The sequence below is a fragment of the Streptomyces sp. NPDC001502 genome, assembly GCF_042894785.1.
Classification (GTDB): domain Bacteria; phylum Actinomycetota; class Actinomycetes; order Streptomycetales; family Streptomycetaceae; genus Streptomyces; species Streptomyces kutzneri.
Genome location: NZ_JBIAVW010000009.1, coordinates 267,729 through 323,792 on the forward strand (window position 1 = coordinate 267,729; position 56,064 = coordinate 323,792).

General features: G+C 71.6%; 52 protein-coding genes (2 of these 52 running past the window's edge). 29 read left to right on the forward strand and 23 right to left on the reverse strand.

All coding sequences use genetic code 11. The features are described 5' to 3' along the window. On the reverse strand, positions 1 to 738 hold the 5' portion of the coding sequence (locus ACFY0D_RS18465; protein WP_390799252.1) for a hypothetical protein. 369 nt of this gene lie to the left of the window's left edge; the window shows 738 of its 1,107 coding nt (coding positions 1–738); its start codon is at positions 736 to 738; its stop codon lies beyond the left edge, outside the window. Positions 739 to 812: 74 nt separating this feature from the next. On the opposite strand from ACFY0D_RS18465, the gene ACFY0D_RS18470 reads away from it, so the two are divergent. Next, on the forward strand, positions 813 to 1,970 hold the full coding sequence (locus ACFY0D_RS18470) for a cystathionine gamma-synthase (protein WP_390799253.1): 1,158 nt from the start codon (positions 813 to 815) through the stop codon (positions 1,968 to 1,970). A gap of 313 nt (positions 1,971 to 2,283) precedes the next feature. Here the strand turns inward: ACFY0D_RS18470 and ACFY0D_RS18475 are convergent, their stop codons facing one another. From ACFY0D_RS18475 to ACFY0D_RS18485, 3 genes are all read right to left on the reverse strand, one after another. Further along, complete coding sequence (locus ACFY0D_RS18475; protein WP_382542494.1) at positions 2,284 to 2,538, reverse strand: hypothetical protein; 255 nt, start codon at positions 2,536 to 2,538, stop codon at positions 2,284 to 2,286. Continuing rightward, complete coding sequence (locus ACFY0D_RS18480; RefSeq protein WP_390799254.1) at positions 2,535 to 2,951, reverse strand: sigma factor-like helix-turn-helix DNA-binding protein; 417 nt, start codon at positions 2,949 to 2,951, stop codon at positions 2,535 to 2,537. The genes ACFY0D_RS18475 and ACFY0D_RS18480 overlap by 4 nt, the downstream gene beginning before the upstream one ends. A gap of 63 nt (positions 2,952 to 3,014) precedes the next feature. Continuing rightward, positions 3,015 to 3,536 carry a MarR family winged helix-turn-helix transcriptional regulator gene (locus ACFY0D_RS18485; protein WP_030009956.1) on the reverse strand — a complete coding sequence of 174 codons (522 nt, stop codon included), beginning with the start codon at positions 3,534 to 3,536 and terminating at the stop codon, positions 3,015 to 3,017. 229 nt (positions 3,537 to 3,765) lie between these two features. Here ACFY0D_RS18485 and ilvA point away from each other — a divergent pair, with 229 nt between their 5' ends. The 3 genes from ilvA to ACFY0D_RS18500 all read left to right on the forward strand — a co-directional run bounded on the left by ilvA (position 3,766) and on the right by ACFY0D_RS18500 (position 7,012). Further along, complete coding sequence (ilvA, locus tag ACFY0D_RS18490; RefSeq protein WP_390799255.1) at positions 3,766 to 4,998, forward strand: threonine ammonia-lyase; 1,233 nt, start codon at positions 3,766 to 3,768, stop codon at positions 4,996 to 4,998. A 119-nt stretch (positions 4,999 to 5,117) separates the two neighbouring features. Continuing rightward, the gene (locus ACFY0D_RS18495; protein WP_390799256.1) at positions 5,118 to 6,146 is read left to right on the forward strand and encodes an ATP-binding cassette domain-containing protein; all 1,029 of its coding nucleotides are present in this window, start codon (positions 5,118 to 5,120) and stop codon (positions 6,144 to 6,146) included. Next, the gene (locus ACFY0D_RS18500; protein WP_390799257.1) at positions 6,143 to 7,012 is read left to right on the forward strand and encodes an ABC transporter permease; all 870 of its coding nucleotides are present in this window, start codon (positions 6,143 to 6,145) and stop codon (positions 7,010 to 7,012) included. Before ACFY0D_RS18495 ends, ACFY0D_RS18500 begins: the two co-directional genes overlap by 4 nt. 123 nt (positions 7,013 to 7,135) lie before the next feature. Here the strand turns inward: ACFY0D_RS18500 and greA are convergent, their stop codons facing one another. Next, on the reverse strand, positions 7,136 to 7,633 hold the full coding sequence (greA, locus tag ACFY0D_RS18505; protein WP_030009952.1) for a transcription elongation factor GreA: 498 nt from the start codon (positions 7,631 to 7,633) through the stop codon (positions 7,136 to 7,138). A 138-nt stretch (positions 7,634 to 7,771) separates the two neighbouring features. Continuing rightward, complete coding sequence (locus tag ACFY0D_RS18510; protein WP_390799258.1) at positions 7,772 to 8,185, reverse strand: DUF4307 domain-containing protein; 414 nt, start codon at positions 8,183 to 8,185, stop codon at positions 7,772 to 7,774. A 107-nt stretch (positions 8,186 to 8,292) separates the two neighbouring features. On the opposite strand from ACFY0D_RS18510, the gene mca reads away from it, so the two are divergent. Further along, complete coding sequence (gene mca / locus ACFY0D_RS18515) at positions 8,293 to 9,174, forward strand: mycothiol conjugate amidase Mca (RefSeq protein WP_390799259.1); 882 nt, start codon at positions 8,293 to 8,295, stop codon at positions 9,172 to 9,174. Positions 9,175 to 9,176: 2 nt separating this feature from the next. Further along, on the forward strand, positions 9,177 to 9,401 hold the full coding sequence (locus tag ACFY0D_RS18520) for a hypothetical protein (RefSeq protein ID WP_301366995.1): 225 nt from the start codon (positions 9,177 to 9,179) through the stop codon (positions 9,399 to 9,401). Positions 9,402 to 9,788: 387 nt separating this feature from the next. On the opposite strand, the gene ACFY0D_RS18525 is transcribed toward ACFY0D_RS18520, so the two are convergent. Then, on the reverse strand, positions 9,789 to 13,085 hold the full coding sequence (locus ACFY0D_RS18525) for a tetratricopeptide repeat protein (protein WP_390799260.1): 3,297 nt from the start codon (positions 13,083 to 13,085) through the stop codon (positions 9,789 to 9,791). Between the two features lie 152 nt (positions 13,086 to 13,237). Between ACFY0D_RS18525 and ACFY0D_RS18530 the strand changes: the two genes are divergently transcribed. The 8 genes from ACFY0D_RS18530 (at position 13,238) to ACFY0D_RS18565 (ending at position 25,660) form a co-directional block, all read left to right on the forward strand. Then, entirely contained in the window at positions 13,238 to 14,002 is a 765-nt protein-coding gene (locus tag ACFY0D_RS18530) for a DUF4344 domain-containing metallopeptidase (RefSeq protein ID WP_390799261.1), read from the forward strand. 130 nt (positions 14,003 to 14,132) lie between these two features. Beyond that, positions 14,133 to 15,791 carry a recombinase family protein gene (locus tag ACFY0D_RS18535; protein ID WP_390799262.1) on the forward strand — a complete coding sequence of 553 codons (1,659 nt, stop codon included), beginning with the start codon at positions 14,133 to 14,135 and terminating at the stop codon, positions 15,789 to 15,791. Between the two features lie 133 nt (positions 15,792 to 15,924). Further along, entirely contained in the window at positions 15,925 to 17,991 is a 2,067-nt protein-coding gene (locus ACFY0D_RS18540; protein WP_390799263.1) for a thioredoxin domain-containing protein, read from the forward strand. Between the two features lie 241 nt (positions 17,992 to 18,232). Then, on the forward strand, positions 18,233 to 19,621 hold the full coding sequence (locus ACFY0D_RS18545) for a glycosyltransferase (RefSeq protein ID WP_390799264.1): 1,389 nt from the start codon (positions 18,233 to 18,235) through the stop codon (positions 19,619 to 19,621). Then, entirely contained in the window at positions 19,618 to 21,339 is a 1,722-nt protein-coding gene (locus ACFY0D_RS18550) for an ArnT family glycosyltransferase (RefSeq protein ID WP_390799265.1), read from the forward strand. The genes ACFY0D_RS18545 and ACFY0D_RS18550 overlap by 4 nt, the downstream gene beginning before the upstream one ends. Before the next feature lie 6 nt (positions 21,340 to 21,345). Then, entirely contained in the window at positions 21,346 to 22,509 is a 1,164-nt protein-coding gene (locus ACFY0D_RS18555) for a glycosyltransferase (RefSeq protein ID WP_390799266.1), read from the forward strand. A gap of 23 nt (positions 22,510 to 22,532) precedes the next feature. Beyond that, entirely contained in the window at positions 22,533 to 24,974 is a 2,442-nt protein-coding gene (locus ACFY0D_RS18560; RefSeq protein WP_390799267.1) for a galactose oxidase-like domain-containing protein, read from the forward strand. A 134-nt stretch (positions 24,975 to 25,108) separates the two neighbouring features. Continuing rightward, a complete protein-coding gene (locus ACFY0D_RS18565; RefSeq protein WP_390799268.1) occupies positions 25,109 to 25,660 on the forward strand; it encodes a hypothetical protein in 552 nt (183 codons plus the stop codon). A gap of 37 nt (positions 25,661 to 25,697) precedes the next feature. On the opposite strand, the gene ACFY0D_RS18570 is transcribed toward ACFY0D_RS18565, so the two are convergent. Then, positions 25,698 to 26,411: a hemolysin III family protein gene (locus ACFY0D_RS18570; RefSeq protein WP_030765123.1), complete on the reverse strand. Its 714-nt coding sequence runs from the start codon at positions 26,409 to 26,411 to the stop codon at positions 25,698 to 25,700. 220 nt (positions 26,412 to 26,631) lie between these two features. Between ACFY0D_RS18570 and ACFY0D_RS18575 the strand changes: the two genes are divergently transcribed. Beyond that, positions 26,632 to 28,458 (forward strand): phosphoenolpyruvate carboxykinase (GTP), encoded by a 1,827-nt coding sequence (locus ACFY0D_RS18575; protein ID WP_390799269.1) that lies wholly within the window; start codon positions 26,632 to 26,634, stop codon positions 28,456 to 28,458. A 116-nt stretch (positions 28,459 to 28,574) separates the two neighbouring features. Here the strand turns inward: ACFY0D_RS18575 and ACFY0D_RS18580 are convergent, their stop codons facing one another. The 4 genes from ACFY0D_RS18580 to ACFY0D_RS18595 form a co-directional block, all read right to left on the reverse strand. Further along, a complete protein-coding gene (locus ACFY0D_RS18580) occupies positions 28,575 to 29,186 on the reverse strand; it encodes a hypothetical protein (protein ID WP_390799270.1) in 612 nt (203 codons plus the stop codon). Continuing rightward, a complete protein-coding gene (locus tag ACFY0D_RS18585; protein WP_390799351.1) occupies positions 29,173 to 30,801 on the reverse strand; it encodes an extracellular solute-binding protein in 1,629 nt (542 codons plus the stop codon). Before ACFY0D_RS18585 ends, ACFY0D_RS18580 begins: the two co-directional genes overlap by 14 nt. Positions 30,802 to 30,866: 65 nt before the next feature. Continuing rightward, the gene (locus ACFY0D_RS18590) at positions 30,867 to 32,054 is read right to left on the reverse strand and encodes a toxic anion resistance protein (RefSeq protein ID WP_390799271.1); all 1,188 of its coding nucleotides are present in this window, start codon (positions 32,052 to 32,054) and stop codon (positions 30,867 to 30,869) included. Continuing rightward, positions 32,051 to 33,145 (reverse strand): hypothetical protein, encoded by a 1,095-nt coding sequence (locus ACFY0D_RS18595; RefSeq protein ID WP_390799272.1) that lies wholly within the window; start codon positions 33,143 to 33,145, stop codon positions 32,051 to 32,053. The genes ACFY0D_RS18590 and ACFY0D_RS18595 overlap by 4 nt, the downstream gene beginning before the upstream one ends. Before the next feature lie 143 nt (positions 33,146 to 33,288). Between ACFY0D_RS18595 and ACFY0D_RS18600 the strand changes: the two genes are divergently transcribed. Continuing rightward, positions 33,289 to 33,711: a hypothetical protein gene (locus ACFY0D_RS18600; protein WP_390799273.1), complete on the forward strand. Its 423-nt coding sequence runs from the start codon at positions 33,289 to 33,291 to the stop codon at positions 33,709 to 33,711. 58 nt (positions 33,712 to 33,769) lie between these two features. On the opposite strand, the gene ACFY0D_RS18605 is transcribed toward ACFY0D_RS18600, so the two are convergent. The 3 genes from ACFY0D_RS18605 to ACFY0D_RS18615 form a co-directional block, all read right to left on the reverse strand. Beyond that, positions 33,770 to 34,423, reverse strand: a complete 654-nt coding sequence (locus ACFY0D_RS18605; RefSeq protein ID WP_390799274.1) for an RDD family protein — start codon at positions 34,421 to 34,423, stop codon at positions 33,770 to 33,772. A 209-nt stretch (positions 34,424 to 34,632) separates the two neighbouring features. Further along, entirely contained in the window at positions 34,633 to 35,025 is a 393-nt protein-coding gene (locus ACFY0D_RS18610) for a hypothetical protein (protein ID WP_390799275.1), read from the reverse strand. Between the two features lie 123 nt (positions 35,026 to 35,148). Beyond that, complete coding sequence (locus ACFY0D_RS18615) at positions 35,149 to 36,360, reverse strand: pyridoxal phosphate-dependent aminotransferase (protein ID WP_351162591.1); 1,212 nt, start codon at positions 36,358 to 36,360, stop codon at positions 35,149 to 35,151. A 301-nt stretch (positions 36,361 to 36,661) separates the two neighbouring features. Between ACFY0D_RS18615 and ACFY0D_RS18620 the strand changes: the two genes are divergently transcribed. The 3 genes from ACFY0D_RS18620 (at position 36,662) to ACFY0D_RS18630 (ending at position 38,841) form a co-directional block, all read left to right on the forward strand. Then, the gene (locus tag ACFY0D_RS18620) at positions 36,662 to 36,811 is read left to right on the forward strand and encodes a hypothetical protein (RefSeq protein ID WP_390799276.1); all 150 of its coding nucleotides are present in this window, start codon (positions 36,662 to 36,664) and stop codon (positions 36,809 to 36,811) included. Between the two features lie 13 nt (positions 36,812 to 36,824). Then, positions 36,825 to 37,058 (forward strand): hypothetical protein, encoded by a 234-nt coding sequence (locus tag ACFY0D_RS18625; RefSeq protein ID WP_266353139.1) that lies wholly within the window; start codon positions 36,825 to 36,827, stop codon positions 37,056 to 37,058. A gap of 1,306 nt (positions 37,059 to 38,364) precedes the next feature. After that, the gene (locus ACFY0D_RS18630; protein WP_390799277.1) at positions 38,365 to 38,841 is read left to right on the forward strand and encodes a macro domain-containing protein; all 477 of its coding nucleotides are present in this window, start codon (positions 38,365 to 38,367) and stop codon (positions 38,839 to 38,841) included. 11 nt (positions 38,842 to 38,852) lie between these two features. Here the strand turns inward: ACFY0D_RS18630 and ACFY0D_RS18635 are convergent, their stop codons facing one another. Continuing rightward, positions 38,853 to 39,212, reverse strand: coding sequence for a hypothetical protein (locus tag ACFY0D_RS18635; RefSeq protein ID WP_390799278.1), 360 nt, complete (start codon positions 39,210 to 39,212; stop codon positions 38,853 to 38,855). Positions 39,213 to 39,400: 188 nt separating this feature from the next. On the opposite strand from ACFY0D_RS18635, the gene ACFY0D_RS18640 reads away from it, so the two are divergent. Next, positions 39,401 to 39,952: a GNAT family N-acetyltransferase gene (locus ACFY0D_RS18640; protein WP_390799279.1), complete on the forward strand. Its 552-nt coding sequence runs from the start codon at positions 39,401 to 39,403 to the stop codon at positions 39,950 to 39,952. An 18-nt stretch (positions 39,953 to 39,970) separates the two neighbouring features. Here the strand turns inward: ACFY0D_RS18640 and ACFY0D_RS18645 are convergent, their stop codons facing one another. After that, entirely contained in the window at positions 39,971 to 40,423 is a 453-nt protein-coding gene (locus ACFY0D_RS18645; protein WP_390799280.1) for a nitroreductase/quinone reductase family protein, read from the reverse strand. Positions 40,424 to 40,529: 106 nt separating this feature from the next. Between ACFY0D_RS18645 and ACFY0D_RS18650 the strand changes: the two genes are divergently transcribed. After that, positions 40,530 to 41,495, forward strand: a complete 966-nt coding sequence (locus ACFY0D_RS18650; protein ID WP_390799281.1) for a LysR substrate-binding domain-containing protein — start codon at positions 40,530 to 40,532, stop codon at positions 41,493 to 41,495. Positions 41,496 to 41,832: 337 nt separating this feature from the next. Here ACFY0D_RS18650 and ACFY0D_RS18655 read toward each other — a convergent pair whose 3' ends face one another. Beyond that, positions 41,833 to 42,018 carry a hypothetical protein gene (locus ACFY0D_RS18655; protein ID WP_030013293.1) on the reverse strand — a complete coding sequence of 62 codons (186 nt, stop codon included), beginning with the start codon at positions 42,016 to 42,018 and terminating at the stop codon, positions 41,833 to 41,835. Positions 42,019 to 42,208: 190 nt separating this feature from the next. On the opposite strand from ACFY0D_RS18655, the gene ACFY0D_RS18660 reads away from it, so the two are divergent. After that, entirely contained in the window at positions 42,209 to 43,558 is a 1,350-nt protein-coding gene (locus tag ACFY0D_RS18660; RefSeq protein WP_390799282.1) for a carbohydrate-binding protein, read from the forward strand. Between the two features lie 76 nt (positions 43,559 to 43,634). On the opposite strand, the gene ACFY0D_RS18665 is transcribed toward ACFY0D_RS18660, so the two are convergent. From ACFY0D_RS18665 to ACFY0D_RS18675, 3 genes are read right to left on the reverse strand one after another with little or no spacing between them, the layout of a single operon-like run. Next, positions 43,635 to 44,651, reverse strand: a complete 1,017-nt coding sequence (locus tag ACFY0D_RS18665) for a YdcF family protein (protein WP_390799283.1) — start codon at positions 44,649 to 44,651, stop codon at positions 43,635 to 43,637. A 23-nt stretch (positions 44,652 to 44,674) separates the two neighbouring features. Continuing rightward, the gene (locus ACFY0D_RS18670) at positions 44,675 to 46,273 is read right to left on the reverse strand and encodes an amidohydrolase family protein (RefSeq protein WP_390799284.1); all 1,599 of its coding nucleotides are present in this window, start codon (positions 46,271 to 46,273) and stop codon (positions 44,675 to 44,677) included. A 10-nt stretch (positions 46,274 to 46,283) separates the two neighbouring features. Further along, positions 46,284 to 47,570: an amino acid deaminase gene (locus tag ACFY0D_RS18675; protein ID WP_390799285.1), complete on the reverse strand. Its 1,287-nt coding sequence runs from the start codon at positions 47,568 to 47,570 to the stop codon at positions 46,284 to 46,286. Positions 47,571 to 47,856: 286 nt separating this feature from the next. Between ACFY0D_RS18675 and ACFY0D_RS18680 the strand changes: the two genes are divergently transcribed. Beyond that, positions 47,857 to 48,609 (forward strand): IclR family transcriptional regulator, encoded by a 753-nt coding sequence (locus ACFY0D_RS18680; protein ID WP_390799286.1) that lies wholly within the window; start codon positions 47,857 to 47,859, stop codon positions 48,607 to 48,609. A gap of 56 nt (positions 48,610 to 48,665) precedes the next feature. Continuing rightward, a complete protein-coding gene (locus ACFY0D_RS18685) occupies positions 48,666 to 49,076 on the forward strand; it encodes a RidA family protein (protein ID WP_390799352.1) in 411 nt (136 codons plus the stop codon). Between the two features lie 70 nt (positions 49,077 to 49,146). Here the strand turns inward: ACFY0D_RS18685 and ACFY0D_RS18690 are convergent, their stop codons facing one another. Both ACFY0D_RS18690 and ACFY0D_RS18695 read right to left on the reverse strand, forming a co-directional pair. Next, positions 49,147 to 50,484, reverse strand: coding sequence for a M14 family metallopeptidase (locus ACFY0D_RS18690; RefSeq protein ID WP_390799287.1), 1,338 nt, complete (start codon positions 50,482 to 50,484; stop codon positions 49,147 to 49,149). A 125-nt stretch (positions 50,485 to 50,609) separates the two neighbouring features. Beyond that, positions 50,610 to 52,313, reverse strand: a complete 1,704-nt coding sequence (locus ACFY0D_RS18695) for a chitinase (protein ID WP_390799288.1) — start codon at positions 52,311 to 52,313, stop codon at positions 50,610 to 50,612. Between the two features lie 434 nt (positions 52,314 to 52,747). Between ACFY0D_RS18695 and ACFY0D_RS18700 the strand changes: the two genes are divergently transcribed. The 5 genes in view from ACFY0D_RS18700 to ACFY0D_RS18720 are tightly spaced (at most 48 nt apart) and all read left to right on the forward strand, a layout consistent with a single transcriptional unit that may run on beyond the window. After that, positions 52,748 to 53,653 carry a hypothetical protein gene (locus tag ACFY0D_RS18700; protein ID WP_382547759.1) on the forward strand — a complete coding sequence of 302 codons (906 nt, stop codon included), beginning with the start codon at positions 52,748 to 52,750 and terminating at the stop codon, positions 53,651 to 53,653. A 48-nt stretch (positions 53,654 to 53,701) separates the two neighbouring features. Next, a complete protein-coding gene (gene cpaB, locus ACFY0D_RS18705) occupies positions 53,702 to 54,403 on the forward strand; it encodes a Flp pilus assembly protein CpaB (protein ID WP_329099344.1) in 702 nt (233 codons plus the stop codon). 7 nt (positions 54,404 to 54,410) lie between these two features. Next, a complete protein-coding gene (locus tag ACFY0D_RS18710; protein WP_390799289.1) occupies positions 54,411 to 55,685 on the forward strand; it encodes a CpaE family protein in 1,275 nt (424 codons plus the stop codon). Between the two features lie 3 nt (positions 55,686 to 55,688). Further along, positions 55,689 to 56,060: a TadE/TadG family type IV pilus assembly protein gene (locus ACFY0D_RS18715; RefSeq protein ID WP_390799290.1), complete on the forward strand. Its 372-nt coding sequence runs from the start codon at positions 55,689 to 55,691 to the stop codon at positions 56,058 to 56,060. 1 nt (position 56,061) lies between these two features. Next, positions 56,062 to 56,064: the beginning of a TadE/TadG family type IV pilus assembly protein gene (locus tag ACFY0D_RS18720; RefSeq protein ID WP_390799291.1), read on the forward strand. Its footprint extends 372 nt past the window's final position; only the first 3 of its 375 coding nucleotides appear in the window; the start codon lies at positions 56,062 to 56,064; its stop codon lies beyond the right edge, outside the window.

The window sequence follows — 56,064 nt, forward strand, 5'->3', positions numbered from 1 at the left end:
CGGCGCGCGCGCCGCGGCCGCGTGCGCGAACGTGTCGGCCTTCTCCCGCGAGCCGTGCCACGTCGCGCCCCAGTAGTGCAGCGCGGCGAGATGGGCGCCCATGTGCTCCGGGGCCCGGTCGAGGACCTTCGCCCACAGCTCGTCGAACTCCGCCTCCGGGTACGCCAGTCCCCGCGCGATCGCCAGCTCCGTGATGTACGGGACCGGGTCCCCCGGGGCCAGCAGCGCGGCCTTGCGGCACGCGTCCCGGGCCTCCTCCAGGATGATCCGGTGGTCCTCGGAACCGACCCCGCCCGAGCGCCGCCACGCCTGCTGCACCAGCAGCTCCGCGTGCACCTGCGCGCCGCCCGGGTCCTTCTCCGCCTCCTGCCGCCACGCCCGCAGCCACTGCGCGCCCGTCCCGGGCTGCGCCATCAGCTCCAGGGCCGCGGCCCCGCCGAAGGCCTGCACGCGCTGCCAGCGCCGCTCGCCCTCCCGCGGGGTCCCGGCGAGCAGCTGTGAGGCCGCCTGCCACCGGCCGGTGAGCCGTACGTTGTCGAGGGCGTCCATCAGGTCCTTGTCGGGCCCGGGAATGCGGATCTCGAGCTCTTCCTGCCGGTCGAATCCGTAGTTCGCCGGGTTGGCGGCGTCGGGGCTGCCCGGCGCGACCAGGCGGATACCACCGCGCCGCCGCCGTATGTACGGACCGAGAATGAACACGATCATGAGCATCGCGAACACCAACCACAGAATCTCCATGCCTCCAGCGAACCAGACGGAGGGGGGAGCAGGCCAATAGGGGGGCGGGCGCCGGGCGGGCATAGCATCGGACCATGAGCGACGACAGCCACGAGCACCAGAGCTTCGAGACCCGCGCGATCCACGCGGGCAACACGGCGGACCCGCTGACCGGCGCGGTCGTGCCCCCGATCTATCAGGTTTCCACCTACAAGCAGGACGGTGTCGGAGGGCTCCGCGGCGGCTACGAGTACAGCCGCAGCGCCAACCCGACCCGGACCGCGCTGGAGGAGAACCTCGCGGCCCTGGAGGGCGGCCGTCGCGGTCTCGCCTTCGCGTCCGGACTCGCCGCCGAGGACTGCCTGCTGCGTACGCTGCTCGCCCCGGGCGACCACGTGGTCATCCCGAACGACGCGTACGGCGGCACCTTCCGCCTCTTCGCGAAGGTCGTCTCCCGCTGGGGCGTGGAGTGGTCGGTGGCCGACACCTCCGACCCCGAGTCGGTACGGGCGGCCCTCACCCCGAAGACGAAGGTCATCTGGGTCGAGACCCCCTCCAACCCGCTGCTCGGCATCACCGACATCGCCGTGGTCGCCGGCATCGCGCGCTCGGCCGGCGCCAAGCTGGTCGTGGACAACACCTTCGCCTCGCCCTACCTGCAGCAGCCCCTGGCGCTGGGCGCGGACGTGGTCGTGCACTCGCTGACCAAGTACATGGGCGGGCACTCCGACGTGGTCGGCGGCGCGCTGGTCACCGCGGACGCGGCACTGGGCGAGGAGCTGGCCTACCACCAGAACGCGATGGGTGCGGTGGCCGGTCCCTTCGACTCCTGGGTCGTGCTGCGGGGCATCAAGACCCTGGCCGTGCGCATGGACCGGCACGCGGAGAACGCGGGCAAGATCGTGGAGCTGCTCAAGCGCCACCCGAAGGTCACCAACGTCCTCTACCCGGGCCTGCCCGAGCACCCGGGTCACGAGGTCGCGGCCAAGCAGATGCGCAACTTCGGCGGCATGATCTCCTTCCAGGTCGCCGGTGGCGAGGAAGAGGCCGTCGCGGTCTGCGGCCGCACCAAGATCTTCACCCTGGCCGAGTCCCTGGGCGGCGTCGAGTCCCTGATCGAGCACCCGGGCCGCATGACGCACGCGTCGGTGGCCGGTTCGGCGCTGGAGGTCCCGGCGGACCTGATCCGCCTGTCGGTCGGCATCGAGAACGCCGACGACCTCGTGGCGGACCTGACCCAGGCCCTGGGCTGACCCGCCCCCGCCGGGCCCGCCCGGGCCCGGCGGCCCCCAACCCACCGGCTCCGCCCGGGCCCGGCGGCCCCCAACCCACCGGCTCCGCCCGGGCCCGGCGGCCCCCAACCCACCGGCTCCGCCGGGCAACTCCCGTCTCGCCGAGCCATTCCAGCCTCGCCGGCGTTTGAGGCGCGGGGTCTGGGGGCGGAGCCCCAGGAGACCCGGCTCCGCCGGGCACCGGGCTCCGCCCGGAACCGCGCCTCAAACGACGGCGAGGCCAGGTTTGGCTCGGCGAAGCCGTAAGGGGCTCGGCGGAGCCGGAGTTGAGGGGTTACCAGCCCTGTAGGGGTGGGGAGATGCCGCTCGGGGGGGTGGTCCAGGGGTGGGTCAGGGAGGCCCACACCACGAAGGCCACCGCCGCGGCGAAGAGCACGGCCCAGCCGAACCTGCGCAGGGCCCGCCGCCGCCGCAGGAGGCGGTCGCCCCGGGCCGCGGCGCCCGCCGCGAGCCCCGTCGGCACCGGCGGGTACGGGCCCTCCAGGAGTCGTCTGACCTGCGCTTCCTTCCGGTCGGGGAGCCCGCTCACGCCGCCTCCCGGTTCCGCAGCGCCTCCACGGCCCGGTTGCACAGCACCCGTACCCGCTCCACCGGCATCCCGAGCTGCGCCGCCGTGACCTCCTCCGCGACCCCTTCGTAGAGCCGCAGGACCAGTACGAGCCGCTCCGGCGGGCTCAGCCGCGCCAGTACACCGGCGCCGCCGTGATGGCGCCAGCCGGTCCGGGCGAAGGCCGCGCACAGCTCCTGGCGGGTGAAGTCGTACGGATCGTCCCCGCGCAGGCGCCGCCAGTTCGCGTACGTACGGGCCAGCGCGCCCGCCAGCAGCCGCCGGGCCGGCTCCGGTTCACCGGTCAGCAGGAGCGCGACATGCAGGAGACGCCCGGCCGCGCCCGCGACGAAGGCTTCGAACTCCGCGTAGGAGCCGCCCTGTTGATCAACCACCCGCATAGTCCACATAGTGCGGGCAGCGGGGCCGCCCGGGTCAAGAGGACGGACGGACTCCGCTCAGGAGGCGGGACCGGCTTCGGCCACGGCCGCCATGAGCTCCGACAGCGACAGGTTGAAGCGCGTGAGCAGACCGGTGAAGGATTCCCGCTCGCCCTCGCTCCAGCCCTCCGTCACCCGGGCCATCAGCTCGCGCCGCGAGGAGCGGACCTCCTCCAGCCGGGCCAGCCCCCGCGGGGACAGCGCGAGCACCACGGCCCGCCCGTCCTCGGGGTGCGAGGTCCGCTTGACCAGACCGCTGTCGACCAGCGGCGCGACCTGCCGGGTCACCGTGGAGGAGTCGATCCCCATGCCGCCGGCGAGCGCCTTCACGCCCATCGGGCCTTCCAGGTCGAGCCGGTTCAGCAGCAGGTAGGCGGCGCGGTCCATCGAGTTGCGGGCCTGGCCCACACCGCCCAGACGGGTCTGCTCGGCACGGCGGGCGAAGACCGCCACCTGGTGCTGGAGCGCGTCGAGGAGACCGGCTCCGGCGGGCGCGTCGGGCGCCGCGGGCAGATCGGAATTGGCCGGGGTGGAAGGCATGGCCGTGGGCTCTCTTCGCGTGGGTCCGACAAGGATGGGGGACAGAGTACGCGGCCGTGCGGCGGCTCGTACGCCTCGTACGAGAACTGATACGGCCGGTTGGAGCCCCTGCCCCGCACGTGTCCCGGATGGCGAGATATCGCCCCTCGTCCGGGCGCTCCCGCGGGCGCCCCCGCGGCCCCTCCCGCGGCCCGGAGCCGGCTCCCGCCCGGGCTGCGAGACTGGCGGCATGAGCTACCGCGTGCCCCAGCCCGTCCCCCAGGTCATCCTCGACGACGTCCGGGGGGCCCAGAAGATGCTGTCCGGCGTCTCGCGGGTCACCGCCATGGAGGGCAGCCGGCACCTCTCCGCACTCACCGGTTCCCCGGTCCACCTCAAATGCGAGAACCTCCAGCGCACCGGCTCCTTCAAGCTCCGCGGCGCCTACGTACGCATCGCCGGCCTGCGCCCCGAGCAGCGGGCCGCCGGCGTCGTCGCCGCGAGCGCGGGCAACCACGCGCAGGGCGTGGCGCTGGCCTCCTCCCTCCTCGGGGTCCGGTCGACCGTGTTCATGCCGGTCGGGGCGCCGCTGCCCAAGGTGGCCGCGACCCAGGAGTACGGCGCCGACGTGCGGCTGCACGGGCAGGTCGTCGACGAGACCTTCCTGGCCGCCCAGGAGTACGCGGACCGCACCGGCGCGGTGTTCATCCACCCCTTCGACCACCGCGACATCATCGCGGGCCAGGGCACGGTCGGCCTGGAGATCCTGGAGCAGTGCCCGGAGGTGCGGACCATCCTCGTCGGGATCGGCGGCGGCGGTCTCGCGGCCGGTGTCGCGGTCGCCGTGAAGGCGCTGCGGCCGGACGTGCGGGTCATCGGGGTGCAGGCGGCGGGCGCGGCCGCGTACCCGCCCTCGCTCAAGGCCGGACATCCGGTCTCGATCGACGAACCGATCACGATGGCCGACGGGATCAAGGTCGGCCGCCCGGGAGACGTCCCCTTCAAAATCATCGGCGAGCTCGTCGACGACGTGCGTACGGTCTCCGAGGACGCCCTCTCCAGCGCCCTGCTGCTCTGCCTGGAGCGGGCCAAACTGGTGGTCGAACCGGCCGGGTGCAGCACGGTCGCGGCCCTGCTCAGCGAGCCCGAACTGTACGGTGGCGGCCCGGTGGTGGCCGTCCTGTCCGGCGGGAACGTCGATCCGCTGCTGCTCCAGCGGATCCTGCGCCACGGCATGGCGGCGGCGGGCCGGTACCTGTCCCTGCGGCTGCGCGTGGCCGACCGGCCGGGCGCCCTGGCCGGGCTCCTGGCGGTGTTGTCAGTGGTGGATGCGAACGTGTTGGACGTGAGCCATGTGCGGACGGACCCGCGGCTGGGGCTCACGGAGGTGGAGGTGGAGCTGCACCTGGAGACGAAGGGCCCGGAGCACTGCGCGGAAGTCGCGCGTTCCCTGCACGGCGCGGGATACAAGGTGATGAGCTAGGCGATGAGCCCGGACATCCCCCGTTCGGCCGAGCAGGACCTGCCCGGCGCTCATAGGATTTGCGTAGAAATGCCCTGAATATCCTGATTCTACTGGCCCGATTCACTGGGAGAATCCATATGCCAGGCGCTATCTACGCCGAAGGTCTGGTCAAGACCTTCGGCGATGTACGGGCTCTCGACGGCGTGGACCTCGATGTCCCCGAAGGCACCGTCCTGGGTCTGCTCGGCCCGAACGGCGCGGGCAAGACCACGACCGTACGTGTCCTGACCACCCTCCTGCGGCCCGACAGCGGCAAGGCCGTCGTCGCCGGCATCGACGTGCTGCGGCATCCCAACGAAGTCCGCCGCGCCATCGGCCTGTCCGGCCAGTTCGCGGCCGTCGACGAGTACCTGACCGGCCGCGAGAACCTCCAGATGGTCGGCCAGCTCTACCAGATGAAGGCCAAGGCGGCCAAAGCCCGGGCCACCGAACTCCTCGAACGCTTCAACCTCTCCGACGCCGCGGACCGTACGGCCAAGACGTACTCCGGCGGCATGCGCAGGCGCCTGGACCTCGCGGCCGCCCTCGTCGTCAGCCCGCCCGTGATGTTCATGGACGAGCCGACCACCGGACTCGACCCCCGCAACCGCCAGCAGCTGTGGGGCATCATCCAGGAGCTGGTCGCCGGCGGCACCACCCTGCTCCTCACCACCCAGTACCTGGAGGAGGCCGACCACCTCGCGCACGACATCTGCGTGGTCGACCACGGCAAGGTCATCGCCCGCGGCACCTCCGACCAGCTCAAGGCCCGTACCGGCGGCGAGCGCGTGGAGGTCGTCGTCCACGAGCGGCAGCACATCACCACCGCGCGCGAGGTGCTCGCCGGCTTCGGCAAGGGCGAGACCACGGTCGAGGAGCACACCCGCAAACTGACCGTGCCCGTGTCGGGCGGCGCCAAGCTGCTCGCCGAGGTCATCCGCGAACTCGACGGCCGGGGCATCGAGATCGACGACATAGGCCTGCGCCGCCCCACCCTCGACGACGTGTTCATCTCCCTGACCGGGCACGCCGCCGAACGGGCCGCCGAAGAGAACGAGAACGGCGACGCACCGGCCGCTCCCGCGGCCGGGGACCGCAAGACGGCCCGCAAGGAGGTGGCGAAGTGACCCTCACCTCCCCGAACCCGGGCGCCTCCCCGCACCGCGAACCCGCCGCGCCCCGTCCGCGCGGCGGCGTCGTCCAGAGCGTGAACGACTCCCTCGTGATCGCCAAGCGGAACGTCATCCGCCTCAGCCGGATCCCCGAGATGTTGATCTTCGGGCTGATCCAGCCGGTCATGTTCGTGGTGCTCTTCAGCTTCGTCTTCGGCGGCTCGATGATGATCGGCGGCTCGACCAGCGCCAGCGACTACCGGAACTTCCTGATGGCCGGCATCTTCGCCCAGACCGTCACCTTCGCCACCGCGGGTGCCGGCGCGGGCATCGCCGACGACATGCACAAGGGGCTGATCGACCGCTTCCGCTCGCTGCCCATGGCCCGCGGCGCCGTCCTGACCGGGCGCACCCTGGCGGACCTGATGCAGACGGCGCTGACCATGGTGGTGCTGGCGATGGTCGCCCTGCTCGTCGGCTGGCGCACCCACACCAGCGTCGGCGAGGTGCTGGCCGGCTTCGCCCTGCTGCTCCTGCTCGGGTACGCGTTCTCCTGGATCGGCGCCCTGATCGGGCTGTCCGTACGCACTCCGGAGGCGGCCACCTCGGGCGGGCTGATCTGGCTGTTCCCCGTCACGTTCATCTCCAACGCGTTCGTCCCCACGGAGAACATGGCGAGCTGGCTCCAGCCCATCGCCGAGTGGAATCCGTTCAGCGCCACCGTCCAGGCCTGCCGTGAGCTCTTCGGGAACCCGGGTGTCTCCCGGTCCGACGCCTGGCCGATGGTCCACCCGGTATGGGCCTCGCTGATCTGGTCGGCCCTGATCATCCTGCTCTTCCGCACGCTCGCGGTCCGCAAGTACCGCGGGGCGGACGGCTGAGGTCCGGGGGGACCCGCACCCGCAGCACCCGCAGTACCCGCAGCAACGCGCGATGCCCGGCCGGGAGAGTCCGGCCGGGCATCGCGCGTTGTCACTCGGGAAGAAAACGGTGACCGAGGGTGATCAGCCGGTGAAGGGCTTGACGTCCAGGATCTTGACCGAGGCCTTCTTGCCGTTCGGCAGCTCGTACTCGGCATCCTCGCCGATCGCCTTGCCCAGCACGCCGCTGCCCAGCGGGGACTGGGGGGAGTACGTCTCGAAGTCCGAGGACGCGTACTCACGCGAGGCCAGCAGGAACTCCATGGTGTCGTCCTCGTCGCCGTCGAAGGCGATCTTCACGAGCGTGCCGGGGGCCACCACACCGTCGGACGCGGGCGCGGTGCCGACCTTGGCGTTCTCCAGGAGCTGCGTGAGCTGGCGGACCCGGAGCTCCTGCTTGCCCTGCTCCTCCTTCGCCGCGTGGTAACCACCGTTCTCGCGCAGGTCGCCCTCCTCGCGGGCGGCTGCGATCTTCGTGGCGATCTCCGTGCGGGCGGGACCAGAGAGGTAGTCCAGCTCCGCCTTCAGCTGGTCGTACGCCGCCTGGGTCAGCCAGGTGACGCTTTCGCTCGTCTGGGTCACGGGTGCTCCTCGTCGGTACAGGGGACTACTGGCCGCCGTCGGCGGACGAAACCACGAGCCTAACAATTCGGGAAGAAAAGGGGGAGGACCCCAGAGGCTCATTGCCTCGTGGGGCGCCACTTCAACCCTCTTCGGACCTCAGTGGGCGGAAGGCGCCGACTGGCAGCCGACCAGCTCGATCATCGTGGCCCGGCCGGTGGTCTTCAGGGTGACGATCTCGTCCACCCGTGACCGGTTCTGCGCGAAGGTGAAGTCCGCGCGGCCCACCTCGGCGTGCTCCTTGTTCTGGGAGCTGAGGGAACAGACCCCGGTGACCGAGGCGTCCTTGCGGACCTCCAGGTGCACCTCCACCTCGGTGTCCGAAATCACCTGGAACTTGATCACTTCGGCGCTCACGCTCTGTCCCGCGACGTAGTCCCAGCCGATCCAGCCGACCACGCCCAGCAGCACCGCACCCAGCACCGATCCGATGATCTTGAGCTTCCGGTCCGCACGCTCGTCCGCCGACCGGCCGTACCGGCCCTCGGGCAGTCCCTCGCGCACCGCGCTCATGATCGTTCCTCTCGCCGGGGACGGCTTGGTCACCCCTGGAATTTTCCGCCCCCCAGTTCGGTCACTATAGGAGCTGAGTGTCGCGCCGAATCGCAGAGGATCCTGTTTTGACCGAGCAGCTTCGACTGATGGCCGTCCACGCCCACCCCGACGACGAGTCGAGCAAGGGCGCGGCCACCATGGCCAAGTACGTGTCCGAGGGGATTCCCGTGCTGGTCGTCACCTGCACCGGTGGCGAGCGCGGCTCGGTCCTGAACCCCAAGCTCCAGGGCGACAAGTACATCGAGGAGAACATCCACGAGGTCCGCGCCAGGGAGATGGACGAGGCGCGCGACATCCTCGGCATCGAGCAGGAATGGCTCGGCTACGTGGACTCCGGCCTCCCCGAGGGCGACCCGCTGCCCCCGCTGCCCGAGGGCTGCTTCGCGCTCGCGGACGTCCACGAGGCCGCCGGCGAGCTGGTGAAGAAGATCCGCGCCTTCAAGCCGCAGGTCGTCACCACCTACGACGAGAACGGGGGCTACCCGCACCCCGACCACATCATGACCCACACGATCTCCATGCTGGCCTTCGAGAGCGCGGCCGACACCGAGAAGTACCCGGAGAGCGAGTACGGCGCGGCCTACCAGCCGCAGAAGCTCTACTACAACCAGGGCTTCAACAAGCCGCGCACCGTCGCCCTCCACGAGGCGCTGCTCGCGCGCGGCATGGAGTCCCCCTACGGGGAGTGGCTGGAGCGGTGGAAGGAGTTCGAGCGCAAGGAGCGGACCCTGACCACCCACGTGCCCTGCGCCGACTTCTTCGAGATCCGTGACAAGGCGCTCATCGCGCACGCCACCCAGATCGACCCGGACGGCGGCTGGTTCCGCGTCCCGATGGACATCCAGAAGGAGGTCTGGCCCACCGAGGAGTACGAGCTCGCGAAGTCGCTCGTCGACACTTCCCTCCCCGAGTCCGACCTCTTCGCGGGCATCCGGGAGAATGCGTAGCTATGAGCGCTACGCAGGCAGCACTGACCCAGCTCCTTCCGCTGGCGGGTGACACCTTCGACAAGAACAAGGTGACGCCCGGCCTCCTCGGCTTCATCGTGTTCGCGGCCCTCGCCGTCGGCGTGTGGGCCCTGATGAAGTCCATGAACCGGCACATGGGCCGGGTGGACTTCGAGGAGGCCCCGGAGCCGGCCGCCTCCGGCGGGGACGGCACTCGGGCCCCGTAAGGCCGGACCGGGACCGGTGCGGCGCTGCGGGGACCTTCGCGTGCATGCCGCCGCCCCGGCCGCCTCCGGCGCGGACGGCACCCCGGGCCCCGTAAGGCCGGGCCGGGACCGGTGCGGCGCTGCGGGGACCTTCGCGTGCACGCCGCCGCCCCGGCCGGGAAGCTGGTCGGGGGCTTTCGCGCGTGCGCGATCCGGCTGCCGGGTCCGCCGCAGGGCGCTTCCTGCGTTCCCTCCGCCCTCGGTCCGCTTTCCGGCCTGCGGCCCCGGCGGGTTCCCGCCCCTTCCGCTCCCTGGGCCACCACGAAGCCGCCCGCCGGGCCGGTGGCCGGCCCAGGAGCGCGCCCGGGACGCGCCGTGACCCACCCTGCCCGCCGGGACGCGAGCGCGTCAGGCCCGCGGGACCCCCATGACCTCCCGCGAGTGCAGGTTCGGGACCAGGCCGAGCCGCCATGCCTGCCAGCCCTCCGCCGGATCCACCCCCCGGCCCAGGATCACCCCGTAGGTCTCCAGGCAGTCCTCCAGCCGGCCGTCCCGCGCCGGATGCGGCGCCTGCGCGAGGCGCCCCAGCTCCGCCCGCGCCTCCTCCGGCGCCGCCGGCACCGCGTACGGCAGCATCGTGCACCGCAGGAAACGCGCCCAGTCCTCCCCGCGCCGGTCCCCGTACGCGATGAACAGCCGCACCGCCTCCTCGCACAGGCCCAGCGCCTGCGACAGCCGGCCGTTGCCCGCGTCGATCACCGCCAGCTCCAGACACGTCCACGCCTCGCCGTGCGCCAGCCCGATCCGCCGGAAATCAGCCCGCGCGTCCACCAGCAGCTGACGGGCGAATCCGGAGTTCCGCAGATTGCCCGTCTGCGCCGCCCGCTGGTCCCGCGTCACCCGGCCCGAATGGTGGCGGGCGTACGCCAGCCCGTACACGTCCCGCATCCGCGAGAACATCGTCCGCGCCCGCTCCAGCTCCCGTACCGCCTCGTCGCGCTCGCCGCCCACCTCCAGCGCCTGCCCGAGGTAGTACTGCGTCCACGCCTCCCCCCGCGCGTCCTCCGCCTCCCGGTGCCGGGCCAGCGCCTCCCGCAGCCCGTCCACCGCCGGCCCCGGATCCCCGTCCACCACCCGGGCCCGGCCCAACTGCGTCAGCGCCCAGGCCTCACCACGGTCGTCGCGGGTACGCCCGTACAGGTCCAGCGCCAGCCGCAGCTCCACCTCCGCCCGCTCCACGTCCCCGAACCGCAGGTGCACCTGACCCAGCTGGAAGTGCGCCCACGCCTCCCCGTGCACGCTCTCGCTCTCCCGGTGCAGCGCCAGCGAGGTCTCCAGCAGCCGCGCCGCCTCCGCCAGCCGCGCCCGGTCCCGCTCCACCGCCGCCAGCGCGTGCAGCCCCCACGCCCGGTCACCCGCCAGCTCCGGCGGCTCCTGCAGCACCAGCGCCTCCCGGATCCGCACCGCCGCCTCCGGAAGATTGCCCTGGTGGTGCAACGTGATCCCGAGCGAGACCAGCGCCATCGCGGCCGCCGCCTCCTGATCGGCCTCCATGTACTGGTCCACCACCGACGCCAGCGTGGTGCGGGCCTTGTCCAGCTCGCCCAGCTGGCGCGCCGCGATACCCGTACGCCACTGCACCGACCGCACCAGCCGCCCCTGCTGCCCCTTCAGCCCGTTCTGACCCGCCGCCACCACCTGCGTCAGCTCATCGATCTCACCCAGCCGGTACAGGTCCCCGCGCAGCAGACAGAAATCGCACAGCGCACCCAGCAGATCCAGCACCGCCTGCTGATCCACCCCCTCCGAATGCCGCAGCGCCGCCGTGATGAAGCTCGACTCGTCGTCCAGCCAGCGCAGCGCCGCATCCAGCGAGGTGAAACCGTGCCCCCCGACCGGCCCCTTCAGGAAGGTGTTCGCCCGCGTCGACATCTTCCCGTCGACCATCCGGATCACCGAGTCCGCGAGCCGCGCGTAGTCACGGATCAGCCGCTCGTGCGCCGCCGCGGCCTGCGCCCGGTCCTCGTCCGCCACCGACCGCGCCGCCGCGTACGCACGCACCGCGTCGTGCATCCGGAACCGCTGGCCGCGCACCCGCTCGATCAGCCCGGCCTCCCACAGCTCCTCCAGCGTGCGCAGCGCCGCCGCCTCCGGTACGTCCGCCAGCGCGGCCGCCGCCGCACCGCCCAGCGACGCCCGCCCGGCCAGCGGCAACCGCCGCAGCAGCTGCCGGGCGGGTTCGGCCAGCCGCGCGTCCGCCGCACGCAGCGCCGCCTCCACCGGGTGCGCCGCCGCACCGCCGGCCAGGGCCCGGCCCTCGCCCGCCAGCGGAGCCAGCAGCCGCAGCGCGAGCGGCAGCCCGCCGCTCAGCTCCACCACCGCGGCCAGGTCCTCCTCCGCGACACCCGCCGGACCCGCCGGACCCGCCGGACCTGACGCACCCGCCGGACCTGACGCACCCGCCGTACCCGCCCGCGGCGCCCGGAGCAGCTCCGCCGCCTCCCGCGGAGCCAGCCGCTCCACCGGCAGCTGGTACACCCACGCCGCCAGATCCGCCGTCAGCTCCAACGGCTCCCGCGCCGTCACCAGCACCAGGCTCTCGGAACGCTCCGGAACCAGCATCCGTACCTGCGCCGCGTCCACCGCGTCGTCCAGCAGCACCGTCACCGGCAGCCCCTGCAGATGCTGGTGATACAGCTCGCCCAGGCGCCGCACCTGCTGCTCCGCCGACGCACCCTCGCGGAACAGCAACTGCTCGCGGGGCGCACCCAGCCGGTTCATCAGGTGCAGCAGCGCCTCCCGGGTGGCCAGCGGCGCCTCCCCGGACGCCTCCCCGGCCGAACCGCCCCGCAGATCCACCACGCACGCACCCCGGAACTGATCCCGCAGACCGTGCGCCGCAGCCAGCGCCAGCGCCGTACGGCCCACCCCCGGCTCACCGTGCAGCACCACCACCACCGGCCGGGTCTCCGTACTGGCCCGGGCCGCCTGCACCCACTGCGCGATCCGCGTCAGCTCGGACCGCCGCCCCGCGAACACCTCCGCCGGAGCCGGCAGGTGCCCGAAGGAATGCTCCAGCGCACTGCGCCGCCGCGCCTCCGCGCTGCGGTCCGCCCCCCGCAGCCGCGGAGCGGGCCGCGCCGCGGGCCGGGCCGCCGCGGGCCGGGCCGCCCGGGCCGCCGCGGCCACCGCACGCTGCTGCTCCAGGAACGGCCGTATCCCGCGCACCTCCAGCGCCGACAGCCACTGCAGCTTCAACTGCTCCGGCCCGCCCGGCCGGCCCCGCTCCCCGGCCCGCCGGTTCGCGGCCGGCAGGTGCAGCGCCGTCACCTTCACCACCGTCGCCACCGCACCGGAGATCCCCACCACGGCCCCCGCGGTCAGCGCCGTACCGGCCGCGACACCCAGCGACAGGTCCGCACCCACGGCCGTGGCCGCCGCGACCGCCGTCACCAGCAACGCCGTGGAATGGTTGCCCCGCCGGAAGGCCTCACCGAGCGACTGCTCCCCGGCCGCCGCCTCGTCCAGAGCCCGCACGTACGCCTCGTACTCCGGCGCGGCGCTCGCGGCGAGCGCGTCCAGCGCGTCCCGGCCCCGGGCCAGCAGCGTCGCCCGGTCGATGCCCGCACCCGTTCCCCGCTGCGCCGCGTCGTCCACGGCCCGCTCCAGCAGCCGCTCGGCCTCACCGCGATGGCTGTCCCGCATCGGCATCCCCCTCAGAGAGCTCCGGCAACGAGCCCCAAGTGTCCTGCGGGACTCCGCCGAGCGCGAGGGAATCTGAGCTAGTTCAGAGGGAACTGCGCACTCTCTCCTACAGTCGGGTCGAAATCAGTCAACCGGCATATTCGGAGGGCAACATGACGCTACGTCGCTTACGCACCGCTCTGGCGTCGGCCCTGTGCGCGACGGCACTGCTGCCGACGCTGACCGGATGCGAACCCCGGCCGCCCGCAAGGGGATTCGTCGCACGTCACGAGAAACCGGCCCAAGCCGACCGCGACAGCGCCGACTTCCTGCAGCGTTCGAAACTCGTCGAGCTCGTCACCGCCGACCTCAACGCCTACCTCGACGTCCCCCACCGGATCACGGTCGTCGCCCGCTCCTGCGCGGGCGAGGGCAGCGGCTACGACCCCGAGACCCACCGGATCGAGCTCTGCTACGACGACCTGACGGAGGACCGGGAACTGTTCGAGGAGGCCGGCCGCCGCCCGGCGGACGAACCCCTCTCCGAGGTCGTCCGGGAGACCCTCCACCACGAGGCGGGCCACGCACTCATCGACGCCCTCGACCTCCCGGTCCGCGACCAGGGCCGCGCCGAGGAGGACGCCGCCGACCGCTTCGCCCAGCTGATGCTCCTGCGCACCCCGGAGGGCGACCGCACCCTGCTGACCGCCGCCCGCGCCTACGACCTCGCGGCGGCGGCCGACCCCACCCCGGACCCCGACGACGAACACGCCCCGGACCCGGCCCGCGCGGAATCCCACCGCTGCGCGGCCTACGGCAACGCCCCGGCCCGCCACCCGGACCTCGCAAGCCCGGCCCGCGCGACCTGCCCGGCGACCTGGACCGCCACCCGCGACACCTGGACCCACGACCTGACACCGTTGCTCAGACAAGAGTGATCGCGAAATCGAACCATCTGATTTTCTGGTAATCCATGGATCGGTATGTAGCGTGCCGCATTTTGAGAAAGCCTGAATTTCAGGTTCATTGTCTCTCTATCATTTCCCCTGAGATATCAAGGGGGTTGACGTGCGTGAGGATCACGCGACGCTGGCTGCGTTGGGGTTCAGCTCCGACGACCTGGAAGCCATGGGGCTGAGCAGGCCCGCGACGGCGGAGCCGTCGGGGCTCATGGATGCCTACCTGCGTCGGAGCAACAAGAAGGAGGATCTGGCCACTCTCCGGGGACATCTTCGGGAACTGGTGCGCTGGGCGCAGGTCGAGGGAATTCAGATCCGGCACGTCTGGTTCGAGCAGCTCTCGGCCTCCAAGGCCTACGTGCGGCGGTGGGAGTTCGAAAAGGCCACGCAAGCGATCCTGAAAGGCAGGTCCAAGACGCTCGGCGTGTGGAAGACGGACCGCTTCGACAGGCGCGGGATGGGGGCGGTCGGGCGGATGCTCGACGAGTTCGACCGACGGCAAGCGCGGCTCGTGTCCATCTCCGAGGGGCTGGACTCCGCAAAGGGCGGGCGCTTGGTATTCGCGATCCTGAGCGAGCGCGCAAGAGAGGAAGCCAAGGACATCGCGAAACGCGTCAAGATGGGCCACGACTCACACAAGGCGGAGGGCCGGCGTGGAACGGGCAGGCCCCCGTTCGGGCTCTGCAGCGCACCGGGAAGCGGCAAGGTCGAGCCGAACCCCGACGAGTACGAGACCGCCCGTCGACTGGCGGACATGCTGCTCGACAGGAAGACCACGAAAGACACGGCGCACCGACTCAACGAGGAGGGCCACCGGACCCGAAGCGGTGCCACGTGGTCCCCCACCGCGGTGAGCAAGCTGGCTCAGTCCCCACTCTTCGCGGGCATGGTTCCGGTTCGGCGTCGCAAGACGGACGAGCACGGGAACGTCCTGGACTGTTGGGAGGGGTACGGCGAACCTCTGCGCGACGCCAAGGGCGAGGTCGTCCTGTGCGGCGCGGGCGTGGTGACTCCGGCCGAATGGTTCAGGATCAAGGCCTTGATCGCCGAGCGGACCGACAATCGCTGGTCGAGGGGCAAGCCCGAGGCGAAGTATCTGGGCACAGGCAGCTATCGCTGCGGAAGGATGCGGGACAAGGAAGGGACCGGGGAGTACGAACCCTGCGGCGGCGCGATGAGTCACCGTGGTGGGCGCTACCGATGTGAAGTCCGGCAAACGCGCGGCAAGTCGATCTGTCAGGGTGTTGTCACGCTGGCCGAACGAATCGACCACGCTGTGGGTCAGGCCTGGATCAGCCACATCACCTCTCTCGAACCGGACGATCCGGTGATCACCGCGATGGCGCGCCGCTGGCTCGCTTTTGCGGACCCCGAAACCCAGGCGAAGAAGGAAGAGACACAGAAGGCGCTCGAAGCGGCTCAGGAGCGCGTGAAGAAGCTCGAAGACGACTTCTACGTGTACGGGAAGATGGACGAAGCACGGTTCGAGGAGCTGAGTGAGGGGCAGCGAGCCCTCATCGAGAGCACGACCGCCGCCTTGGAAGCCCTTGACGCCGAAGCTGACCGCAAGCCCGTCATGCGGATCGATAGTCTGCGGGAAGCCTGGGGGAAGGCGGATATGAGGGACAAGCGAATGCTGTTGAAGTGCGCGCTGGGAGAAAAGGGAATCACGGTCCGGGCGGCGGCCCGACAGGGGGATCCCACGCCGATCCTTGCGCGACTCGAGTTCGACTGGCTCTCGAAGGCGGACGTCTCCGCCGGATCGTGACGCGGAACCTTGAGGCGGGGCGTAGGTTCCTGGCTCTCCGTCTTCTTCATCCGGGTGCTGATCGGGACTCACCGTCCTGCGCCACGCCTGGGCATTCGGGCCGGGCCTCGCCCGGTGCGCGAGGATGGGGGGCATGCCCAACCGACTTGCGCACTCCACGTCCCCCTACCTCCTCCAGCACGCGGACAACCCCGTCGACTGGTGGCAGTGGGAGCCCGCCGCCTTCGACGAGGCGCGCAGGCGCGGCGTGCCGGTATTCCTGAGCGTTGGGTATAGCAGTTGCCACTGGTGTCATGTCCTCGCGCACGAGTCCTTCGAGGACGAGCTGACCGCCGCGTACATGAACGAACACTTCGTCAACATCAAGGTCGACCGCGAAGAGCGCCCCGACGTGGACGCCGTCTACATGGAGGCTGTGCAGGCGGCCACCGGGCAAGGCGGCTGGCCCATGTCGGTCTTCATGACCGCCGACGCCGAGCCCTTCTACTTCGGGACGTACTTCCCGCCCGAGCCCCGGCACGGCATGCCCTCCTTCCTGCAGGTCCTGGAAGGTGTCCACGCGGCGTGGACCGGCCGCCGCGAAGAGGTGGGGGAGGTCGCGCAGAAGATCACAAGGGACCTGGCCGGCCGTGCGTTCAGCACCGAAGGCACAGGGAGGCCGACCGAGGAGTCCCAGGCCAATGCCCTGCTCGCCCTGACCCGGGACTACGACCCGGCCAGCGGGTGGTTCGGCGGAGGCGACACGAAGTTCCCACCGAGCATGATCGTGGAGTTCCTGCTCCGTCACCATGCCCGGACCGGGGCCGAGGGGGCCCGCGAGATGGCCGAGGGGGCGTGTGGGGCCATGGCCCGCGCGAGCTTGTTCGACCAGGTGGGAGGCGGGTTCCACCGGTACGTGCTGCGTCAGCATGCCGGTGGCGCCTTGGTACCGCACTTCGAGAAGATGCTCTACGACAACGCGCTGCTGTGCCGGGTGTACGCGCACCTGTGGCGCGCCACCGGGTCCGATCTCGCGCGCCGGGTCGCGCTGGAGACCGCCGATTTCATGGTCCGGGAGCTGCGCACCGACCAGGGCGGCTTCGCCTCCGCGCTCGATGCCGACAGCGAGGATCCGCTGACCGGGGCGCATGTCGAGGGGGCCTACTACGCCTGGACGCCGGCCCGGCTGCGCGAGGTGCTGGGGGAGGACGACGGGGATCTGGCCGCCGCGTACTTCGGGGTGACCGAGGAGGGGACCTTCGAGCACGGGGCGTCCGTCCTGCAGCTGCCCCAGGACGGGCCCGTGGTGGAGGCGGGCAGGCTCGCCGGGATCAAGGAGCGGCTGCTGGCCGCACGGGGGCTGCGGCCCGCGCCCGGGCGGGACGACAAGATCGTCGCCGCGTGGAACGGGCTGGCGATCGCCGCGCTCGCCGAGTGCGGGGCGTACTTCGAGCGGCCCGACCTGGTGGAGCGGGCGACCGAGGCGGCCGATCTGCTGGTGCGCGTGCACATGGACGGCCGGGCGCGGCTGTCGCGCACCAGCAAGGACGGGCAGGTCGGCGCCAACGACGGGGTGCTGGAGGACTACGGGGACGTGGCGGACGGCTTCCTCGCGCTGGCGTCCGTGACCGGCGAGGGGGTCTGGCTGGAGTTCGCCGGGTTCCTCGTCGACCTGGTCCTGGACCGGTTCACGGCCGAGGACGGGTCGCTGTACGACACGGCGCACGACGCGGAGAAGCTCATCCGCAGGCCGCAGGATCCCACGGATACGGCCGCCCCGTCGGGGTGGACGGCCGCCGCGGGCGCGTTGCTCTCGTACGCGGCGCACACCGGATCGGAGGCGCACCGTACGGCGGCGGAGCGGGCGCTCGGGGTGGTGCACGCGCTCGGGCCGCGGGTGCCGCGCTTCATCGGGCACGGGCTGTCGGTGGCCGAGGCGCTCCTGGACGGGCCGCGCGAGGTGGCGGTCGTGGGCCGTCCGGAGGATCCGGCGCTGGCGCTGCTGCACCGGACCGCGTTGCTGGGGACGGCTCCTGGGGCGGTGGTGGCGGTCGGTCTTCCGCGTGCGGCGGACGGCACCGGTGGTGAGTTCCCCCTTCTTGCCGAGCGCACACTCGTGCACGACCTTCCGACGGCGTATGTGTGTCGACATTTCGTCTGCGCGCGGCCTACGACGGAACCGGTCGAACTGGCCGAGCAGTTGGGTGTGATTCGTCCCTGAAGTGACCGGAGTGCCGTCAATTCCGGTTGCGCGTGCATGAGTTAAGAAACGTGCTTTTTATCTGCGATGCAGCTGAGTGTCATGTTCACTGCCTAATCTTTTGGCTTCGGGAGTCACCGAGACGGCGCACCGGGGGGTGCGTGCAAGGGGGAAGCGGGGGCGGCGGGCCGGGGGGCCCGCCGTGAGTCCCCGGGGGGTTTGCTGATCGCCGCCGGGGGGCGGCGGGTCTGTGGGGGGCCTTGTGTACACGTCTGTGTTCATCGCTGTCATTTCCCTGGCGCTCTTCTGGATGGCCGCATTCACGCTCTGGTGGCAGATGCACGCGTGGCGGACCCCCGAGGTGCTCGCCTCCACGCGTTTCGACCGCCCCGATGGGGACGGCCGCCTCGCCTTCTCGCTGCTGCTGCCCGCCCGCCACGAGCAGGCGGTCCTGGAGCACACCATCGACCGGCTGCTGGAGTCGAGCCACACCGACTACGAGATCATCGTGATCGTCGGACACGACGACCCCGAGACGGCCGCCGTCGCCGAACGGGCCGCCGCCCGCGCGCCGGCCCGCGTACGGGTCGTGGTCGACCACCACGAGACGAAGAACAAGCCGAAGGCCCTCAACACCGCCCTCCCGTCCTGCCGCGGTGACATCGTCGGAGTCTTCGACGCCGAGGACCAGGTCCACCCCGAGTTGCTCGCCCACGTCGACCACGCCTTCCGCTCCACCGGCGCCGACGTGGTCCAGGGCGGGGTCCAGCTCATCAACTTCCACTCCAGCTGGTACAGCCTGCGCAACTGCCTGGAGTACTTCTTCTGGTTCCGCTCCCGGCTGCACCTGCACGCCGAGAAGGGCTTCATCCCGCTCGGCGGCAACACCGTCTTCGTGCGCACCGAGGTGCTGCGCGAGGCCGGCGGCTGGGACCAGAACTGCCTCGCGGAGGACTGCGACCTCGGGGTGCGGCTGTCGTCGGTCGGCAAGAAGGTGGTCGTCGCCTACGACTCCGACATGGTCACCCGCGAGGAGACGCCCGGCTCGCTGGTGAGCCTGCTCAAGCAGCGCACCCGCTGGAACCAGGGGTTCCTTCAGGTGTACCGGAAGAAGGACTGGCAGCAGCTGCCCGGCCGCGGCCAGCGGTGGCTGGCCCGCTACACGCTGATGACGCCCTTCATGCAGGCCGCGTCGGGGGTGATCATTCCGCTCAACTTCGCCGTCGCGGTCCTCCTCGACGTACCGGTCGGCATCGCGATCATCACCTTCCTCCCCATGATCACGGCGATGGTGACCTTCGTGTTCGAGATCGTCGGCCTGCACGACTTCGGCCGCCAGTACGGTCTGCGCGTCCGCTTCGTGCACTACGTCAAGCTCGTGGTCGGCGGCCCGTTCTACCAGGTGATGCTCGCGGGGGCCGCGATCCGTGCGGTCTGGCGCGAGCAGCGCGGCCGCAACGAGTGGGAGCTGACCAGCCACACCGGCGCCCACCTGACCGCCACTGCCGCCGCGACCCCGACCGCCACCGCCGCCGCCACTGTGCAGGCCACCGCGCCCGCGTACGCCACGGCGCCCGCTCCCGTCCCCACCACCGCCGCACCCGGTGTCGTCTCCGCCTCCACCGCGATCCGAGAGGAAAGCCGCCAGTGACCGCCACCCTGCCCACGGCCACTGATCCCCAGCCAGAGACCCGCACCGTCCCGGACCGCCGGACGCCCGTCGCCGGCGGCCTCGGGGTGCGCCCGGCCGCGCCCGCCCGGCCCCTCGTGCGCTTCCGCTCCTCCCGCCCCGACCTGCTGCTGTGCGGCGCCCTGCTGCTGGTGATCGTGCTGGTCCAGGGCTGGAACATCACGAACTTCCCGACCCTGAGCGACGACGAGGGCACCTACCTCGCGCAGGCCTGGGCCGTCCAGCAGGGCGACGGCCTCGCCCACTACACGTACTGGTACGACCATCCGCCGCTCGGCTGGATCCAGGTCGCGGGCCTGACGTACCTGCCGTCGCTCTTCGTGCCCGACTGGATGACCGTCGCGCCGATGCGGTTCTCGATGCTCGCCGTCTCCGCCGCCTCCTCCGTGCTGCTGTACGTCCTGGCGCGCCGGCTGTGGCTGCCGCGCTGGGCGGCCGGGCTCGCGATGGCCCTCTTCGGGCTGTCGCCGCTCTCCGTGGTCCTCCAGCGGGAGATCTTCCTCGACAACCTCGCCGTGATGTGGATGCTGCTGGCCTTCTGCCTCGCCGCGTCCCCCAGCCGCCACCTGTGGCACCACTTCGGCTCCGGGCTGGCGGCCGCCACGGCCGTCCTGACCAAGGAGACGATGCTGGTGGTGCTCCCGGCGCTGCTGGTGACCATGTGGCGCCACAGCCACCGTGACACCCGTAAGTTCGCGGTCACCGGAGCGATCACCGCCTGTGCGCTGATCGGACTGTCGTACCCGCTGTACGCCCTGCTCAACGGCGAGCTGCTGCCCGGCTCCGGGCACGTGTCACTCATCGACGGCATCACCTACCAGATGGGCCGCGAGGGCTCCGGCTTCATCCTCACCCCCGGGTCCGGCTCCAACGGCGTCTTCCGGTCCTGGCTCTACTACGACACCGTCCTGCCGCTCGGCGGGCTGGCCGGCGCCGTCCTGCTGCTCGCCACCATCGGCTGGTCAGTCACCGCCCGCGCGCTGGCCGGCCCCGCGCTCGCCGCCGTGATCCTCGCCGCCGTCGCGATGCGGCCCTCCGGCTACCTGCCGGCGATGTACGTGATCCAGGCGCTGCCGTTCCTCGCGCTCGTCCTCGCCGGGGGCGCGGCCAGCATCACGCACGCCGTGCTGCGCCGCCGCCGAGGTCCGGGTGAGCGCCGGCCGCGGGTGTGGGCGCGCCGGGTGCTGGTCGGCGTACTCGTGGCGTCGGCCGCCGTGTACGTGCTGCCGCGCTGGTACGACGGCAACCGCACCGCGCTGACGGTGGACGCGAACGCCCCGTACCGGCAGGCCGCGGACTGGCTCGGCAGCGAGGTGGCCGATCCGGCGAACACCCGGGTGCTGCTGGACGACGCGCTCTGGCTGGACGCCGTGCACCACGGCTTCGAGCCGGGGCTCGGCGCGATCTGGTTCTACAAGGCGGACCTCGACCCGGCCGTCACCAAAACCCTGCCGCGGGGCTGGCAGGACATCGACTACGTGGTCTCCTCGCCCACCGTGCGCCGTGACGCGGTGAACCTGCCCAACGTCAGGGCGGCGCTGGAGCATTCGGCGGTGGTGGCGGTCTTCGGGTCGGGCGAGGACCGCATCGAGATACGCAGGACCGACAGGACCGACAGGACCGACAGGACCGACAGGACCGGCCGCGTCGGCGGTGCCGACCGTACGAGTGGGAGCTGAGCCACCATGAGCGAGGACCTGTGGCACCTCCATGCCCCGGTCGATGCGGAGCTCACCGCTCCGAAGACCCTGACCGGCAGCGTCACCCTCATCATCCCGACCTTCAACGAGGCCGGGAACATCACCGAGTTGCTGCGCCGGCTCGGTGAGGCGCTGCCCGACCACCTGCCCTGCGAGGTCCTGTTCGTGGACGACTCCACGGACGACACCCCCGCCGTCATCGAGAAGGCCGCCGCCGACCATCCCTTCCCCGTGTCGGTCCTGCACCGGGAGACGGCCGACGGCGGGCTCGGCGGCGCCGTCGTCGAAGGGATCAAACGCGCGGACACCGACTGGATCGTCGTCATGGACGCCGACCTCCAGCACCCGCCCCACCTCGTCCCCGAGCTCGTCGGCGAGGGCATGCGCACCGGCGCCGACCTCGTCGTCGCCTCCCGCTACATCAGCGGCGGCAGCCGGGCCGGGCTCGCCGGGAGTTACCGCATCGCCGTCTCCCGCGCCGCGACCTGGCTGACGAAGGGGCTCTTCCCGCGCGCGCTGCGCGGGATCAGCGACCCGATGAGCGGCTTCTTCGCGATGCGCCGCTCCGTCGTCACCGCCGAGGCCCTGAAGCCGCTGGGCTACAAGATCCTGCTGGAGCTGGCGGTGCGCTCCCGTCCCGGCAAAGTCGCCGAGGTGCCGTTCGTCTTCCAGGACCGCTATGCGGGGGAGTCGAAGTCCACCGCCCGCGAGGGCATGCGCTTCCTCGCCCACCTCGCCTCGCTGCGCTCGGCCGCCCCGCTGGCCCGCATGATCGGCTTCGGGCTGATCGGGCTCTCCGGCTTCGTCCCGAACCTGGCCGCGCTGTGGCTGCTCACCCAGGCGGGGATGCACTACCTGCCGGCCGAGATCGTCGCCAACCAGGCGGGGGTCCTGTGGAACTTCCTCCTCATCGAGACCCTGCTCTTCCGCGACCGGCGCCGGCACCGCCACTGGGCGGACCGGGTGGGGCGCTTCGCGCTGCTCGCCAACGCCGATCTGCTGCTGCGCATCCCGCTGATCGCGGTGTTCGTCGCCGAGCTCGGGATGGAGGTGCTGCCCGCCACCGCCCTTGCCCTGGTCACGACCTTCGTCCTGCGGTTCGCGGCCACCGAGGCCCTCGTCTATCTGCCGCGCCACAACAGGAGCTGAGCCGCACAGAAGGGAACCTTTCCATGCGTCTGACGATCCGGCGGAAGGCCGGGCGGCGGGCCGCCCTGCTTGCCGTCGGGGCGATGACCGCGAGCCTGCTGCTCACCGCACCGCAGCAGGCCACGGCCGGTCCGCCCAATCTGCTCTCCAATCCCGGTTTCGAGACCGCCGGAGCCGCCGGCTCCGGCATGCCGTCCTGCTGGTCCAAGTCCGGCTGGGGCGACAACGACTTCACCTTCGCCACCGTCGCCGACGCGCACGGCGGCACCAAGGCGATGAAGGTCTCGCTCACCCGCCGTGTGGACGGCGACCGCAAGGCGCTGGTCACGGAGAACAGCACCTGCGCCCCGACCGTCACGCCGGGCAGGCAGTACGACCTGTCCGCCTGGTACAAGTCGAACACCCCGGACGTGTCGGTGACCGTGTTCCGCCATGACACGACGGCGGGCTGGCAGTACTGGACCGACCTGCAGAATCCGCCCGTCAGCGCGGCATGGGCGCGTACGGAGGTCCGTACGCCGGCCGTTCCGCCGGGCACCGACAAGATCGCGTGGGGTCTGTCGGTCTACGGGGTGGGCACGCTCACCACCGACGACTACGCGCTGGAGGAGGTGGGCGCCGTCCCGCCGCAGCCGGCCTGTTCGGGGACCGCGGAGGAGTGCGCCAAGGGCAAGTGGCAGGTGATCCCGGCGCAGAACCCGGTGCGTTCGATGCACGCGGTCGTGCTGAACGGGGGCACCTCCCAGACGGGGTCCGGGGGAGGGAAGGTGCTGCTGATCGCGGGCTCGGGCAACGACATCGCCCAGTTCAACGCGGGTACCTTCACCTCCGCCGTCTACGACCCGGCGAACGGGTCCTTCAAGACGATCCCGACCCCCGTCGACATGTTCTGTGCGGGCCATGTGCAGCTGGCGGACGGCCGGGTGCTGGTGATGAGCGGCAACAAGGGGTACCCGTCGGCCGACGGATCGATCGGCTACCAGGGGCTGAAGGACTCGTACATCTTCGACCCGGTGACCGAGAAGTACACGAAGACGAACGACATGAACGGCGGGCACTGGTACCCGTCGGCGACGATCCTCGGCAACGGTGACGTGATCTCCTTCGGCGGGCTGAAGGAGGACTCCACGGGCAATGTGACGGCGGAGAAGTTCTCGGCGGCGCAGAACAAGTGGCTGCCGATGAACGAGGTCAACCAGACCTGGTCGTACTGGGGCCTGTACCCGTCGATGATCCTGATGCAGGACGGGCGGCTCTTCTACTCGGGCAGCCACACCTTCGGCAACGGCACGCCGGGCACCGGGGCCTCGATCTACGACTACGACGCCAACACCATCACCGACGTGCCGGGCCTGCGGAACAAGGACGAGCGGGACGAGTCGGCGAGCGTGCTGCTGCCCCCGGCCCAGGACCAGCGGGTGCTGACCATCGGCGGCGGCAACAACGAGCGCAATCCGGCGGCCAACCGGCTCACCGACATCATCGACCTCAAGCAGCCCAGCCCCGCCTACACGGCCGGCCCGCCGATCCCGCAGGGCCTGGTCGACCAGGGCCAGGGCAAGCGGCCGCAGACCGGTGCCGAGGGCAAGATGTTCGTGTCGGCGGTGCTGCTGCCGGACGGCAAGGTGCTGGAGACCGGCGGCGGGCTGCACGACCGGGCCGACCCGGTCTTCGAGGCCTCCTTCTTCGACCCGACGACCAACACCTACCAGGCGGGTCTCGCCACCGACCCGATCCCGCGGACCTACCACTCGGCGTCGTTCCTGATGCCGGACGGCCGGGTCATGTCGGTCGGCGACAACCCGGGCAACGGGACGTACAACCACAACGTGTCGATCTACACCCCGCCCTATCTCTTCAAGGGCGCCCGCCCCCAGATCACCTCGGTGATCGACACGCAGTGGGTGTACGGGGACACGCAGCGGATCACCGTCAACCGGCCGGTCGCCAAGGCGGAGCTGATCCGTCCGGCAGCGGTCACCCACTCCTCGGACCCGAACCAGCGGTTCGTGGACCTGCCCATGACCGTCGACGGGAACAACATCGACCTGAACGTCACCAGCAACCCCAACCTGGCGCCGCCCGGCTGGTACATGCTCTTCGCGGTCGACGCGAACGGCATCCCGTCGATCGCGACCTGGGTGCACCTCGGCGGCCCGTCCGCGCTGGCGGCCACCCAGGAGCAGCCCTCCGCTCACGAGCACACCTTCGCCGACAAGCTGGGGCCCGCCAAGGAGAACCCGGCCAAGCGGGACTCCGCCCCGGTCGCGCCGAGCGTGGCCGGCTGCGACCGGCACTACGGCACGGTCAACGTGTGCGTACCGACCCGCTTCCCGGCCGAGGTGCAGGCGACGACGAAGGCCCGCTGCGACTGGCTGGCCTCCCACACGTACCCGAAGCGCCTCAAGGTCAACGGCAGCGATCCGCTGCGCCTTGACCCCGACCGCGACGGCCACGCCTGCTGAAGCCGGACCCGGCGACGGCGACGGACCGGGACCCTGCCTCCCCCCGGGGGCGGCAGGGTCCTGGTTGCGGGCCCTCTTGATCCGCGCACACTGGGAGGGATGTGGCTGCCGTCACCCAGCAGGGAGGCCGAACCATGGCAAGTCCGATCAGCGCATCACAGACCGCGCGCATCGTGCGGCTGGCGGCACGCGTCAGGCCCGAGATGTGGGACGCGATCAATCCGCACGGGCCGGTGTTCGCCGCCGGCGTGGCAGGGGTCCGTTCCCTCGACCGAGACTCCGAAGTCGCCCTCAACCCACAGCCGCTCCCGCCCCGCGAACAGCTGCGGATCGCCCTCCTGCAGACGGTGAAAGGGGTCGCCGAGACGGCGATCGGGGCGCACCAGGGGGGCCGCGACCCCCGCGAGATCCTGCAGGCGGTCGGTGACGACATGTGCCCCACACCGCCGCACCCGAAGATCCCCTGGCCCAAGAACTGGCCGGGACCCTGGCCGCCCGGGGAGCCCTTCCCCATCGACCTCGTCGACCCGCAGTACGCGACGCCCGCCGTCCAGGCGGTGGCCGGGCTGGCGTTCCAGGGGTATGCCGACGGCATCGCCGACGAGAAGCTGAGCGCCGTCTTCGGCGAGCTGGCCGACCGGCTCTTCGACGCGGCCCTGCACAACTCCGGTTCCGGCTCCGCCTGAGCGCGCCGACGCGACCGGGGCCGGGTCCGCCCCTTGATCAGTGCTGGTACGCGGCGAGCGAGATGCCGACGTAGTGGGCCACGAAGGCCGCGAGGGTCAGCGAGTGGAAGACCTCGTGGAAGCCGAAGAAGCGCGGCGAGGGGTTCGGGCGCTTCATGCCGTAGATGACCCCGCCCACGCTGTAGAGGAGGCCGCCGACGATCACCAGGACCAGGACGGCGATCCCGCCGGTGCGCATGAAGTCGGGCAGGAAGAAGACCGCCGCCCAGCCCATGGCGATGTAGCAGGGGGTGTAGAGCCAGCGCGGGGCGCCGACCCAGAAGACCCGGAAGGCGATGCCGGCGGCGGCCGCGATCCACACCGCCCACAGCAGGGTCCGCCCGGTGGAGGGAGGCAGCAGCAGGACGGTCAGCGGGGTGTAGGTGCCCGCGATGATCAGGAAGATGTTGGCGTGGTCGAGCCGCCGCAGGATGGCCTCGCCCCGCGGACCCCAGGTGCCGCGGTGGTAGACCGCGCTGACGCCGAAGAGCAGGCAGGCCGTGAGGATGTACACCCCGCAGGCGACGCGGGCCCGGGTGGAGTCGGTGAAGGCCATCAGCACCAGGCCGGCGACGACCACGGCGGGGAACATCCCGAGGTGCAGCCAGCCGCGCAACAGCGGCTTCTCCTCCAGGGCGGTCTCCGCCGCCTCCAGGGCCTCGACTACCGGTGTGGCCTCGGCGGCCGGGACGGCGGCGGCATCAGAAGTCATGCGCGCCATGCTACCTACGGGTCCGTAGGTTTCCGTTAGTGGTCTTTACGGAAGATTGACGGACGTGGCAATGCTCACGTGAGAGGCCCTCTGGACATATGCGCACATCCACCGGATGATCAGATGAGTGCGGTCGGCACCGGATGAGCGGAGCGCGAAGCGTCCGGGTCGCAGCCCCCACGGGGCAAACACCAAACACACCCCTCAACAAGGAGCAATCGTGGCGCGCGACAACGCGGCTCCCACCATCCCGACGACTCACCAGGAACTCATTTCCTGGGTGGACGAGATCGCAGCCCTCACCCAGCCGGACCGCGTCGTCTGGTGCGACGGCTCCGAGGCCGAGTACGAGCGCCTGTGCGAGGAGCTCGTCACCAAGGGCACGTTCAAGAAGCTCGACGAGACGAAGCGCCCGAACTCGTACTACGCCGCCTCCGACCCCTCCGACGTCGCGCGCGTCGAGGACCGGACCTTCATCTGCTCCGAGAAGGAGGAGGACGCGGGCCCGACCAACCACTGGAAGGCCCCCGCCGAGATGAAAGAGATCTTCGCCGGCGGCGAAGGCATCTTCCGCGGCTCCATGAAGGGCCGGACGATGTACGTCGTCCCGTTCTGCATGGGCCCCCTCGGCTCCGAGCTCTCCGCGATCGGCGTCGAGATCACCGACTCCGCCTACGTCGCGGTCGCCATGCGCACCATGACCCGCATGGGCAAGGCCGTCCTCGACGAGCTCGGCACCGACGGATTCTTCGTCAAGGCCGTCCACACCCTCGGCGCTCCGCTCGCCGAGGGCGAGGCCGACGTGCCGTGGCCCTGCAACACCACCAAGTACATCTCGCACTTCCCGGAGACCCGCGAGATCTGGTCCTACGGATCCGGCTACGGCGGCAACGCCCTCCTCGGCAAGAAGTGCTACGCCCTGCGCATCGCGTCCGTCATGGCCCGCGACGAGGGCTGGCTCGCCGAGCACATGCTGATCCTCAAGCTCACCCCGCCGGCCGGCGAGGGCGAGACCACATACGTCGCCGCCGCCTTCCCGTCCGCCTGTGGCAAGACCAACCTGGCCATGCTGGAGCCCACGATCTCCGGCTGGACCGTCGAGACCATCGGCGACGACATCGCCTGGATGCGCTTCGGCGAGGACGGCCGCCTCTACGCGATCAACCCCGAGGCCGGCTTCTTCGGCGTCGCCCCCGGCACCGGCGAGCACACCAACGCCAACGCCATGAAGACCATGTACGCGAACACCGTCTTCACCAACGTCGCGCTCACCGACGACGGCGACGTGTGGTGGGAGGGCATGACCGAAGAGGCGCCCGCGCACCTCGTCGACTGGAAGGGCAACGACTGGACTCCGGCCTCGCAGACCCCGGCCGCCCACCCCAACGCCCGCTTCGCCGTCCCGGCCTCGCAGTGCCCGACGATCGCCGCCGAGTGGGAGGACCCCAAGGGCGTCCCGATCTCCGCGATCCTCTTCGGCGGCCGCCGCGCCTCCGCCGTGCCGCTGGTCACCGAGTCCTTCGACTGGAACCACGGCGTCTTCATCGGCTCGAACATCGCCTCCGAGAAGACCGCCGCCGCCGAGGGCAAGGTCGGCGAACTGCGCCGCGACCCCTTCGCCATGCTGCCGTTCTGCGGCTACAACATGGGCGACTACATGGCCCACTGGGTCAAGGTGGCCGCCGACAAGGACCAGGCCAAGCTCCCGAAGATCTACTACGTGAACTGGTTCCGCAAGAACGACGCGGGCAAGTTCGTGTGGCCCGGCTTCGGCGAGAACAGCCGCGTCCTGAAGTGGATCGTCGGCCGCCTCGACGGCACCGCCGAAGGCGTGGAGACCCCCATCGGCATCCTGCCGACCAAGGAGTCCCTCGACCTCGACGGCCTGGACCTCCCGGCCGAGGACCTCGACTTCCTCCTCACCGTCGACAAGGAAGTCTGGCGCGAGGAGGCCGCCCTGGTCCCCGAGCACCTCAACACCTACGGCGACCACACTCCCAAGGAGCTGTGGGACCAGTACCACGCACTCGTGGAGCGCCTGGGCTGAGCCAGGACGCGCCCTGAAGAAGGGCCAATGAACGTGGGAGCCCCCGACCAAGCGGCGTCCCACCGCTGTGGGAGCCCCCGACCAAGCGGCGCCCACCGCAGCACCGGCCCGTCCTGTCAGGAGCGTCCGCGCTCCTCCAGGTAGGCCGTGTGCGTCTGCTGACGGCGGGCCTCCACCTCGTGGAGGCCCGCCGTTACGCGTTGCGCCTCCTCGCGCAGGAGCCCCAGCTGCCGCTCCAGGTGCCGCTCCGGCGACTCGCCGCCCGGCGTCATCCGGCTCCACCAGCGGGTCCGGTTGTACGCGTCCACACTCTCCGGCACGTCCTGCCGGACCGCCCGCGACACCGCGTGCACCGCCTCCGGATCGGTGACCAGCACATCGGCCACCCACCCCGGCTCCAGCAGCGCCCCGTACAGCTCCAGCAGTTCCGCGAGGGCCTCCCCGGCCCCCGACGGCAGCTCCACCTCGGCGACGTACTCCCGCAGCCGCCCGAAGTCCTCGCGCAGTACGCCGAGCTCCTCCCGCGGATCGAACGGCGGCGGCGCCGTCCGCTCCGGCGGCGCGATCAGCGCGCCCGCCCCGTACAGCCCGGCGACCACCACCGGCCAGTACGCACCGGCCACCCCGGCAAGGGTGAGGGCCAGGCCGGCCACGCCGCAGGCGGAGCCGGCCAGGTTCTTCCTCGACTCCAGGTACTTCAGGCCCCGGGCCGTCCTACTGGTAGCCACGGATCTCCTCGAAGGCTCCGGCCAGCGAACCGCCCCCGGCTACCGCTGTGGGGCCCCCCGTGCCGGTGGCGTCGAAGAGCCGCCCGCCGGTCAGTTCGGTGATGTGGGTGAGTTCCTTGCGGTCCGAGTCGCCGAACAGCACCGCGAAGACGGGCGTCTGCTTCTGCGCCGGAGGCAGGGCCGCGTGGAAGGAGTCGAAGTGCTTCGCCCCGACACCCTCGGTGTTCTCGCCGTCCGTCATCAGCACGATCGAGGTGAACGCGTCCGCGCCGCCCTGGCCGAGGTGCTGGTACGCCGCCTCCAGACTGCCGTAGACCGCCGTACCCCCGTCCGGCTCCAGCGACTTCACGTCCCCCCGGATCGCGTCCAGCGCCGGACCCGGATTGCCGGGCTCGACGACGTGGGTGCGCACCTTCTTCACCTTGGAACCGAAGGGCAGCAGCGTCACCTCCTCGCGGTCCCGGAACCGCTGCCCGGTGCCCGAACTCCCCGAGCCCGTCAGATCGGTGAGCGCCGACTTCAGCCGCCCGATCCGGTCCTCCTCGCTCATCGAACCCGAGGTGTCCAGCACGTACACCGTCCGCGAGGGCCGGCGCAGCTCGTTCTCGTACGAGGCCAGCAGCCCGTCGGCGACCGACCGCGAACCCGGGAAGGGCAGCTCGCGCCGCTTCTCGGCGTCCAGCCCGGCGGCCGGCGCCACCCCGGCCGCGACCGGGCGGCGGAAGGTCTGCTCGGTGATCGCCTTCTGCGCCTCCGGGCCCCGCAGGTACTCCGTGAGCGCCCGCCCCGCGTCACGGGCCCCGGCCGGGGCCGAGGTCAGCAGCGTCAGCGGATAGTGGGCGGTGACCACACCGTCGCGCGGCCGGATCACCGTCAGCGGAGCCCCGGCGTCCTTCGCGTCCCGGTTCATGGACAGCAGCACCGACTCGTAGTTCACCAGCGCGTCCACGTCCCCGCGCTTGCCGTACGCGGTGACGAGCCAGCCCGAGGAGCCCGACGTCAGCTTCTGCCCGGCGAAGAACTCCTTCAGCCGGGGCGTGGCCGCCTTCACGTCCGCGTCGCTCAGCGCCGCCTGCGCGCCCGACAGCCCCGAGGCCACCGACACCAGCGCCGAGAAACCGGAGTTGGAGCGCACCGGATCCGTCATCCCGTACGTCAGCTTCCCGGCGGCGACGGCCTCGTGCACCGCCGGCCAGGTGACCTCCTCAGGCTTCCAGCCGAGCCGGGCCAACGCCTGCGGCTTCACGCCGAGGGCGACCGGCGAGGACATCACCGAGGTCTCGCTGGAGAGCTTCCCGGCCGCCTCCGGCCGCAGCCGCAGATAGTCGTTGGAGGAGAGCCAGATCGCGTCGTACCTGCCGTCGGCCTGCCCGGAGGCGACCTGCTCGGCGGCGTCCAGCGTCCCGGACCAGGTGAGCTTCACGGTGACCCCGGTGGTGGCCTTGGCGGCCTTCAGCACAGGTTCCATGTCACTGAGCTCGCTGGAGGCCAGCACCCGCAGCGTGCCCTCCTTGTAGGCCGTCTCCGCCGGCTCGGCCGCACCCTCGGAGGTGCAGGCCGTCGCCGCCGTGAACACGGCGAGGGCGAGCGCGAGCGCGAAACCCGTCCGGCGCAGCCGACGGCCCGGCCGCGGGGGCCGGGGCCGAGCCCCCGCCGCCGCCCGTACCCGCCCGGCCGCGCTCACAGCGCACCCCCTTCGAGCGCACCGGCGGTCCGCGTCCGCGCGAGGTACGCCGACGCGCTCTGCAGCTCCCCGGCCAGCGACTCCACCGTCGCCGCCATGTTCTCCGTCGCCTGCACCTTGAAGGTGTCGATCGCGTCCAGCGTCTTGTAGATCTGCGCGAACGCCGACCGCAGCGTCTCCGCGCCCACCGCCGGATCGGCCGCGATCCGCTGGATCTCGCCGCTCTGCGTGGACAGCATCTCCGCGTTGCCCCGGATCAGCTCCTCGGTGGTCCCCTTCAGGGCGTTGACCTGCTCGATCACCTTGCGCTGGTGGTCGAGGGCCGAGGCCAGCATCACGGCGATCCGCAGCGCGGACACGGTGGTGGTGGCGGCCCGGTCGACGCCCTTGATCAGCTCGTCGTTGCTGCGCCGGACCACGTCCATCGCCAGGTAGCCCTGCGCGCAGACCGCCAGCTGCGTCAGCAGGTCCTGGTGCTTCTGCCGGACCGGGAAGAGCACGTCCGCGCGCAGCGCGTCGGCCGCACCCGGATCGGTGTGCTCCGCCTCGGCGACCCGCTGCTCGACGGCGCTGTCCAGGGCCTCGGTCAGGACGGCGTACTCCTGGAGCTTGCCCATCGTCTCCCACAGGCGCGAGCGCTCGGTGTGCAGGGCCGCGTTGTCGCGGCGCAGTTCGTCCTGGCCGCTGCGCAGCGAGCCCACGATCTTGTTGAGGGTGGCCTGCGAGGAGGCGTACTTCGCCACGTGGTCGCGGAACTTGTTGCCGCCCGGCAGCTTCGCGAGCAGCTTGCGGGCCCCCTTGGCGGGCGTGTCCCGCGGGTCGAGGTCCTCGACCGTGCGCCGCAGCTCCACCAGGGAGCCGGCGACCCGGGCCTGGGCGTCGCCGCCGCCGTCCGGGCCCAGCGAGCGCACGGCCCGCTCCAGCATCCGGTTGGACTGCTGGGCGGCGCTGCGGATGTCGGCCTGGCCGAGGCCGGCTACCTCGCCGATGCGCTGCGCGAACTCGGGGGAGCGGGCATCGATCGCGGCGAGCGAGCCGACGTACTCCCCGGCCCGGCGGGCCATCTCCTCGCGGACACCGTCCTGCAGCGGGACCAGCCCGGCGGCCTGCTCCTTGCGTACGGGGGCGACGGGCTCCGGAGGACTCAGGTGGAAGGACGTGTCCTCGGGCGGTGTCAGTGTCATGGCGTGTCCCCCTGGCCCTTGGCGCGCTGGGCCAGCGCCATCAGGATCTTGACGGTGGGTGTGCCGACCTGGCGGATACCGGTCAGCCCCGTGTTGAGGTAGGCGGTGTGCGGGGCCGTCGCGGCGGCGAATTCGGCCACGCCCTCCTGCGGGCGGAACCCGCGGAGCACGGCCAGTTCGCGCAGCTTCGGATCGGTGGCGAGGAGGGTGCCCAGCTCCCTCGCCTGCTCGGTCAGCGGCACGAAGGTGTGTGCCGAGTTGACGGTGGTGTCCGGGTAGAGCACGACCATGTCGCCCGGGTCCTGGTGCTGCATCAGGAGCGAGGCCACCTGGGACTCGTACACCAGGATCAGCGGTTCGCCGCTGCCGCTGATGAAGGCCCGGAAGGGGTCGTCGGTGCTGGGCTCCAGCGCGCCCTGGACGGAGATCAGCTTGCGCATCAGCGGCGCGGTGCGTGCGATGCCGGCGTCGTCGGCGACCACGGTGCTGCCGTTCGCCACGTTGGACGTGGCGGCGAGGAAGAGGGCGCCGGAGTTGGAGGACGACGGGTCGGTGGTCTTGATGAACACCGTGCCGGTCAGCTCGGCGTGGGCCGCGGAGCCGGGCAGCTGCTGCCAGGTCCGGTCCTCGCCGGAGGCCTTGAGGAAGGGACCCATGAGCAGGGTCCCGGAGCTCTTGCCGGTCATCTTGGCGAGGCCGTTGGCGGCCAGCACCTCGGCCGCGCCGGAGCGGGCGATGACGATGAGGGGGGAGAAGAACGGCTTGGTCTCCTGGGCCCCCTTGAGCCCGGCGGCGGCCGCGACCTCCTTGGCGGGTTCACTGCTGCTGGGGAAGGCGAAGTCGAACTCCTTGAGGGCGAGTTGGTCCATCGCCCAGGAGCCCGAGGTCTCCGTCTTGACGGTGTAGCCCTTGGCGGCAAGGGCCTTGACGACGTCGGGGTCGCGGAAGAATTCGGACTTCTCCGAGCCGATGACGCCACGCACGGTCTTCGTTGCCGTGGTTTCTGGGTGATCCTGCCCCTGGAATGCGACGACGTAGAGCACGCCGCCGATCAGGAGGAGGCCCAGGACGATTCCTAGGATGCGTCTCACGGGTGCAGAATGCTCGCGGAAACCCACATTCCGCGCCGATTTGAATGAACGTCAGGTGTCCAGGCGGTCCCACTTCGAAATGCTGTGTGAGCCCTCGGGTGCTGGTGGGCGGGGCGGCGGCCCGGGAGGATCGGGGCATGGGCGTGAGCACGTTGAAATGGCAGGGCTGGCTGGTCGGCCTGGTGACGGTGGCCGGGCTGCTGGTGTTCGCCCCGCTGGGTCTGTACGTGTGGGCGAGCGGCGGCGATCCGCCGCAGGCGCCACCGCGGGCGGCGGTGGAGGACGTACGGGTCACCGGGTGCCGAATCGATCCGGCCAGCCGCCGGGTGGTGGCCGCCGTGGAGGCGGCGGGGCGGGCCGAGGGCCCGGGCGCGTACGTCGTCACGGTGGAGTTCCGCGACAGCGCCGAAGCGGATCCGCAGAGGCGGGCCGCGCAGGCGCTGGTGAAGATCCCGGGCGTGGCTCCGGGCGCGACCGAGTACGGGGAGGCGGTCGGCCCGGTGTGGCCGGTGGCGACGGTGCCCTGGTGCGGGATCGCCGGCGCGGAGTTCGCGCGGACGACCTAGCGGACGAACCCGTGAGGGATTGCGCAGGGAGTCGCCACCGGTCCTCACCGTGGGGCGATCAGCCGTTCTGGTTCACCTTGATGACGACGGTGCTGCACACCTTGTCGGCGAAGGTCTGCTTCTTCTCGTCCCACAGCGGCCACAGGTAGCCGAGGTAGCAGGCGGCGCTGTCGAGGAAGTGCGCCAGCTTGCGGACGAACGCCATGCCGAAGCCGAGCGTGGCCCCGTCGTGCTCGCGGTGCACGCTGATGCCGACGATCTTCTTGCCGAACGTCTGGCCGGTGGTGCCTTCCTTGTAGATCTGGAAGAAGAGCATGCCGAAGAAGTACAGCGTGCCGATCAGGCCGAAGACGCCGGCGATCGCCTCGGTCGACTCGTCGCTGGCGATGGCCGCGCCGACACCCATCAGCGCGTACATCGGGCCCGCCATGATCAGTCCGTCGAGCAGGGCGGCACCCACGCGCAGACCCCAGTGGGCCAGCGGCGGCATCCCCGAGCCCGGCATGCCCGGCGCGTGCATCCCCGGCGGCGGGTACGCGCCGTACGGCGGCGGGGCCTGCTGCGGGTAGCCGTACTGCGGGACGGCGCCCTGCGGCGGCTGCTGCGGGTAGCCGTACTGCGGGGGCACACCCTGCGGAGCCTGCTGCGGGTAGCCGGGCTGACCCTGCGGGGGCTGCTGGCCGTAGGGGTTGTTCGGGTCGCCGAAGCTCATGGGCGAATCTCTCCAGAATGCTCGAACGGGGACGAAGCGGAGTGGAGGAGATTGACCATGTGGAGCGGCCTCCCCCGTGCAACCGCGTCTTTCAGCCCTCATCGTGTTCGGAGCACCGGATTCTGTCCAATTTCCGCCCCTGGCGCGGGACCTCGCGGGGGGAACGTGGCGCCCGGTCCGGAGCCTCCGCGGCCCCGGACCGGGGCCGTCTAGAGGGCGCCGGCCAGGTCCGAGGACTTCAGGGCGGCGGCGTGCGCGTCCATACGCTCGGCGGCGAGGATCGCGACGGTGGTGTCGGCGCGGGACGCGGCGACGAGGAGTGCGCGGGCGGCGAGGTCGTGGGCGCGCTGGTGCAGCGCGGCGGTGTCCTCGGCGCAGTGGCGCGGCGCACGCGCGGGCCGGGCCCCGCGCAGTCGTGCGACCTGGGCGGCGATCTCGGCGGCACCTTCGTCGAGCCCGAGCTCGTCGGTGACGGCGAGCAGGGCCGCGAGATGGCCGGCGAGCTGGATGTCCAGCGCTTCGCCGCGGCTGCTGTGCGGGTAGTCGGCCGGAGTGGCGCCCATGCGGTGGACGACCGGCTTCGTGCGGATCGGCTCGTACATGAGGTGGCCTCCTGCGTGGTCAGGAGACCATCCTACATTGGATTGGTTCTAAAGTTGAGCTGAATCCTGTTGTTGGGGGGTGCGTCTCGCCGGCTGGACTCCGGCGAGTCGCACCGTGCGCCGCTACAGCTGGCTGTAGCCGTCGAGGAAGTTCCCGATCCGGGTCACGGCATCGGCCAGATCCTTGGCGTTCGGCAGGGTCACGATCCGGAAGTGGTCGGGCTCGGGCCAGTTGAAGCCCGTGCCGTGCACCACCATGATCTTTTCGGCCCGCAGCAGGTCCAGGACCATCTGCCGGTCGTCCTTGATCTTGTAGACGGACGGGTCCAGCCGCGGGAAGGCGTACAGCGCACCCTTCGGCTTCACGCAGGTGACGCCCGGGATCTGGGTGAGCAGGTCGTACGCGACGTTGCGCTGCTCAAGGATCCGCCCGCCGGGCAGGACCAGGTCCTCGATCGACTGCCGGCCGCCGAGCGCGGTGGCCACGGCGTACTGCGAGGGCATGTTCGCGCACAGGCGCATGTTCGCGAGGATCGTGAGGCCCTCGATGTAGCAGGTGGCGTGCTTCTTGGGGCCGCAGACCGCCATCCAGCCGGCCCGGTAGCCGGCGACGCGGTAGTTCTTCGAGAGGCCGTTGAACGTCAGCGTCAGCAGGTCCGGGGCGATGGCGGCGGTGTTGTGGTGCACGGCGCCGTCGTACAGGATCCGGTCGTAGATCTCGTCCGAGCAGACGACCAGGTTGTGGCGGCGCGCGATGTCCGTGAGCCCGCGCAGCATCTCTTCGTCGTAGACGGCACCGGTCGGGTTGTTCGGGTTGATGATGACGATCGCCTTGGTGCGATCGGTGACCTTGCGCTCGATGTCGGCGAGGTCGGGCATCCAGTCGGCCTGCTCGTCGCACCGGTAGTGCACGGCCGTGCCGCCGGCCAGGGACACGGAGGCGGTCCACAGCGGGTAGTCCGGCGCGGGGACCAGGACCTCGTCGCCGTCGTCGAGCAGCGCCTGCATCGACATCTGGATCAGCTCGGAGACGCCGTTGCCGAGGTAGATGTCCTCGACGTCCAGGTCGATGCCCTTGGTCTGGTAGTGCTGCATGACCGCGCGGCGCGCGGAGAGCAGCCCCTTCGCGTCACCGTAACCGTGGGCGGTGCCCAGGTTGCGGAGCATGTCCTCAAGGATCTCCGGAGGGCACTCGAAGCCGAAGGCCGCGGGGTTGCCCGTGTTGAGCTTGAGGATGCGATGACCTGCTGCTTCGAGCCGCATCGCCTCTTCGAGCACGGGGCCGCGGATCTCGTAACAGACATTGGCGAGTTTGGTTGACTGGATCACCTGCATGACGGGAGCTTACGGGCCCGGGTGCGCGCTTGACGTGTGTTTTCGAAGAGAGGTCCGAGGGGCGATTTGTCCCACTTCGGGCAATGCGTGGGTGGGGAAGTGGTCCCCCCTTGGAATCCGGGGCCGCGCCCGCGTTCCGACCTGCGGAATGAGTGGGGCGCGGGCGTGTGCGAGCACCTGGTGTTGCGCTCGTCACCCCAGGTGGCCGCCTGGATCGTGAACGACCGGGTAGGCCGCATGAGTACCCCACATGAGTACGTGCACTCATGTGGGCGCCGGTGCTGCGACGGAGGCTGGGTGCATGAACCAGGGCGAGTGGAAGCCGGCGGACCACCGCCGGCGCACCGAACGGGTCGGCACGGTCGTCGTCGCGGTGGCGGGCGCCTTCATGGCGGCAGGGGCGATCTACATCGGGTCCGTCCTGCTGGTGTACGTGTGCAGCGGCAACTGAGGAGCGCGGGACAGTGGTTTTCGTAGTCGGTGACATGGAGATCGCCACGGTCGGCACGGATGGCGACGACCGGGCGATCGAGTTCCTGGTCAGGCCGGAAGGAGTCCTGGAGGAGGCCCGCTTCGCGATCTTCCGCGAACACGACCAGGACTGGGAATCGGCCCGCCTCGCCATCGACCCCCACTCGGGCAGCGTCCCCCTGGCGGCGGTGGAATGGGCGGTGGAGTTCGCCCGCGAGTACCTCTGAGGGGGTGGGAGGGTGGGTCGGGGTCGGGGTCGGGGTCGGGGGCGGGGGTGGGGAGGTGGGGCGGGGGCTTCGGGGTGCGGGAGCCGGCTGGGCGGGGGCGAGTAGGCGGGGCGGGGACTCGGGTAGTCGGGAGCTACTCGATCGGAATCAGGGATGGGTATGGGGGTTTCCCGTCAGTCCCATCGTCCCTCCGTGTCGGGCCGGTCCCTCAAGGGCGCTCGTTCCTCGCGTCGCTTCGCGATGGCCTTCGGCCACCCTTGACCGACCGTCCCGCCCCGGAGAAACGAAAGACTGCCGGGAAGCCCCCAAAGGAACGGGCCGGGTGTTCAAGGATGAGGACGGGGCGGCCAGAGACGTGCTGCCCGGTCGGGCGCGAAGAGCCACGGTCAAGAGGCGGGGCCCATCACAGACCAGGGCCCGTGTCGGGGGAAGCGCATCCAATCGCTACGCGCTCCTCATCTCTCAGCGTCCGACGACCGTCCTGGGCTGGACATAGGCCGCCCACGACCCGTAGGTGCTCCTCCAGGGAGGCGTCTGACGGCCGGCTGGGGTGAAGAAGGCCGGGACAGCGGCTATGTCGTCGTGAGTGCGGGTCAGCGCACGTGGGCGGGCCAGAAGGCCGACCGTTTGCCCCAATTACACCTGTTTGTTCATGGACTTATGGGGTGATGCTCGCGCTGACCCGGTTCTACGACGGAATAGCCGAGCTGCCGGCCGGCCGCCCCTCTCAGCAGCTCTCATCAGCCCCTGCCGGCCGTCGGACGCGGTCATGGAGAAGCGCGTAGCGATCCGAGGCGGCCTATGCCCAGCCCCAGACGGTCGTCGGACGCTGAGACGTGAGGAGCGCGTAGCGATTGGATGCGCTCCCCCGACGCGGATGCCGGTCTGTGATGGGCCCCGTCTCTGGACCGTGCTCACCCGGACCCCCTCGCGCATCTCTGGCCGCCCCGTCCTGATCCTTGAACTCCCGGCCCGTTCCTTTGGGGGCTTCCCGGCAGTCTTTCGTTTCTCCGGGGCGGGACGGTCGGTCAAGGGTGGAGCGCAGCGACATCACGCAGTGACGCGACGAAGGAGCGCCCTTGAGGGACCGGCCCGACACGGAGGGACGATGGGACTGACGGGAAACCCCCATACCCATCCCTGATTCCGATCGAGCAGATCCCGCCCTCCGGAGCCCCGCCGTACTTCCCGGCCCCCGCCCCGCCGGCTCCCGCCCGCCGAAGCCCCCGCCGTACTTCGTCTGATTCCGGACACCCGACCCCACCCGCTCCCCCCGGTGTCAGTGGTGGCGCATACCGTTCGAGGTGTGAAGCCGCTCAGGATCATTGCCGGGGATGCGACGAGTCCCCAGGCCAAGGGGCCCAAGGTCATCGCGCATGTCTGCAATGACCTCGGGGGGTGGGGGAAGGGCTTCGTGCTGGCCGTTTCGAAGCGGTGGGGCGAGCCCGAGGCCGCGTTCCGGGCCTGGCATCGGGGGCGCAGCGGGAACGACTTCGGGCTGGGCGCCGTGCAAGTGGTGCAGGTGAAGCCCGACGTGTGGGTGGCCAACATGGTCGGCCAGCGCGGCATCCGGACCGGAAGCGGGGGGCCGCCCATTCGCTATGACGCCGTGGAGCGGTGCCTCACCGCGCTCGCCGGCCATGCGGTCGAGCTCGGGGCGAGTGTTCACATGCCGCGCATCGGGTGCGGGCTCGCGGGCGGTACGTGGTCGCGTATCGAGCCGCTGATCACCGGGGCGTTGTGTGCGCGCGACGTGGAAGTGACCGTGTACGACCACGGGTGAGTCGCGCGTTCTCAGCGACCGGTGGCCGGTGGGTGGCGGACGGGCCAGGCCGACGCCGGGATCCGGGGTGCGCGCCGCTTGTGGGCTTCGCGCGCCAGGAAGGCGGCCCCCGAGACGACTGCCGTGAGGAACGGCAGCGCCAGGGCGGCCGGCCGCCAGACGGCCCAGAATCCCAGGGCGCTCACCCACGCCGCCGACGAAGCGGCAGCCAGGGCCACCAGCAGCGTGATCCTGGCCCAGAGGGGCAGCCTGCGGCTCACCGCGACGGTCGCGTATCCGAGGACCGCGCTCGCCGTGAGGGTCACGGCCAGGGCCGCGAGTGTGACGGCAAGCCAGACGGCAAACCCGAGGACAAGCAGGGGCAGGCCCATGTCGTGCCGACCTCCGGACTCGGGGCGACCGGTCGCGAGGGCAGAGGGATTCGCATTCCCGCTGTTCCGGCAGGTTCACCGGAGGTCATACTGCCAGAACATTGAACGTGTTCAACACTGCCCCCTGTCACCCGTAGGCCCGGTGTCGGCGGCACGGTCCGGCCGTGGGGGCGTGGCACGATCGCGGGATGGAGTACCGGTACGCCACCGAGGCCGATGCACCCGCCATGGCCGAGCTCTTCGCCGCCAACCACCACGACGCGCTGACGGAACGGCAGCGGGCGGAACAGGGTTTCGTGCAGGGCCGCTTCGACGCCGGCGTGCTGCGGGCGATGGCCGGTGCGCGGGAGCTGCTGGTCGCGGACGACGGGGGCCGGATCGCCGGGCTGCTCGCGCTGTCGGCGCCCGCGGCTCTGGCAGACCCGTCACCGCCGGTCGCGGGCCTGCTCCAGGCCCAGGAGGCACTGGAGTGGCAGGGGCGCCCGCTGGCCGAGGCGCGGTGGCTGCTCTACGGGCCGGTCGTGGTCGCCGCCGCGTACCGGGGGCGTGGTGTGGCCCGGGCGCTGTTCACCATGGCGGTGGCGGCGGCTTCGGAGCGCGCCGACGCCGTGGTCGCCTTCGTCGAGGCCGGGAACGTGCCGTCCTGGAAGGTGCACGTCGACGGCTTCGGCATGGTCCCGCTGGGCGACTTCGTCGCGGGCGGGCGCACGTACAGCGCGGTCGCCGCGGCGACGCTCTGACCCTTGCGCGCGGAGTGCTCAGCCCATGCGCTCCAGGATCACCAGCGGGATCTCGCGGGGCCGGGCCGCAGCGCGGTCGTCCTCGAAGGGGGGCCACAGGGCCGTCATCATCTCCCAGTACACCTCCCGTTCCTGGGGCGTGGCGGTGCGCGCCAGCGCCCTGAAGGTGGCGGCGCCGACCTGGAGGCGGACCTCCGGGTGGGCGGTGAGGTTCCGGTACCAGTGGGGGTGGTCCGGGGCGCCGTAGGCGGAGGCCAGGACGATGTGGCGGCCGGCGTCCTCGGCGTAGATCAGCGGGGTGCGGACGGCGCGGCCGCTGGCGCGGTCGAGCGTGGTCAGCAGGAGGGTGCGGACTCCGTGCCAGAGGTGCCCGTCGGCTCCCGCGGTGCTCACGTAGGCGCGTACGTGGTCGAGCCGTGGGCCGGGTCGCGGGTCGGTGGGGTGGTCCCAGTCGACATCGAGTGCGTGCATTTTCCTGTCCTTAGGGTCGTGTCCCTCTTGCGGCTAACGAGCATTAACGATTCTGGATGCGCCCGACCCGTAGCGCATGCCCACAGGTCTGGACCAAGCTCGTCGTATGGATCTGGAGCTGAGGCACCTCAAGATCGTCAGGGCCGTCGCCGACGCCGGGAGCCTGACGCGGGCCGCCACCGCGCTCGGCCTCGCGCAGCCCGCGCTCAGTACGCAGCTCAAACGCATCGAGCGGGCGCTGGGCGGGGCGCTGTTCCTGCGGGGGCGCGACGGCGTACGGGCCACGGCGCTCGGTGAGCTGGTGCTGGAGCGGGCCCGGGTGCTGCTGCCCGCCGTGTGCGAGCTGCAGGAGGACGCACGGCGGTTCGCCCGCCAGGGGGCGCACGGCTACCGGCTCGGCGGCACGCACGGACCGCTGCTCGGCGGGCTCGTGGACCGGCTCGCCCACCAGGAACCCGGCGTGCCCGTGACCACGTACACCTCCTGGTCGGAGAAGGAGGTCGCCGCCGGCGTCGCCGAGGGCCGCCTGGACTTCGCGATGGTCGGGGTCTGCGGGGAGAGTGCACCGCCCGAGCCGGGGCGCCTGGCCTGGATGGAGGTGGCGCGCGACCCGGTGTACGTGATGCTGGCCGAGGACCATCCCCTCGCCCTGGCCCCGCGTACCGGGATCGAGCTGGCCGAGCTGGCCGCCGAGGCATGGACGGAGGTCCCCGGCGACGGGTGTTTCGGCGACTGCTTCGCCGCGGCCTGCGTGCGGGCCGGATTCACGCCCGCGTGCGTCTACGAGACCGACACCGCCTCCTGCGTGCACCTGGTGCAGGTGGGGCGGGCGGTCGGACTGTGCCGGGCCACGTTCCCGGTGACCCCGGGGGTGGTCACGCGGCCCCTTGCCGGGGCCCCGCTCATCTGGCGGCACCTGCTGGGCTGGCACCCCGCCGCGCGGGTCGCTGCGCGGGCTGCCGATGTGCTGGAGCATGCGCGGGCTGCGCATACGGAGGCCCTGGCCAGGTCGGCCGGGGCGGCGGCCCTGCGGGTGGCTCCGCTGCCGACCGTGCCGTCGCCTGCGGCGTGACTGTGTACCGGGCGGGTGCGGCGCCGTTGCGGGGGCGCTGCCCCCGAGCCCCCGCGCCTCAATCGCCGGCGGGGCTGGAAGATCGGGGCGCTGCCCCCGGGCCCCCGCGCCTCAATCGCCGGCGGGGCTGGAAGATCGGGGCGCTGCCCCCGAGCCCCCGCGCCTCAATCGCCGGCGGGACTGGAAGAGCTGGGGGCGCTGCCCCCGGGCCCCCGCGCCTCAAACGCCGGCGGGGCTGAGATCGCGCCGGCGGGGCTGAGATCGTGGGGCTGGGGTGCGGGGACGCCCCCGGCGGGGCCGGGGGCGGTTGCGGCAGTCCTCGGGTGCGGTGCCGTCGCTACGGCAGGTAGCGCTCGATGACCTGCGGGCCCTCCTTCTCCATGAGCTTCCGGGCCTTCTCGATCCGCTCCGGAGTCGGGTCGTGGCCGGTCACCATCACGAGGTCCTCGGGGTCGTACGGTCGCTCCCCGCCCGTGAAGAGGCGGTCCGACCGTGTGGGCTGCTCGTCGGGTTCACTGACCATCGCGTACCTCCTACGGTTTTCCCCTGGCCCCATCCTCCGGCCGCCGCCCCATGAACGCACCTCGACCGCGCGCGGGCCGCCCGGCGGCCCCGGGCATAACACCGGGGAAGGGGCCAACCGGCAGCTCCCGCACGGCGGTTCGGATTTCTACGGTTTCCGCAGACCCCACCGGAAACCGAGGAGATCCCCCATGCTCAAGCGACACGCCCGCGCGGCGTGTACCGCCCTGGCCGCCGCCGGGCTGCTGCTGGCCGGGACCGGCGGCGCCATCGCCGATTCCGCCCCCGCCGCGCCCTCCGCGGCGGCCACCCTGCGCACCGCCGACGCCCCGCCCGAGCTGCTCGCCGCGATGCAGCGCGACCTCGGCCTGACCCCCGCGCAGGCCACGGCGCGCCTCGCCCACGAGGCCGAGGCCGGGGCCACCGCCGCCCGGCTGCGCGACCGGCTCGGCGCCGCCTTCGCCGGGGCCTGGGTGGACGGGGCCGACGCGGGCACCCTCACCGTGGCCACCACCCGGGCCGCCGACACCGCCGCGATACGGGCCGCCGGGGCCCGGGCGAAGCTGGTCACCCGCACCCTGGCCGACCTGGACGCCGGCCGGGCCGCACTGGACCGGGGCGCCGGCGCCGCGACCCCCGTCCGCTACGTCGACCCGCGCTCCAACACCCTCGTCGTCGAGGAGACCGAGGCGGGGGCGGCCGCCGCGCTGCTGGCCGCGACCGGGACCGACCCGGCCGGTGTCACGGTGGTCCGTACGGCCGAGGCCCCGCGCCCGCTGTGCGACCTGCGCGGCGGGGACGCGTACTACATGAACGGCAGCGGCCGCTGCTCCGTCGGCTTCCCCGTCACCAAAGGGGCCGTGAACGGCTTCGCCACCGCCGGGCACTGCGGGCGCGCCGGAACCGCCACCAGCGGCTTCAACCAGGTGGCCCAGGGCTCCTTCCAGGCCTCGGTCTTCCCCGGCAACGACATGGCCTGGGTGGCCGCGAACACCCAGTGGACCGCGACCCCGTACGTGAAGGGCAGCGGCGGCGCGAACGTGCAGGTCACCGGCTCGGTGCTGCAGCCGGTCGGAGCCTCGGTATGCCGTTCCGGATCGACCACCGGATGGCACTGCGGCACGATCCAGCAGCACAACACCAGCGTCACCTACCCCGAGGGCACCATCTCCGGCGTGACCCGTACGACGGTCTGCGCCGAGCCGGGCGACTCGGGCGGCTCCTACCTCTCCGGGAGCCAGGCCCAGGGCGTCACCTCGGGCGGCTCCGGCAACTGCTCCGGCGGCGGGACCACCTTCTTCCAGCCGCTGAACCCGATCCTGTCCGCGTACGGACTGACCCTCAAGGTCAGCGGCAGCGACCCCGGCCCGGGCCCCGGGCCCGGAGACCCCGAGCCGGGCGGCACCTGGAAGGCGGGCACCGTCTACGCGGCCGGCGCCACCGTCACGTACGGCGGCTCGGCCTACCGCTGCCTCCAGGGGCACCAGGCCCAGACGGGCTGGGAGCCGCCGAACGTCCCGGCGCTCTGGCAGCGGGTGTAGCCGTACGGCCGCGCACGCGCGGACCGGTGCCGTGACTGCCAAGGGGGGAGTCACAGCACCCCCGTGTGCGCGCGGGTCAGACGAGGACCGCCGCCAGCGTGCCCAGCGCGCCGAAGACGGTGAGCAGGGCGCAGATCGACAGGTTCACGATCCGGTGCTCCCAGAAGACCGCGACGAACTCGCGGATGGTGGCGCTCGGCCAGTAGTACTTCGCGGTGGGGGATCCCAGCACCTGCCCGTTGACGCCGGTCTTGCGGGCCAGCATCGCCGCGCGGAAGGCGTGGAAGTTGTTGGTGACCACCACGCACCGGTAGGCCGGGTCGTGCGCCGTCATGATGTCCCGGCTGAAGAGCATGTTCTCCTCGGTCGTGGTGGAGCGGTCCTCCAGCACCACGTGCTGCTCGGGCACGCCCTGCGCGATCAGCCAGTCCGCCATCGCCCGGGCCTCGGCGACCTTCTCGTCCGAGCCCTTGCCGCCCGAGACGAGGAGGACCGGCGGCCGCCCGCTCCGGGCCAGCTGGGCCTCGTAGATCTGCTGCCCCTTGCGCAGGCGGGAGGCCAGCAGCGGCGGCACGCGGTCGCCGCCGACCAGGCCCGAGCCCAGCATGACCACGTGGTCGACGTCGCCGCGCACCTTGATCCGCCCGTAGAGGAAGGCGTAGCCGAGGAAGCAGAAGAAGACGAAGGAGACGTAGCCGGCGACCACGGTGACCGTTCCGGCGATGCCGCCGAGGAGGGGGGAGCCGACCACGCCGACGAGGACCAGCAGTGCGATCAGCGCGAAGATCGTGAGGCCCGCGAGCATCGACAGCAGGTTGGCCGGCCGGAAGCCCTCCTTGCGGATCATGACCACGCCGTTGCGGACGAGGAAGACGCCCAGGGCCAGGGCGGCGAACGCGGGTGAGGCGAAGGCGAGTACGACGACCGTGACGGCCGCCCAGGTGGGCAGCTTGCCGACCTGGAGGAACAGCGCGGAGAACGCGCTGAGGAAGGTCAGCCCCAGGAGCACGGCGTTCTGGAAGCGGCGCCGGTCCTGCCGGACGCTTATGCAGAATGCGAGGAAGAGCAGGGCGGCGAGGGCGAAGGCGACCATGCGGTCCATCGTAGATGTCGGATCTACCGAAGATCGCGGGCGGTTCGGCGCACCGAGCGTCCGGCCAGCACGTCCGTCCGGCGCCCGTCGCGCATGACGAAACGCCCGTCGATCAGGACGTGCGGGACACCGGTCGGCAGCACGCGCGGCCGCTCGTACGTGGACCCGGCCGCGACCGTGTCCGGGTCGAAGAGGACGAGGTCGGCGCGGTATCCCACGCGGACCAGGCCCCGGTCGGGCAGCCGCAGGCGCGCGGCGGGGCGGCCGGCCAGGTGGGCCACGCACTCCTCCAGGGAGAGCAGCCCGAGTTCGCGGACGTAGTGGCCGAGGTAGTGCGGGAAGGTGCCGTAGGCGCGCGGGTGCGGTTTCGCGCCCTGGAGGATGCCGTCGGAGCCGCCGGTGTGGACCCGGTGACGCATGATCGCCCGGACGTTCTCCTCGTCCCCGACGTGCTGGAGGATCGTCGGCGCGAGCCGGTCGCCGAGCAGGAGCCCTCGGGCGGTCTCCCAGCCGTCCAGGCGCCTGCCGACGTACGGGCCGTAGGCGGGGTCGGCGGTGCCCGAGATCTCGATCGTCGACCAGTCGACGGGCACCCCGTGGCAGCCGTCGGAGCCCTCGACCTCCAGCGCGTGGCGGATCCGCTCGGCCTGGGTGCCGTCGCGCAGCCGCGCCAGGACCGCCTCCGGGCCGCCCTCGTTCGCCCAGCCGGGCAGGAGCGCGACGAGGGTGGTGCAGCCGGGGGTGTACGGGTAGCTGTCGAGGGTGATGTCGGCGCCCCCGGCCAGTGCCGCGTCGAGCAGGGCGAGCAGTTCGCCGGCCCGGCCCCGGTTCTCGCCGAAGTTCATGGTGGCGTGCGCGAGGTGCAGGGCGCAGCCGGCCTCCCGGGTGAGGGCGACCATCTCGGCGTAGGCGGCCAGCGCGTCGTGGCCGTAACTGCGGTGGTGCGGGCAGTAGTAGCCGCCGTACCGGGCCACGACCCGGCACAGCTCGGTCAGTTCGGCCCCCGTGGCGTACATGCCGGGGGTGTAGGTGAGGCCGGAGGACAGGCCTACGGCGCCCTGGGCCAGGCCGTCGGCGACGAGCCGGCGCATCCGGTCCAGCTCGGCCGCGGTGGCCGGGCGGTCGTCCCAGCCGAGGGCGTAGGCGCGGACCGTGCCCTGCGGGACGAGGTAGGCGGCGTTGACGGCGATGCCCTCGCCGCCGAAGCCGCGGTCCAGCCGGTCGAGGTACTCGCCGACCGTGCGCCAGTCGAAGTCGATGTCGTCGCCGGGGCCGTTCCAGCCGGCGATGGCGGCCCGCACCTCGCCGAGGGTGCGGTCGTCGACGGGCGCGTACGACAGGCCGTCCTGGCCGAGGACTTCGAGGGTCACGCCCTGCGCGGCCTTCGCGCTGTGGTCCGGGTCGCGGAGCAGGGCGAGGTCGCTGTGGGCGTGCATGTCGACGAAGCCCGGGGCGAGGGCGAGCCCGTGCGCGTCGAGGGTCCGGCGCCCGCCGCCCCGGAGCCCGCCGCCCGGGAGCCTGCCGATCTCGGTGATCCGGCCCTCGTGGACGCCGACGTCGGCGGTGTACGAGGGCCCGCCCGTGCCGTCGACGACGCGGGCCCCCCGGATGACCAGGTCCACCGGACCGCGCCTAGAAGAAGGTGCGGACGTAGTCGGTGACGGTGCCGTCGGCCTCCACGACCGGGATCAGCGGCCACTTCTCGAAGATCGTGCAGGGGTGGGACATGCCGAGGGCCACCCAGTCGCCCACCTGCACGTCCTCGGCCGAGTCGGTCTCCAGCCAGGCGTGCTGGTCGGACAGCTTGACCACGCGGACGCCGGTGGCGGGGCGCTCCACGCCGGTGAGGGCGTCGCGGACGAGCTCGGCCTCGGGCAGGCCCAGGTCGTAGGCGATGTCGCGCTTGCCCGCGTTGACGAAGGCCTGGGTGGGGGAGGGACGGGAGACGACCTGGGTCCACAGCCGGAACGCCGGGCGCAGCCCGCCCTCCTCCGGATGCCGGTTGAAGGGGGTCAGCCGGGTGTACCAGCCGTGGTCGTGGGAGACGTACGCGCCGGAGCGCAGCAGCTTGAGGACCGGGCGGGAGAGCTCCGGGAGCTCGGCGAACACGTCGGCGACCGCGTCGAACCAGGCCGAGCCGCCGGCGCTGACGACGATCTCGTCGAGGTCCGCGGGGAAGCGGCCCGCCTTGTCGAACTCGACGGCGAGCGCGGTGAGCCGGCGCAGGTACGCGTGGACGGATTCGGGGTCGGCGCCGGGGACCTCGGCCTCGTACCCGCCCATGCCGACCAGGCGCAGGGTGGCGGTGGCGGCGACCGCGTCGGCGACGGCGCGGCAGTCCTCCTCGGTACGGGCCCCGGTACGGGCGCCCTCGCCGGCGCCGAGCTCGACGACGACGTCGACGACGGCGGGCGAGTCGCGCAGGGCGCGGTCCATGAGGTGGACCCCGCGCACGGAGTCGACGTAGCAGACGAAGCGGAAGCCGGGGTCGGCGGCGAGCTCGCCGGCCACCCAGCGCAGGGCGGCGGGATCGACGAGCTCGTTGGCGAGGAAGATCCGCTGGATGCCGAAGGCGCGGTAGACGCGGGCCTGGTGGGGGACGGCGGCGGTGATGCCCCACGCGCCGTGCTCCAGCTGGCGGCGGAAGAGCTGCGGGGACATGCAGGTCTTGCCGTGCGGGGCGAAGGCCAGGTCGTGACGGGCGGCGTAGGCGCCGAGCGCGGCGAGGTTGTGCTCCAGCGCGTCCGCGTCGAGGGTCAGGACGGGGGTGGTGAAGCCGCCGGTGTACAGGTCGCGGCGCTCGGCGGCGAGCCGGCCGACGGTGAGGCCGTGCGTCTGGGCGTCCGGGGGGAGGCCTTTGAACCGGTGGTCGACCGGCTCGTCGGCGAGGTCCTTGACGGGGTCGCTGTCGCTGGCCATGCGGGTGCCTCCGGGGGTTGCGTGTTGTGCAACAGTCGTTGCGTGTGCCGCTGCATGCTGTCTAACATCCGGGGTGACGGCGGGTCAACGTGCGGCGCCGCCGCGGGGGCTGCGCCCCCGAACCCCGCGCCTCGATCGCCGGCGAGGCTGAATCTGTGCCGGCGCGAGCTTGCAGGTCCGGGCGTGGCCAAACCGAGCCTCGCCGGCGATTGAGGCGCAGGTCCGGGCGGAGCCCGGGGTGCCGCCGGAGCCGGCGTTCGCAGTGACGGTCACGAAAGGACGCGGCATGAGCCAGTCGGTGGAGCGGGCGCTCCGGATCCTGCCGCTGCTCGCGAAGGGCCCCGCCGGCCTCGGCGAGGTCGCCGACGAGCTCGGCGTGCACAAGAGCACCGCGCTGCGCCTCCTGCGCACCCTGCACGAGCGCGGCTTCGTCTACCGCTGCCCCGACGGCCGCTACCGCCTCGGCGCACAGCTCTTCGCGCTCGCCGCCGAGGCCATCGAGAACCTGGACGTCCGGGAGATCGCGCACCCCCACCTCGTCGAGCTGAACCGGGCCACCGGGCACACCGTTCACCTCGCCCTCCACCAGGACGACGAGGTCGTGTACGTCGACAAGGTCGACAGCCGCTACCCGGTCCGCATGTACTCCCGCATCGGCAGGCCCGTGCCCCTCACGGTCGCCGCCGTTGCCAAGCTGCTCCTCGCCGACCTGCCCGAGGCCGAGCTCCGGGCCCTCGCCGGCCGGATCGAGTACCCGCGCTACACCGCCCGTTCGACCCCGGACGCGGCGGCCTTCCTGCGCGAGCTGGACCTCGTACGGGAGCAGGGCTGGGCGACCGATCTCGGCGGGCACGAGGAGTCCGTCAACTGCCTCGGGGCGCCGGTGCACGGGCCGGACGGGCGGGTCGTCGCCGCGCTGTCGGTGTCCGCGCCGGGTGTGGTCGTCTCCGCCGAGGGGCTGCTCGAACTGCTGCCGCAGGTGCTGCGTACCGCCGAAGCCATCAGCCAGGACTACTCAGGAGTACAGGAGAGCACGTGAGCGAGAAGAACGTGAGCGAGAAGAACGTGACTGAGAAGAACGTGACCGAGAAGAACGTGACCGAGAAGATCGCCATCACGCCCGGCACCCACACCGCCCCGCCCGCGAAGTTCTCGCACGGGGTGCGGAAGGGGAACATCCTCCAGGTCGCCGGCCAGGTCGGCTTCCTCCCGCACGTCGACGGGCAGCCGCCCACCCCCGCCGGGCCGACCCTGCGCGAGCAGACCCTCCAGACGCTGGAGAACGTCCGTTCCGTCCTGGAGGCCGGCGGTGCGGGCTGGGACGACGTGATGATGATCCGCGTCTACCTCACCGACACCGGGCACTTCGCCGAGATGAACGGCATCTACAACGCCTACTTCGAGGAGCAGGGCCTGAAGGAGGCCCCCGCCGCCCGCACCACCGTGTACGTGGGCCTGCCGGCCGGGCTGCTCATCGAGATCGACGCCCTCGCCGTGCTCGGCTGAGGCGGATCCCGGACATGCGGGCGGGGCGCCCCCCTGGCGGTGGGGCGCCCCCTTTCACACGGTCAGCCGGTCACGGCGTCGCGCAGTACTGGGCTTCCTTGCCGATCGAGCGGTACATGCAGTCCGCGTTCTCCAGCAGCTGGAGCACCGCGTCCTTGTTGCGCGCGGTCTCGCGGTCGATGACCTCGTCCGGCGGGTAGAAGCCGCCGCCGCCGCTCTCCGGGTACATCTCGAAGGTGTAGGAGAAGATCTTCTGGTTGCCCCACAGCCAGTCGTCGATCGTCCCGTCCGTGATGTACAGGTCGCTCGACTGCTCCGGCGTGTAGCCGTTGCTCGCCGCCATGCTGGTGCCGATCTTCTTGTAGACGGCGAGGTCGTCGGCGGTCAGGCCCGGGGCGGTGTCGTTGTAGGTCCAGCCGAAGGGCCACAGGACGAGCTCGCTGTAGGTGTGGAAGTCGATGGCGGCCTTGATCTGCTGCTTGCCGCCGACGACCCGGCTGCGGACGAAGTCCGCGACGACCTTCACCTCGGGCGCCGACTCGGCGGAGGCGCCCCGGTAGGTTTCGGAGCTCTTGCTGCTGCTGGAGCCGCCGCAGCAGCCGAACTTGTAGTTCCAGTTGCGGTTCTCGTCCGTGCCGACGTAGGAGGAGCCGGAGTTCGGCTGGCGGTTCTTGCGCCAGGAGCGGTAGGAGCCGGTGGCGATGTCGTACTCGCCGCCGTCGGGGTTGAGGTCCGGGATGATCCAGATCTCGCGGCCGTTGACCGCGCCCGTGACCCGGGAGTCGCTGCCGTACTTGGAGGTGAACTCCTTGAGCAGGTACAGCGCCATCTCGACGGTCAGGTGCTCACGGGCGTGCTGGTGGGCGGTGAAGAGCACCTCGGGCTCGGCCTCGTCCGTCGCGACGTTGTCGCTGATCTTGATGGCGAAGAGGTCCCGGCCCTGGTACGACTTGCCGATCACCTGCTTGCTCGCGATCGCGGGGTACTGCGCGACGAGCTGGTTGATCTCCGCCGTCGCCTCGGCGTAGTTGTGGTACTTCGAGTCCGCCGAGGGGAAGTCCATCGGGCTCGCCGCGATGCCGGGCAGCGAGCGGTCCGGGGGCCCGGGCAGGGCGGTCAGCTTGTAGCCGAGCGCCTTCAGCTTCTTGGCCTGCATGGTGTCGGCACTGACCACGACGGTGTGGTCGTCCACCTCGTCGATCGAGACGCCCGTACGGAGCAGGGCGGTGCGGTCGGTGGCGGTGGAGGGGCCGTGGATCCGGTACTGGACGATCGCCTCGTCCTGGGTGGCGGTCGAAGGGGTGGGCGGAGGGGAAGCCGTCGCGCTCATGCCGTAGGCGGGTGCGCCCAGCGCGAGCGCCAGCAGGGCCGCCGTGAGGGCGGCCCTCCGGCGGGTATGGAGCCGCATGCGTTCTCCTGGGTCGGGAGTGTGGGGGTAGCCGTGCGGACGCGCACAGCGTGCTCTCGTGGCATGTCCCGGTCAAGGACACGCTGTGCAGGCCGTACCGATCCGGCCACCCCTACACGTACCGCCTACGGGAGTCCGTGGACCTTGGGACCCACCGAGTTCGACCAAGCGCTACCCGCCTTGGCGTCCCAGTTGGTCGACCAGGTCATCGCGCCGCGCAGACCGGGGTAGGTCTTCGACGGCTTGAAGGAGCCGCAGTTCGTTCCCCTGGTCAGGCAGTCCAGGGCGTTGTTGACGATCGTCGGGGACACGTAGCCGCTGCCCGCGCCGCTGGGCGAGGCCGGGACGCCGATGCCCACCTGCGAGGGGTCGAGGCCGCCCTCCAGCTGGATGCAGGCGAGCGCGGTGAGGAAGTCCACCGAGCCCTGGGAGTAGACCTTGCCGTCGCAGCCGTTCATCGAGCCGCTGTTGTAGTACTGCATGTTGACGACGGTGAGGATGTCCTTGATGTTCAGCGCCGTCTTGAAGTAGCCGCCCTGCGTGGACTGCATGTCGATCGTCTGCGGGGCCATGGTGATGACGAGCGAGGAGCCGGCCTTTGATGACAGAGAGCGCAGGGCCTGCGTCATGTAGGTGGGGTTCAGGCCGTTCTCGAGGTCGATGTCGATCCCGGTGAACCCGTACTCCTGCATCAGGGCGTACGCGGAGTTCGCAAGGTTGTTCGCCGAGGTCGAGTCGTTGACCGTGATGGTCCCCTTCTCGCCGCCGACGGAGAGGACGACGGACTTGCCGGCCGCCTTCTTCGCGGCGATGTCGGCCTTGAACTGGGCGACCGTGTAGCCGCCGAGGCCGGCCGAGTCGAGGTTGAAGGTGATGGCGCCGGGCGTGGTGGTGGCGTCCGCGAAGGAGACGGCGATGATGTCGTACTGCGCCGAGACGTCGGAGATCTTCTGGACGGTCGCGCCGTTGTTGAAGTTCTGCCAGTAGCCGGTCAGCGCGTGCTTGGGGACACCCGGGCCGGGGCCCGGACCCGGATCGGTGCCGGTGGTGGTGCCGGTCACCGGGGCGGACTTCGGGCCCTCGCCCGCCGTGTTGTACGCGCTCACCTGGAAGGAGTACGAGGTCGAGGCCGCGAGCCCGGTGATCTGGGTCGAGGCGGCGCCGCCGGTCACGGTCTTGACGCGGACGCCGTCCTGATACACGTAGTAGCCGGTGGCCGAGCTGACCGCGTTCCACGAAAGGGTGAGGGCGCCCGCGCTCTGGCCGGAAACGGCCGTTCCGGCCGGTGCGCCGGGGACCGACGGGCCGGGGTCGGTGCCGCCTCCGCCGTCCGGGCCGAAGACGCTGAACTCGTCGACGACGTAGGCCGGCTGGCCGTACCAGCCGTGCGTGTAGACGGTGACCTGGGTGGTGCCGGGGCCGGTGGTGAAGGTGGTGGAGAGCTTCTGCCAGCCGGCGCCCGACCCGGGCGTCCAGGTGGAGACGTCCTGGGTGCCGGTCCCGGTCGCGCCGAGGTAGACGTAACTGCCCTGGACCTGCGTGCTCAGTGTGTAGGTCGAGTTCGGCTTGACCGTGACGGTCTGGCTGCAGCGGGCGTTGTCCTGGCCCGCCGGGGTGGCCTTCAGGGCGCCGGATCCGGCGTAGACCGGCGAGGAGACGGAGGCGCCCGTTCCGCCGGTGCAGGACCAGTTGGCGAGACCGGACTCGAAGCCGCCGTTGCGGGCGACGTTCACGTCGGCGGCCTGTGCGGTACCGGCGGCGAGGGCGGACAGGGCGCCCGCGGCCAGGGTGACGGCGATGGGGAGGGCGAGGGAGCGTATGCGGTTCACGTGGGCTCCGGTGGGGGGAGGAAGAGGGGTGTGGGGAGAGGCGGACCGAGTGGGGTGGGTCCGACTCAAGGCGTTGGCTGCCAAGTTGGTCCAGACCAATCCCCGTGTCAAGAGTCTTCGCGATGTGGCTTGAAATGGCCCGCTATGCGATCCCTGTTGTCCGGGTTTCCGCCACCTGTGACATGTGCTGGTAGCACGGGAATCTTCAAGGCCCTGCCCCGCCAGGGGCGACGCGGATATGGTGCTGGGGCAAGGGGGAGCGGGTCGATCGGATGCGGTCGCGCAGTGCGGGAGCGGACGCGAAAAGTCCGTATCGAATCCGCGTCGAGTCCGCGTCAGGTCCGTGCCGGGTCCGTGTCGAGCGCGCGTCGGGCACGTGAAGTGCCCGCGGCGTACGGGGCGTACGTGCGGGGTGTACGTGGGGGAACGGGGGAATGCGCGTGCCGACCGCCATCGCTGTCACCAGCGCCGATCTGGTACTTCCGGCCCCTGACCGGCACACACCCGGGGCCGCCTTACTGCACCCGCCCGAGCAGCTCGACCTGGAGTCCGCGCTCGCCGAGACGGGCGCCCTGCTGGAGCGGCACGGCCACCTCGTGGCCCTCGTACCGCCCTGGCTCCCCCGCTCCACCGTCCAGCGTCTGCACACCGTACGCGCCATCCTGGAAACCGACCGGATCGCGCTCCTCGGCATCGATCTGCCGCCGCTGGGAACGGCCCTGCTGGCCCGTCAGCTGCGCCAGCTCAGCGTCTGCGACTTCAGCCCCGGAATCATCGCCTCCGCGGCCCGGCTGCTGTCCCACTACATCTACGCGGGCGCCCTGCTGGGCTCGGTCGCCAAACTCGACCGGGTCCGGGTCCCGGTCGGACTGGGGGCGCACGCCAGGTCCTGGTCGCCGAGCGCGCAGTTCGCCGTCATGGCCCACCCGAAACCGCACCTGGCGAAACTGAGCGGCGGCGGATCCCAGGGCGGGGGCGCCCACGGCCCCCGCGGCGCGGTGCTGCCGGCCGGCCCCGAGTTCGCCACGCACCTCACCTTCGCCCGCGGCCAGCTCACCTCCGACTGGGTCACGGCCGAACTGGCCCCCGCCTGGCAGGTCCAGGGCGTCCTGGAGAACCCGCTGCCCGCCGCGTCCCCCGGCTGGTGGGGCACCCCGAAACTCGTCGAGTTCGCCGCCGGCATCCCGGACCTGTCCGTGCTCTACCAGCTCGTCGCCTCGGTCCGCCGGGAGGAGTGCCGCTGGTGCGGGCTCGAACTCATCGGCGACCGCTGCGGGTTCTGCGCGGCACCGCTCACCGCACCGCCGCCGCCCGCGAGCACCGCCCGTTCCAGACCCTGATCACTCGAACGCACGAATGAATGAAGAACGGCGAGGTAGGTAAGGCCCATGAACTCACGCCAGCGCCGCGGCGTCATCCTGCTGCTCCTGTCGGTCCTGTGCGCACTGGGGGCCTTCGCCGGAGTCCTCGTGGTGATCGGCGACGTCAACTCCAAGGTCGGCGCCGAGGTCGTCGCGTACCGGGCCAAGGGCGACATAGCCCCGTACAGCCCGCTGGCGGCCGGGCAGTTCGAGGAGGTCAGGATCCCCAAACGGTGGCTCTCCGACACCGCCGTCACCGACCTCGGCGCACTCAAGGACAAGATCGCCCTCACCACACTGAAGAAGGGCTCGCTGCTGCAGGCGGACATGTTCGTCGACCGGCCGCAGCTGCAGCCCGGTGAGCAGGAGATCGCCATCATGATCGACGCGGCCACGGGCGTGGCCGGGAAGATCACCTCCGGCGCCAAGGTCAACATCCTCGCCACCTTCAAGGGCGCCAAGGACACCGATCCCTCGCGATCGGTGATCATCGTCGCCAACGCCCGGGTCCTGGGCGTCGGCAAGCTCACCGCCCTGGACAAGGACAGCGACCGCAAGGGCCCCGCCGAGGCCGTTCCGATCACCTTCGCCCTGAGCACCAAGGACACCCAGCGCGTCGCGTACGCCGAGTCCTTCGCGGAGCACGTACGCCTGGCCCTGGTGGCCCCCGGCACCGATTCGGCGCCCGCCCCGGGCGACCGCACGTACACCCTCGACGGGGACAGGTGAGGCCCGGATGACCACCCGAATCCTCCCCGCGGTCGGCGACCCGGACGCCGCGCGCGCCATCGTGACACTGCTCAGCCAGCTCCCGGCCGCCGAGCCGGCCGCCCCCGTCCCCGACGCGACCACGCTCCTGGACACCCTCGCCCGGCTGGCCGCCGACTCCATCGACGAACTCCCCGAGGTCGTCCTCGTCCACGAGCGGATCGGCCCGGTGCCCGCCCTGGAGCTCATCCGGGAAGTCGCCCTGCGCTTCCCGGCGGTGGGCGTCGTCCTGATCTCCTCGGACGCCGGGCCGGGGCTCTTCTCCGCCGCCATGGACTCGGGCGCGCGCGGCCTGATCGGCCTCCCGCTCTCCTACGAGGAACTCGCCGCCCGCGTCCAGGCCGCCGCCCAGTGGTCCGTGGGCGTACGCCGCCACCTGGGCGGGGGCGCCGCCGCCGACGTGTTCACGGGCCCCGGCGGCCGGGTGGTCACCGTCACCGGAGCCAAGGGCGGCGTGGGCACCACCTTCACCGCCGTGCAGTTCGCGCTGGCCGCGGCCGCCTCGGGACGGCGTACCGCACTGGTCGACCTGGACCTCCAGGCGGGCGACGTGGGCTCGTACCTCGACGTGCAGTTCCGGCGCTCCATCGCCGACCTCGCCGGGATCCAGGACATCTCCCCGCGGGTCCTCCAGGACGCCGTCTACGACGACGCCTCGGGCCTCGCGCTGCTCCTCGCCCCGGCGGACGGGGAACGCGGCGAGGAGGTCGACGACCGGGCCGCCCGGCACATCGTCGGAGCCCTGCGCAGCCGCTACGAACTCGTCGTCGTCGACTGCGGCACCCAGGTCACCGGGGCCAACGCGGCGGCCGTGGAGATGGCGGACGTGGCGGTGCTGGTCACCACCCCGGACGTGGTCGCGGTACGGGCGGCCAAGCGCATGGTCCGGATGTGGGAACGGCTCCAGGTCCGCAAGGCGGAGGACACGGCGATGGTCGTCAACCGCTGGAGCAAGCACACCGAGATCCAGCCCGCCCTGATCGAGAAGATCACCAAGACCCGCGCCACCCGCACCCCGGTCCCGGCCGCGTTCAAGGAACTCCAGGCCGTGGTCGACGCGGGCCGCGTCCAGGACCTCGACAACCGCTCGACGGTCAAACAGGCCCTGTGGACCCTGGCCGGCGAACTCGGCCTCCTGTCCACCCCGGACCCCGCCCCGTCCGCCGCCACCGCCCCGGGCGCCTCGCTCGCGGTCCGCGCGACGGGCCCGGTGGCCCGCCTGCGCCGCGGCCGGGAGGGCTGAGGCATGCCCGCCCGCAGACCGGGGCGCGGGGACCGGGGCCAGGTGGCGATCGAGTTCGTGGGCACGGTGCCGCTGATCCTGCTGCTCGTGGCGGCGGTGTGGGAGTGCGTACTGATCGGGTACGCCTTCTCGCTGGCGGGCAACGCGGCGGACGAGGCGGCGCGGGCGGGGGCGGTGGCGAAGGGGGGAGATCGCGACGCCTGTAAGGCTGCCGCGGAGGAGCACATCTCGCCCGCGTGGGGCATGCGCGCGGACTGCGTTCCTTCGGGCGACATCTACAAGGCGACCGTGACGCTCAAGATTCCCGTCCTCTACCCCGGGCTCAACTTCGGCGAGATCACGGGCACGGCCGGTGCGGCGATGGAGAGGGAGTGACATG

Coding starts and splice junctions, on each gene's coding strand:
- ACFY0D_RS18470 (WP_390799253.1), top strand. CDS start 813: ATGAGCGACGACAGCCACGAGCACCAGAGCTTCGAGACCCGCGCGATC.
- ACFY0D_RS18485 (WP_030009956.1), bottom strand. CDS start 3,536: ATGCCTTCCACCCCGGCCAATTCCGATCTGCCCGCGGCGCCCGACGCG.
- ilvA (WP_390799255.1), top strand. CDS start 3,766: ATGAGCTACCGCGTGCCCCAGCCCGTCCCCCAGGTCATCCTCGACGAC.
- ACFY0D_RS18495 (WP_390799256.1), top strand. CDS start 5,118: ATGCCAGGCGCTATCTACGCCGAAGGTCTGGTCAAGACCTTCGGCGAT.
- ACFY0D_RS18510 (WP_390799258.1), bottom strand. CDS start 8,185: ATGAGCGCGGTGCGCGAGGGACTGCCCGAGGGCCGGTACGGCCGGTCG.
- ACFY0D_RS18520 (WP_301366995.1), top strand. CDS start 9,177: ATGAGCGCTACGCAGGCAGCACTGACCCAGCTCCTTCCGCTGGCGGGT.
- ACFY0D_RS18525 (WP_390799260.1), bottom strand. CDS start 13,085: ATGCGGGACAGCCATCGCGGTGAGGCCGAGCGGCTGCTGGAGCGGGCC.
- ACFY0D_RS18530 (WP_390799261.1), top strand. CDS start 13,238: ATGACGCTACGTCGCTTACGCACCGCTCTGGCGTCGGCCCTGTGCGCG.
- ACFY0D_RS18540 (WP_390799263.1), top strand. CDS start 15,925: ATGCCCAACCGACTTGCGCACTCCACGTCCCCCTACCTCCTCCAGCAC.
- ACFY0D_RS18555 (WP_390799266.1), top strand. CDS start 21,346: ATGAGCGAGGACCTGTGGCACCTCCATGCCCCGGTCGATGCGGAGCTC.
- ACFY0D_RS18560 (WP_390799267.1), top strand. CDS start 22,533: ATGCGTCTGACGATCCGGCGGAAGGCCGGGCGGCGGGCCGCCCTGCTT.
- ACFY0D_RS18565 (WP_390799268.1), top strand. CDS start 25,109: ATGGCAAGTCCGATCAGCGCATCACAGACCGCGCGCATCGTGCGGCTG.
- ACFY0D_RS18570 (WP_030765123.1), bottom strand. CDS start 26,411: ATGACTTCTGATGCCGCCGCCGTCCCGGCCGCCGAGGCCACACCGGTA.
- ACFY0D_RS18590 (WP_390799271.1), bottom strand. CDS start 32,054: ATGACACTGACACCGCCCGAGGACACGTCCTTCCACCTGAGTCCTCCG.
- ACFY0D_RS18605 (WP_390799274.1), bottom strand. CDS start 34,423: ATGAGCTTCGGCGACCCGAACAACCCCTACGGCCAGCAGCCCCCGCAG.
- ACFY0D_RS18610 (WP_390799275.1), bottom strand. CDS start 35,025: ATGTACGAGCCGATCCGCACGAAGCCGGTCGTCCACCGCATGGGCGCC.
- ACFY0D_RS18615 (WP_351162591.1), bottom strand. CDS start 36,360: ATGCAGGTGATCCAGTCAACCAAACTCGCCAATGTCTGTTACGAGATC.
- ACFY0D_RS18620 (WP_390799276.1), top strand. CDS start 36,662: ATGAACCAGGGCGAGTGGAAGCCGGCGGACCACCGCCGGCGCACCGAA.
- ACFY0D_RS18635 (WP_390799278.1), bottom strand. CDS start 39,212: ATGGGCCTGCCCCTGCTTGTCCTCGGGTTTGCCGTCTGGCTTGCCGTC.
- ACFY0D_RS18640 (WP_390799279.1), top strand. CDS start 39,401: ATGGAGTACCGGTACGCCACCGAGGCCGATGCACCCGCCATGGCCGAG.
- ACFY0D_RS18645 (WP_390799280.1), bottom strand. CDS start 40,423: ATGCACGCACTCGATGTCGACTGGGACCACCCCACCGACCCGCGACCC.
- ACFY0D_RS18650 (WP_390799281.1), top strand. CDS start 40,530: ATGGATCTGGAGCTGAGGCACCTCAAGATCGTCAGGGCCGTCGCCGAC.
- ACFY0D_RS18655 (WP_030013293.1), bottom strand. CDS start 42,018: ATGGTCAGTGAACCCGACGAGCAGCCCACACGGTCGGACCGCCTCTTC.
- ACFY0D_RS18660 (WP_390799282.1), top strand. CDS start 42,209: ATGCTCAAGCGACACGCCCGCGCGGCGTGTACCGCCCTGGCCGCCGCC.
- ACFY0D_RS18665 (WP_390799283.1), bottom strand. CDS start 44,651: ATGGTCGCCTTCGCCCTCGCCGCCCTGCTCTTCCTCGCATTCTGCATA.
- ACFY0D_RS18675 (WP_390799285.1), bottom strand. CDS start 47,570: ATGGCCAGCGACAGCGACCCCGTCAAGGACCTCGCCGACGAGCCGGTC.
- ACFY0D_RS18680 (WP_390799286.1), top strand. CDS start 47,857: ATGAGCCAGTCGGTGGAGCGGGCGCTCCGGATCCTGCCGCTGCTCGCG.
- ACFY0D_RS18690 (WP_390799287.1), bottom strand. CDS start 50,484: ATGCGGCTCCATACCCGCCGGAGGGCCGCCCTCACGGCGGCCCTGCTG.
- ACFY0D_RS18700 (WP_382547759.1), top strand. CDS start 52,748: ATGCGCGTGCCGACCGCCATCGCTGTCACCAGCGCCGATCTGGTACTT.
- cpaB (WP_329099344.1), top strand. CDS start 53,702: ATGAACTCACGCCAGCGCCGCGGCGTCATCCTGCTGCTCCTGTCGGTC.
- ACFY0D_RS18710 (WP_390799289.1), top strand. CDS start 54,411: ATGACCACCCGAATCCTCCCCGCGGTCGGCGACCCGGACGCCGCGCGC.
- ACFY0D_RS18715 (WP_390799290.1), top strand. CDS start 55,689: ATGCCCGCCCGCAGACCGGGGCGCGGGGACCGGGGCCAGGTGGCGATC.